This window comes from Vibrio ouci (genome assembly GCF_004551525.1).
Taxonomy (GTDB): domain Bacteria; phylum Pseudomonadota; class Gammaproteobacteria; order Enterobacterales; family Vibrionaceae; genus Vibrio; species Vibrio ouci.
This window is the reverse complement of the sequence record NZ_SATR01000023.1, coordinates 1-57,198: the sequence shown is the minus strand read 5'-3', so window position 1 is coordinate 57,198 and position 57,198 is coordinate 1. Positions and strand designations below refer to the sequence as shown.

Sequence of the window (57,198 nt, the reverse complement as noted above, 5' to 3'; positions counted from 1 at the left end):
TGAACTTCTGCTTCAACTTGGTCTTCAGTGATAGTGTTAGTGTTTAGAACGATTTCATCTTCTTGAAGTAGTAGTGCTTTACCGATAGCAATACCAGGAGATGCTAGGATGCCTGAAATCATAGCCTTACCTTAAATTGGTCAACTTTAAAAACGGGAGAATAATGAGTGCGCTAACGAATATTTGTAGCTTATATTTTGGCCTATTTCCAACAAAGCCATTTTGCTTTCACAAAATGGCTTTGAAAATAGGAGACCGAATTAGTGTAGTTGGTCCATTAGAGCAACTAGGTGGTCTACAGCTTGTTGAGCTTGAGGGCCCTCAGCTGAGATAGAAACTACTGTACCTTTAACTAGGCCAAGAGTTTGTAGCTTGAAAAGGCTCTTAGCGCTAGCGCTTTTACCGTTAGAAGTCACAGTGATGTCCGCGTCGAATGCTTTAGCTTCTTTAACGAACTGTGCAGCTGGACGAGTGTGAAGACCGTTTTCTGCAGTGATTTCTACTTGCTTCTCGTACATGTTATATACCCCAATTGATTTATTTTTTGATAGTTTCTTAACCAGAACTAGCTTAACTCCAAATATTATATTCTGCTAGATGCAGAACGTTCATTTCGTGTCAGAACTGATACTGGTTGTAAATTATTCAATCGCGATTCCAGTCTATGCTTTCTTTCGCCATTGATAGAAATTCTTATTTAGCTCTTTATTTTGAAGCTAAAAATAAAACAGCCCTGATATTACCAAAGGTGAGGCAGGGATCAACAAAAAAGCCCCTGAATGGGGCTTTTTTAGGCGAAAAATTGATTTGACACCGTATTACTGTTGGTTCTCTTTCTCAGTAAAGATGCCAGCAAATAGGGCTGTACTTAGGTAGCGTTCACCTGAGCTAGGAAGGACGGTTACAATGGTTTTTCCTGCAAATTCAGGTAGTTCCGCCAAGCGGTTTGCAGCAACAACAGCAGCACCTGATGAGATGCCCGCTAGAATACCTTCTTCTTCCATTAGGCGACGAGCCATCTCAATCGCTTCATCAGAAGTTACTGCTTCTACGCGGTCTACCACTTCCAAATCTAGGTTGCCAGGGATGAAACCTGCGCCAATACCTTGGATTTTGTGCGGAGCTGGTTGAATTTCTTCACCTGCTAGTGCTTGAGCAATCACTGGAGATTCTGCTGGCTCTACAGCAACTGAAACAATGTTCTTGCCTTTCTCACCTTTAATGTAACGGCTGGTACCTGTGATAGTACCACCGGTACCAACACCAGCGACGAATACATCGATTTCACCGTCAGTTGCTTCCCAAATCTCAGGACCAGTGGTCTTTTCATGGATTTGTGGGTTAGCAGGGTTGTTGAACTGCTGTAGTAGTAGGAATTTTTCAGGGTTGCTAGCAACGATTTCTTCCGCTTTAGCAATTGCGCCTTTCATACCTTTTGCCGCTTCTGTTAGTTCAAGGTTAGCACCAAGGGCTTTAAGTAGCTTACGACGCTCAAGGCTCATTGACTCAGGCATTGTTAGCGTTAGTTTGTAACCACGAGCCGCTGCAACGAATGCAAGTGCAACACCAGTGTTACCACTTGTTGGCTCTACAAGTTCTACGCCTGGCTTAAGAGTGCCTGCCTTTTCCGCTTCCCAAATCATGTTTGCGCCGATACGACACTTAACACTGAAGCTTGGGTTACGTGCTTCTATTTTTGCCAGAACTTTACCGTTGCTGACTTTGTTAAGGCGTACTAGAGGAGTGTTACCAATAGTTTGAGAGTTGTCTTCGTAGATTTTGCTCATGGTGTGATCCTTCATCTGATTAAGTGCTTACTTAAATCAACACTATAGGGGATAAGTAAGCTTATGTTCTATATATGACGATTATGTCTGTCTGCTTAGAAGGTTATGGTAGGAATCAGGCCGAGAAAAGGATTAAAAAGTTATATGATATGAATTCAGACGAAGCGCACATAATTATATGCGCTTCGCTTTAGGGGGGGATAAGTTAACTATGTTGACTCTTAAACTCGTTTACCCACATTGACGTTGCGCCACAAACGGCAACAGGCATAACAATCAAGTTGAGCACTGGAATGGTTGTGAACACAGAAACCAGCACTCCAAACCCATACGCCTTGCCTTGTTTTTGTTTCAAACTGTAACGCATGTCATTAAAGGTCACTTTGTGATTATCAAATGGGTAGTCACAGTACTGAATCGCCAAAATCCAAGCCGTAAAAACAAACCACAAGATTGGGCCTACCGTCTGACCTAATGCAGGTATGAGCAGTAACAAAAATAAGCCAATTGCTTTGGGTAGAACATAGACAAGTTTGCGCCACTCACGAGCCAAAATTCTTGGCGTATCTTTAATCACCGCTAGCATTCCATCTTCATTAACCTTCTTTTGGGTTAAGTGCTCTTCCACTTTCTCTGCCAGTAACCCGTTAAAAGGCGCTGCGATAAAGTTCGCCAATGTGCTAAAGAAATAAGAGAAGGTGGCCAAGATAGTTAGAACTAACAAAGGCCATAGTAAGTAACTAAGCCAAGAGAGAAAGTCAGGTAACTGGCCTATTAACTGCTCAATCCAAATGTTGAGGTTTGAGAAAAGATAAAATAGTGCTCCACCAACAAGAATGACATTGGCAAGCAGCGGCATGAGAACAAATTGACGAATGCCAGGAGTGAGTGCGAGTTCAATGCCATGAAAGAAATATCCAAAGCCTGAACGTTGTTGTAAATGTGTTTTCATAATCATTACTAGTGGTGTAAAAACGAACGCTTTCTATCTTAACAAGAAAAAAGCGTGTTCAAAATCACAACATTATAGGAACTTCTAACATTAAGTTGTTCTAAAACAGGGGAGAGTTTTGGTAGAGTAACTCATAGTAAGGTTAAAACAGATTTGATATGAGTTATGTTAATTAGCTGATATCGAGCAAATGAGAGCTAAAAATGCAGGAACTGCGATTTGTACTCATAATTGTCGGAGCATTAGCGATTGCCGCTTTATTGTTCCACGGATTATGGACAAGTAAAAAAGAAGGGAAGGCCAAGTTTGGCAATAAACCGCTTGGCAAGTTAGATGTCGACAATGATGACACGGACGTAGTACCTGAACGAGCGTTTGCTCCAGAAGATGATTTTGAAATCATCAAGAAAGAGCGTAAAGAGCCGGGCTTTGTTGAGCAAGAGGAGATGGCTGCCGATCCGTTGATCGATAGTTACCCAACTCCTGAAGCTCCAGAAGCACAAGTTTACTCAGAAAAAGCGACTGTTGCGGAAAAAGAGCAAGAGATTGAACTTGAGGTACCATCATTCTCAACTAAGTCGCTTGATGAGGTGGAAGAGATTGCGCCTGTAGTGACTGAGTCAGTAATAGAAGAAGCAGTTTCTGAGCCGGAGCCTGAAGTTGAACAAGAGGTTCCTTTAGAAGTGATTGTTCTAAACGTTCATTGCGCTGGCGATGAGTCATTTGTTGGCACTAAGCTCTTTGATAGCATGCAGCAAAATGGTTTGATCTATGGTGAAATGGATATTTTCCACCGTCACGCAGATCTTTCAGGAACCGGCAAAGTGTTATTTAGTGTCGCGAATATGATGCAGCCAGGTACATTGAAGCATGATGACCCCGCTGAATTTACCACCAAAGGCATCTCATTCTTTATGACCATGCCATGTTTTGGTGACGCAGAGCAGAACTTTAAGCTAATGCTCAGGACTGCTCAGCAGATAGCGGATGACTTAGGTGCTAATGTTCTTGATGACGCACGAAACCTAATGACTCCAAACCGCTTGGATAGCTATAGAGCGCAAATTCAGCAGTTTAAAGCAGCTCAACAAGCTTAAGCCAACCGCCCTAATTTAGAAGGCTCCTTTTGGGAGCCTTTTTTCGATCACGATAGAGTTGCGAACAGTGATGGGGATGTTCATACTCCCACTTTCAAACTCAAAATGATTTAATCAATCACCTCCGCACTAAAGAAATAATAGAGTTAGCCATGTCTATAGAGATTCAAGAAAAGCTTAATCAGCTACGTGAAACGCTTCACTACCACGGAGTGAAATACTACGTAGAAGACAGTCCGGAAATCCCAGATGCTGAATATGATCGTTTAATGCGCGAGCTCATGGAGCTTGAATCTCAGCACCCTGAGTTAATGAGCATTGACTCGCCAAGCCAACGTGTTGGTGGTGCGCCCCTAGATGGCTTTGATTCTGTAAAGCATGAGATCCCAATGCTATCGCTTGATAACGCGTTTGATGATGGCGAACTTGAAAGCTTCCACAAACGAATGAGAGATCGAATTTCGAGTGCGACATTTGACGTATTTTGCTGTGAACCGAAACTTGATGGTTTAGCGGTAAGCCTTTTATACGAAAACGGTGTGTTGGTTCAGGCTGCAACGCGTGGTGATGGTGCAACGGGTGAAAACATTACCGAGAATGTTCGTACGATTAAAGCTATCCCACTTAAGCTGCAAGGGGAAGGTTGGCCAGCGCGCATTGAAGTACGCGGTGAAGTATTTATGCCTAAAGCAGGTTTTGACAAACTTAACGAGCTAGCGCTGAAAAAAGGTGACAAGGTTTTTGTAAACCCACGTAATGCGGCCGCAGGTAGTTTACGTCAGTTAGACTCTCGTATTACCGCAACACGCCCATTGAGCTTTTATGCTTACAGCGTAGGTGTCGTTGAGGGAGCTGAATTATCCTCTAGCCATTATGAGCGCTTCCTACAGCTTAAAGGCTGGGGGCTACCAATGTGTCCAGAAACCAAGCGTGTTTCTAACCTTGATGAAGTCAAAGCGTATTACCAAAATATTCTAGAGCGCCGTGAGTCGCTTGCGTATGAAATTGACGGGGTGGTGATTAAAGTTGACGATATTGCACTCCAAGAACAACTTGGTTTTGTCGCTAGAGCACCTCGTTGGGCAATTGCTTATAAGTTCCCGGCGCAAGAAGAGATTACCTTACTTAATGATGTCGAGTTTCAAGTTGGACGTACTGGTGCGATTACGCCTGTAGCGAAACTAGAGCCTGTATTCGTTGGCGGCGTGACCGTGAGTAACGCAACGCTGCACAATGCTGATGAAATTGAGCGCCTTGGCGTTATGGTTGGCGATACGGTTGTTATCCGCCGTGCGGGCGATGTGATTCCTCAGATTGTGTCGGTTGTTTATGAGCGTCGTCCAGATAACGCTCGTGAGATCATTTTCCCTGAGAATTGCCCTGTATGTAAATCTCAAGTTGAACGCGTTGAAGGCGAAGCGGTGGCGCGTTGTTCTGGTGGTCTTGTCTGTCAAGCACAGCGCAAAGAGGCTCTTAAGCACTTTGTTTCTCGTAAAGCTCTTGATGTAGACGGTTTAGGTGAGAAGGTGATTGAGCAGCTTGTCGATCGTGAAATGGTTGAAACGCCAGCTGATCTGTTTAAGTTATCTGCCGGCGTGATAACAGTACTTGACCGTATGGGGCCAAAATCAGCACAAAACGTGGTTGATGCACTAAACAAGTCAAAAGAGACCACGTTGCCACGCTTCCTATATTCACTGGGTATCCGTGAAGTAGGGGAAGCGACGGCTGCAAACTTAGCTCAGCATTTTAAAACCTTGGATGCAGTTAAAATTGCAAGCCATGAAGCCCTAATTGAAGTTCAAGATATTGGTGAGATTGTTGCTAGTCATATCACCGCGTTCTTCGCTCAAGAAAAAAACCTTACGGTAATTGATGACCTTGTGTTACAGGGTGTTAATTGGCCAGATATTGAAGAGAAAGATGACAGCACTCCGCAGCCATTAGCGGGTAAGACAGTTGTCCTTACTGGTTCTTTGTCGCAACTGACACGTAGCGATGCTAAAGCAGCGTTGCAAAATTTAGGTGCGAAAGTGACGGGGAGTGTTTCTAAGAAAACCGATATTCTTTTTGCTGGCGAGAATGCAGGTTCGAAATTAGCAAAAGCACAAGAATTAGGCATTGAAATACGAACAGAAGACGACTTAATTTCCCTTATGTAATCACCCTTAGATGAAAAAAAGCCACCATTGCGGTGGCTTTTTTTATGTCTGGAATAATGTCTTATTTTTAGCCTTCATATCATGGGATATGCTTCTGTGATTAATGTCTTATTCATGAGTAAAACGTAATTTATCAAATAAAAAATGCGAGTCACTTCAAGTTGGTTTATGTTTTTTTATTTTGTAACCCACTGTTTTTAGTTGTTTTTTATGTTTTGTAGCTCCTGGATGTCGTGAAATGGAGATCTGGATCACTGGAATTATAAAAGTTTGTAGCGGGTCATATTTTTTTATATGGAAATTAAGTTCTGGTTGATGTTTTTCGATGCGAAGTTAGTCTGAGAAGCATGGATACACCGCGTGTATGCAGGAAAAAGAAAATTGAAGTTCATGATGAGTTTTGGTTTTCAACATAGGAAATGCTTTCTCCCTTCGGCGGCCAACTTAAGGTGAGAAAAAATAATAAGACAGCTATATCCATTTTTAGGAGTTTATTCCATGGACAAAATGTTTAAACGTACGCTTTTAGGTGCAGCAGTAGCAACAGCTGCAATGACTGGTTCAGCAAACGCAGCGATCCAACTTGCGGGTGACGCAGTTCAGTTTTACGGCCAAGCGGCTGGTAACATCACTCTTATCGATGCAAACGACACTCAAAGTGTTGGTGCTGACATCGAGTCTCGCATCGGTTTCCGTGGCGTCGTTGAGTTTGACGATATTTCGCCAAACTTTATCTGGCAGATGGAAGGTGGTAACGCGAACAACGGTGACAAAACTGGTGGTCTAGGTGCACGTGATACTTACCTTGGTCTTGATTTTGAAGGCGTAGGTCAATTCAAATATGGTCGTCAGCTAGTTGCTGCATACAACTATGTAGACTGGCCACACTCAAACCCAGGTCTAGGCAACGTATTTGACTGGAACAACGATATCGGTGGCGGTTACCAAGACCGTGCTGACAGTGTTCTACGTTTTGACTCAGCTAACTTCGGTGGCTTCAACTTCCAAGCTACATTAAGTGGCATGACTACAGATACTGACCAAATGGTATCAAGTGTAGGTGCGTCTTTCACTAAAGGTATGTTTAGTGTTCATGGTGGTTACTACCACCAAGGTTCTTACGAAGGTAGCGTAGATGAGCCTGAAAAATTCACAACGAACGATAATGGTGATGTAATTCTAAACCCAGATTGGGCCGCGTGGGATGCTGACGGTGGTTCAGATAGCAAACAGACTATTGAAAGCCGCAATTACGCAATCGTCGGTGGTTCATTATTCCTAGGTGACTTCACTCTTACCGCAGCATACAAAGCTATGGAAGTGGGCGATGTTGGCCAAAATGCTTATTCAACTACGGCACAATACGTAATCGATAGCAAGTACGTTCTAAAAGCTGGCTACGCAGCTACAGATGATGCAGATGGCACAGAAAATACTGGTGACCAAGCAGTGACAGCTCGATTTGGTTACCTATTACCAAGCTCATACTGGTACATCGATTCTCGTAACTACGAGTTTGATGGCGGAGATTGGGCGCACCGTGTCCTAGTTGGTATGGAATACTACTTCTAATTTAGATACTTTCTACCATACAATAAGCAAGAGCATTCTTTGTATAAAGAATGCTCTTTTCACTCAAGGAGAGATATAAATGAAAGTAATAAAAAGGTTGTCTGTTATTGGTTTTATGGTTGCTTCATTTGCTCCAAGAGCGGAAGTGAATATTGAATTTGACAGGGACATCTCGCCGTTACTCGTTGGCGGAGAAGAGGTTGGATATTCGTTTTTTTCTAAATCAGGCTACTCGGTTCCTGATGGCACTAACCAAGTGGTAATCAAAGTTTCCAAATTAGTTGAAAAACTAGGAGAAAAAGAGAAGTTTAACTCAAAAGCTTTTGTGTTAACGTTTACTGAAGAAAATCAGCAACTTTTTATTGCACCCGATGCTAAAATCATGCGCTTAGATCAAGCAGAAGATTTTGATGCTAACCCTCGCTTTTCGGTCACAAACAAACAAGGCCAAAGCGTCAAATATGATTTAGACGAACTGCCAAACCTTGGTGGAATCACTCGAGATTTTGAAAAAGAACTTGCTAAGTTCAACTCTAAACACTATCCAAAACTTATTGCGGCTTCCTCTGCAGTAGCTGTTACCGCAACAGAATCCAACGTAGCTAAAGAAAGCTCTACAGCAACAGTTTCGAGCCAGCCATCTCAGAACAATATGATGGAATATTGGCTGCAGCAAGCTAGCGATGAAGATATCGAGCAGTTTACAGAAATTGCGTTCGAAGGAAGAAATAAGTCTGAAGTTGAAATCCCAGAAGGGGCAAGCCAACCAGTACAAATGTTAGGTTATTGGTTTAATAAGGCAAATAGCTCTGAAAGAAAAAAAGTGTTAGCACATTTAATTAGTCTTTAATTTTTAAACGCACCCAAAAATATTGGGTGCGTTTTCCAATATCTTCACTTAACTACTCCACCCGCATTCTTACACATCACACTTGGAATATAATCCATTTTTCCATCAGGTAAATGGCAATCTACAAATGGTCCCATTTCAGTACTACCCGTAGAGCCAGCATAGACTGAAATCGAAAATAGTCCGGCTATCATTAAAGCGACTAAGCGTTTCATGGTATCTCTCCTAATAATTGTGATTATTATCACCTTGGTGATATACCTAGTATGTGCAAAGTTAGATAAAGATCAAAAAAATAGACGGTATAGATAATTAGAGTCTCTAATTAAGAGTTACTTTGAACGAAGAATTAAATAATAACCTTTTGATAAACAGCTAGGCTAGTATAACGTTTAATTATATTTGGTGGTTATTATTAGTCAGGCAGTAACTAATACATAAACTTATTTTTTAATTAATAGTTTTAAAGCCATTGATAATTAAGAGGAGTTTTTGGGTTTGGTATGAAGTGGAAGGTTATTAGGCTCTTTAATTCTATAAAGAGCCTAAATTATTTTAAATTTTTTCACTAATTGTCAGTACAATTCCGTTAACTTCTTGTACTTCAACGATAGATCCCGCTTTTAAATCTTGTGAAGATTGTGCTGTCCAAGTCGTATCACCAAGCTTTATTCGACCTTTACCAGTCGGAAAATCCTCTTCTAGCACTACAGTTTGCCCAATAAGCTGTTTGTGTTTTTGATTGAGATCGCGCTGGGCGTCACCTTGCTTGTCTTTTTTAAACTGTTTTCGCCACCATAGCCAAGTTGTGACAAGCGAGAATACAGCAAATGACACCCATTGTAGTTGCCAACTCATGGGGATAAACGTGAGTAGCGCCCCAACGATAAGTGCAGATAAACCTAGCCATAGAAAGTAGCCAGCGGTACCAAGCAACTCTAGTGCGAGCAAAGCAAGGCCAAAAGCTAGCCAGTGCCAATGATTAATGCTGTCTAATAATTCAATCAAATTAACCTCTACTCACTCTTTTCATTTGAGTGCTTAAACATTTCCGCAATGCCCGCTACTGAACCCATTAATCCAGTCGCCTCAAGCGGTAGCATGATAATTTTTCCGTTTTCAGCTTGGCCTATGGACTTAATCGCTTCGGTGTAGCCCTGCGCAATAAAGTAGTTCACAGCTTGCATGTCGCCTTTGGCAATGGCCTCAGAAACCATAGTAGTCGCGCGTGCTTCGGCTTCTGCTGCACGCTCACGAGCTTCTGCTTGAAGTATAGCGGCTTGCTTATCACCTTCAGCCTTTAAGATCTCTGATTGCTTGTGACCTTCTGCTCGGAGGATCTCTGCTTGTCTAATACCTTCAGCCTCTAGTACTTCTGCGCGCTTATTACGCTCCGCTTTCATCTGCGCGTTCATCGCGGCGGTCAAATCCGCTGGTGGTTGAACATCTTTAATCTCAATACGGGTAACTTTCACACCCCAAGGGTTAGTAGCTTCGTCGACAATAGATAGCAGTTTAGTGTTGATCATGTCGCGCTGGCTAAGCATCTCATCCAGCTCCATTGAACCAAGCACGGTACGAATGTTTGTCAGGGTTAAATTACGAATCGCGTGTTCAAGATCGTTGACTTCATAGGCTGCTTGAGCGGCATCGACGACTTGAACAAAACAAACGGCATCAATAGTGACATTTGCGTTGTCTTTTGAAATTACCTCTTGGGCTGGAATGTCTAAGACTCGTTCCATCATGTTGATTTTATGGCCAACGCCATCAATGAATGGAATGATAATGTTGAGGCCAGGCTTTAACGTGTGAGTGTAGCGCCCAAACCGTTCGACGGTCCAATTATTACCTTGAGGGACGGTTTTAACAGCGGCAAAGATCAGCGCAATCGCCACGACGAGGAAAACACCAATTGTAATCAATGAATCAATAGCCATATCTGAAGTTCCTTATGAGAATAGTTGAGTAATTGTTGCTTAATTGCTCAATTGAAACAATGGCATAAATGAGAACTCTGGCATATTTTAGGCAGAATAAAAGCCGGATAAACCGGCTTTAAGTAATTGATTTAGAAGAGTCTAATAAAGAACTGAGTAAAGTTGGCGACGGTATTTACCTGCTACTGGGTTACCTTGTCCTAATGCTGCGAGGATATCCATAAATGATTTCTTCAGTTCGCCGTCGAGCGCATTAAGATCAGACTTAAGCAGGTTCCAAAGTAACTCTAATGCTTCTTCATCACGATTGACTTGGTGATAGCTCAAAGCAAGCTTGTTGATCAGTTCAATATTATCAGGTTCTTGCTCTAGTGAAGCTTCAAGAGATTGAATTTCTGGGCTGTTAGCCGCTTGCGCATGTAACTCTAACTTAGCCACTAAGCCTTTATAGTAATTGTCTTGGTATTCTAGTGGGATGTGCTCTAGCAAGGCTTTTGCTTGATCAAAGTTTTGCGTTTCAAGGTAGCAGTCTGCAAGGGCAAGTTTAATGTCGCCTTTCTGTTTTAAAGCGTCTTCTAATCCTTCGAGAAGGGGTAAAGCTTGGGCGTGCTGACCAGCCTGAATTAATTCACTAACTTGCTTTAAGGTAAGCTCATCTTGGCTAGGTAAATGCTTGGTTAGCATCCCTTTTATCGCTTCAATCGTTTGTGGTCCACCCATGCCATCGACCGCTTGGCCGTTGAGAAATAGGGCAATTGTTGGCAAGGCTTGAACACCAAACTGACTTGCAATCGCCTGCTCTTGTTCGCAGTTGAGTAAAGCGAGAGTAAACGCGCCATTGTATTGCTGAGCGAGCATTTGTAGATCTGGAATGATTTGCGCACTTTCTTGGTTCATTGGGGCCCAAAAATGGATGAGCACAGGCGTTTGCATTGAGCCTTCCAGTACTTGACGGAAGTTCTGTTCGTTTAGCTCGACAATAAAAGGTGATTGCATCTGAGTTTTCCTTGCAACGTGGTCTATAAAGCAAAGATATGGGCAGAGCGATAAGACTTCAAGATAAGTTATTGAACAATGTCATGATGATAAACAAAAATACCGCCAAATAAGGCGGTATTTTTGTTTCCCGAAAGGGCAAGCGAAGGTGTCTATAAAACGATAAACAACGTTAGCGCAACACCGACACTCAGCCAGTTTAACTGGTTTAATGACATATTATTATTCCGAATGTAGCGCTTAAATCTATTGGTTAGGGTATGCCCTAATGGTTAATTTAGCGTCTTATTGTTACGAAATAATTACAAACATACATTTTGTTTTACGCAGCTTGCCTCAATATTTTGTCGAGTAGCCTCGTCGGTAAGAGTCGCTTTAATACAGCAAACACCTTGGTTGGTGTTGTGATTCGATAACGTATCTTTGGCTTAGGGGACTCCAACGCATCAATCAATGGTGCGATGCAGGACTCCGCGGGTAACACAAATGCATTATTAGATTTATCGTTATCTAGGCGCGCCATTTGTTGATGATATTGAGCTTCATGTGCGCTTCCCTCAACGGAAATCCAGCGTTGGAAAGCGAGTAAAGCATTGGCGCGAAATTGTGTTTCAATAGGACCTGGCTCAATTAGGCTTATATGGATATTTGTGTCCATCAGCTCTAATCGCAATGTATCTGTCCATCCCTCAATAGCAAACTTTGAAGCGTTGTAAGCTCCACGATATTTCATCGCTGCAAATCCCAATACTGAGCTATTTTGAACAATGCGCCCATGGCCTTGCTTTCGCATTGTTGGTAGTAGTAAACATACCAATTGATGCCAACCAAAAAAATTGGTTTCAAACTGCTCTCTAAGCCCGTCAGTAGGGAGATCTTCTAGTGCACCTGGCTGGCCATATGCTCCGTTGTTAAATAGCGCATCTAGCTTTCCATTGGTAAGGCATAGCGTCTCTGCCACCCCTTGCTCAATGCTGTCTGGGTTCGCTAGATCTAGCTGTATACAGGTTAAACCCTCAGACTGCAGTCTTTGCACATCTTGTTGCTTTCGACAAGAAGCGATGACTTGATAGCCTCGCTTATGTAGCGCGTGGGCACAGACGTAACCGATGCCTGTTGAACATCCGGTAATGAGAATAGATTTGTTCATCTTGAGCGAGAAAAGTTATCCATAAGGCTGACTAGATTACTGGATTATTCATGGTGTTGTAATAGGTTTTTTAGCGCGGGTTCAATGCGTGAGTAACTAAAGTGGAAACCAAGTTCTGTCAGCTTCTTCGGTTTAGCTCGAATGCTATCAAACAGTAAGACTGAGCTTTCACCCATCGCAAGAGACATAACCCATTTAGGCGTCATAAGAATATGAGGTCGCTTAAGTGTCTTGGCCAAGGTTTGGCTAAACTGCTTATTGGTGACGGGGTGGGGAGCACATAGATTAAACTCACCATGCGCATGAGGCGTGTCGAGGAGATAGATGATACCGCGCAACATATCTAGCATGTGAATCCACGGCATATACTGGTCACCTTGCCCAAGAGGTCCACCAAGTCCAAGACGGTATGGAGGCAGCATCTTATTTAGTGCCCCTCCCTGTGGTGCTAATACAACCCCTGTTCTTAATAAGCAGACACGGGTCATTTCAGAGCGTGCACGATTAGCAATCTGCTCCCACTTCGCACATACCTCATGAGGAAAACCTAGGTCACTCACGTGCAATGTTTCATCAAAAGGATGTTCTTGCTGGTCACCATAGTAGCCCACCGCTGAGCCGCTAATAAATACCTCAGGAGGAGTCGTGCTGGCGTGAATAAGTGCCACTAAATCCTCAGTAAGTTTCCAGCGGCTATTACAGATAGTGAGCTTTTGTTTTTTCGTCCAACGTTTATCGGCGATCGGTTCGCCAGCTAAGTTAATCACGGCATCAAAATCATTCAGATGGTGAAACTGGTCAAGATCAGAAATATAGGTGACATTCCCCATATCTGTGTGGCTGAGGATGCGTTTGGCCGCTTGAGGCTGTCGAGTGAGCAACACCACTTCATGAGTGGTTAAGTGTTTTAACAACTCTCGCCCGATAAACCCTGTTCCACCTGTCAGCAATACCTTCATTTGAATCTCTTTCACTCCGTTAGAATCGGTTTTTATGCCACCGTTAGTCTTTAACCATAGCCAACTATTGTTACTAATTATAGCGACTTAGCGCTAAACGTGATCACATGTAGCAATATCACATAATTCACATTTGGTTACATTTGTCATGCGCTATGTTGCTGCTATCACATCAGAAAGGTGAATTGTTTGCCATGCTTACATTTTGCGAAGCGTTAAGACTGAGTAAGGGCAACCAATGGAAGCAATGACCGCGCTGTTAAAAGCGCTTTTTGGTAGCTTGCGTGACTTGACGCCAATCATTCTTGTGATTGCTTTCTTTCAGCTCGTTGTTCTACAAGAGCCCCTACCCAATTTAGTCTCGATTCTCTTCGGGCTCCTGCTTGTTGTTTTCGGTTTAACTTTTTTTATTTTTGGCTTAGAGATGGGGTTATTTCCTATCGGAGAAAGCATGGCTCAAGCGTTCGCGCGTAAAGGCAGTGTTTTTTGGTTATTGATCTTCGCATTTTGTCTTGGTTTTGGTACTACGGTTGCTGAGCCTGCTTTAACTGCTGTCGCTGGAGAAGCCGCAGAAGTGGCCGCTGAAGGCGGGATGATCGCTAACGATGAAATCGCTATGGAAGAGTACGCCAATGGCCTTCGTTATACCGTGGCGCTGTCTGTTGGTATTGCGATTCTATTAGGAGTGCTGAGAATCCTTAAAGGCTGGCCGATACAGTACATGATCATCGGCGGCTACATCGGCGTAGTGATCCTCACTATGTTCGCTCCGCCTAGCATCATTGGTGTTGCGTATGATTCAGGTGGCGTGACCACCTCGACGATTACAGTCCCCTTAGTGACAGCGCTTGGCGTTGGGCTTGCTTCTGCGATTAAAGGACGCAATCCAATGATTGATGGGTTTGGTTTGATCGCTTTCGCTTCTTTATTGCCGATGATGTTTGTCATGGTGTACGGGATGGTGGTGGCATGATCGCGTGGAGTCATTTTGCAGAGATATTCATTGATACGGTTAGCGATGTTGTGCCGATTGCGAGCATCATTTTTGGTTTCCAGTTTGCCGTATTAAGAAAACCCATTGCCAACCCTGCAAAGGTGATGCTTGGTTTCTTCTACGTGATACTTGGTTTATCCCTCTTTCTTATCGGCCTTGATCTCGCCTTGTTTCCACTTGGTGAAACGATGGCATCTCAATTAACCGCGCCAAATTTTATTAAGCAATTTCAGCTTTCACTAGGCGCTAACTTTGAATGGTTTGATTACTACTGGGTTTATCTTTTCGCCTTTTTTATAGGGTTTAGCACCACCATTGCTGAGCCTTCGCTAATTGCTGTAGCGCTAAAAGCTAATCAAGTGTCGGGCGGCAGTATCAGTGTCAATGGGTTAAGGATCGCAGTCGCCCTTGGGGTTGCTTTTGGTATCTCGCTCGGGAGCTATCGGATTGTGGTGGGCGATCCTATTCATTACTACATCATTTTCGGCTACGTAATTGTAGTTATTCAAACCTTTTATGCTCCCAAGCTCATTATTCCATTGGCCTACGACTCTGGTGGGGTCACGACTTCGACTGTTACCGTGCCTTTAGTCGCGGCATTAGGTTTAGGGCTTGCCTCTACGGTCCCGGGGCGTAATCCAATGATTGATGGCTTTGGCTTGATTGCTTTTGCGAGTTTATTTCCAATGATTTCCGTTATGGGTTACGCGCAAATAACGCAGTGGCTCAATAAAGAAACAAAACGTGAGGATGAAGAAAATGCGCTTTAAATTGCTATTGGCCTTCGTTGAAGACAGCAAAACAGACGCGGTACTGACTGCAGCAAGAGATGCAGGTGCTACTGGGGCAACAGTGATTAACAATGCTCGAGGCGAAGGGCTCAATCAGAAGAAAACCTTCTTTGGCCTGACGCTAGAGGTACAAAAGGATGTGCTTTTGTTCGTAGTGGAAGAGCATTTATCTCGCCATATATTAGAAACTATCAGTGATGTAGGCGAGTTTGATCAAGAGTCGGGGCAAGGAATCGCAATACAAATTGATATTGAAGATGCCGTTGGCGTAGCACACCAAGTAGAGAAGTTAACTAAAGTAGTTGAGGATGAATTATGAATCAGCAAACGAAAGTCTGTGTTCGGGATGTGATGGCCAATACTTATGTGATTATTGATGGCTTAACAACGGTTAAAGAGGGAATTCAATTAGCGCGTGAGCACGGGGTTAAAGCGCTGGTGGTCAATAAGCGCTGTGATGATGACGAGTATGGCCTAGTTTTAATGAACGATATTGCGAAAAAGGTATTGGCTCAAAACCGTTCTCCGGAAAGAACCAACATCTACGAAATTATGACCAAACCTGCTCTAAGCGTTGAGCCTGAGATGAACGTCAAGTATTGCGCGCGATTGTTTGAACGATTTGGGATTAGTCGAGCGCCTGTGATTGAACAGGGAAAAGTCATCGGTATGGTCAGTTACAATAATATCGTCATTAACGGCATGGCTAGGGATGACTAATCGACAAAGTGAGCGTAGAATTTCCTGATTAATTTTGAGGAGATGATGTCGTGAAACTCTTTTTTGCCTCTGATCTGCATGGCTGTTTGCCTGCAACTGAAAAAGTACTGGCTGAATATAGAAAATCTGGCGCTGAGACGTTGGTTATTTTAGGTGATGTGCTTAACCACGGTCCACGTAACCCTGTGCCGGACGGATACAACCCACCAGCGGTTAGTGAGCTTCTTAACCAATATGCTGACCAGATCATCGCTGTACGTGGTAACTGCGACAGCGAAGTTGACCAGATGCTACTCTCGTTTCCTATGATGATGGATTATGCTTGGGTGATGCTACCTTCTGGGCAGCGTTTGTTCTTAACTCATGGTCATCTCTATAATTCAAATAAGCGACCACCACTGAAACAAGGTGATGTGATTGTTCATGGGCACACTCATATCCCAGTTGCAGAGTTGGATAATGGTCAGTTTATTTTTAACCCAGGCTCGATCACTTTCCCGCGCGATGGGTACGCGGCTAGTTATGGTTTGCTAGAAGACAACCAACTTAGCGTGGTTACTTTTGACGGTGAAGTGCTAGCACAAACGTCACTTAGCTAGTTGATAGGCAGCCTTGCTTGGCTGCCAAAATTTGAGGGTAATGAGAGCAGTTACTTACGATCCGAATGGCCGAGATCTCTTTCGGGATCAATTTCATCTCTTACGCGTTGCTTTAGAATTTTTGCTTCAGGAAAACCGCCATCCTGTTTTCGCTCCCAAATCATCTTCCCATTACAATGGATTTCGAATCTACCCCCAGTATCAGGGTGTAGTGAGACAGTTTCGATTTCTTCGCTAAACGTGTGTAATAGCTCTTGTGTTAACCAAGTTGAGCGTAGCATCCAGTTACACTGACGACAGTAATAAATATCAATTTTAGCTTTTTCCATGTCACCCTCTTCAGACTAATAATTTAACGCCAACCGCGAATGTGAGAACTTCGAAACAGGTTTTTATTACCTTGTTACTATAACGTGTCGTAAGGTAAGCGCCGAGGCTACCACCTAAAAATGAACCCAGTAGCAACACAGGTAACCAAGGCCAGTAAATAGGGGCTCCTGCTTGGGCAACAGCGATTCCGCCAATACCATTCCAGAACAGGCCGACGCATAGCATAGTAAGGGCAACAGCTTGTTTGTAGCTGTATCCAAACCAGCGGACAAGAAATAAAGTCACCAGTAAACCAGAACCAGCGGTTAACGATCCATTGATCACCCCGATCAGCATCAGTCCTATCCCCCCTATAAACCAGCCCAGTGGATCACGGTGAGATTGTACTTCTTCCTGGCCAAGTTGCTTTTTGAGTCGAGAGTAGATACCCAGCGCCAAAATCATTATCCCAAGCATTTTTTGAGCAAGGTCTTCTGGAATGAGAAGGACAATATTGGCGCCGATCACGACGCCAATGCTACCCACGAAAATTAAGTAGACGGCAACGCCAACTGAGAAGCTTTTATGTTTGATATGCGCGTACGCCGCGCCAAGTCCTAGAGCAACACTGGCGATTTTATGCGTCGCCAAAGCGACCGAAAAAGGTAAACCAAAGAAAATCAGTAGCGGAAACTGCAACAATCCCGCGCCACCACCAGAGAGTGAAGCGAGTGTATTGGCTAGCAATGAGCCGAGAAATAGGGCGAAGGTATTAATCCAATCCATGATACTAAGAAAAAGAAAGGGGCTTCATGCCCCTTTAATTGAATTTAGTTACTGAAAAGTACGGTAGAGCCGTGACTCAGACTGGTCAGCAATAAGGTCTTTTCATTAACGATGTCGATGCGGCGGCTTTGCTGCGCATCCATCTTAAAGATCTGAGTGATGAGCTTAAGCTGCGCTTCAGTAAAGTCTTTGCTTTGTGCAGAGGAGACATCTTTGAACTCAGTTGGAGAGACCAACAGGTAGTTGTCGCTAATGTCCCAATCACCGGTTTCAGAGATGTTAATAACACTCTCAGCAGACTGATCGTCATTGGCGTATAAACGAACTGTGGCGACACGGATATACGTATTGTTCGGCAAATACTTCACGTTAGAAGAGACATCTACTTTACGTAGTGGACCAACCGACTCTTCCTGAAGTGGTGCTGTAATGACGGTAACCATCTTTGATTGCCATTCGTGAGAAGTAATGACTTGCTCAACTTTTAAGTCGCTACCCCAATATAGCCATCCACTAAACAGTGCTGAAAAAACAAGTAGGCCTGCTGCAATTTTCTGATTCATTGTGATGCTTCCTATTGGCAAACTTTACTTAGATCTTCTTGTTCAGCGAAGATGCGTAGTGTGATGTTTTGACCGGAATGATCTAACGAGTGAATGTAGTTCAGCACCAGTTGATTATTCTGACCTCCGGTTGCAATCACTTCAATTGGCGCAACGTCATCCAAGTGTGTCTCATTGTACTTTTTCACACACTGCTTAATTGAAGGGTACCACTGAGTTAAGTCTGGGTGGTTGATTGGCGTTTTCACTGGAGTATTGCCAAATACACCCAGTTCACGGAATTCAGATTCTGCTGGGTTGGTAAATAACACAACACATAATGGTAGGAATAAAGCTAATGCCAAGAACAATTTAGATGTCAGGCTCCATGCTTGACGCGGGGCTGGCTGTTCCACTGATTTTGTTGGCTGCGATTCTTCAACCTGAGGGCTTACAGGCCCTTCTGTTACGGCCTCTGTATCAGTGATATCGACGATTTCAACGTCATCTGTCGCGACGTTTTCTTCGATATCAGATTCGCCACTCATTAACGGAGTAGTACGCTCTACAGTACAAATCAGCTGATAACCACGCTTTGGCACGGTTTTCACAAACATTGGAGATTTAGTGGAATCTTTAAGGAGCTTTCGCAACGTCGAAATTGCTTGTGTTAGGCTTGAGTCATCAACCTCAAAGCCTTGCTTGCGCCAAACGAAATCATGCAGATCGTTTCGGGAGACAATTTCACTCGGTTTTTCACAAAGTAGCAGAAGAATACGGCTCTCATTGCTTCCTAAGCGAATAAGCTCATTATCGGTTTCCTTATCGATAAGAGAGTTTGTATTCGGGTCAAAAGTGAATCTGTTTGCAAGATTAAACTTAGTACCTATATTACTCATCAATCATTGGCCATTTTTGTAAAGGTTTCAGAAGGTAGTACTTGCCCAGTACTGACTGTCACTTGTGCGAAAAGTGACCAGTTTAGAAATTTTGATTTTTTAGAGGTGCAAGGATAGTCAAAATAAAACCAAAAAAACACTGTTTTTATGCTTATTGACCTTGAATTTACAATTGTCACCCTCATGTTAACTGACAGATTTCGGCCAATTACCAATTCTTACTATGAATGTATTGGCTTGATAAGTATAGAACTTATGGAGTTATCATGAGCGAAACTGCAACACATAACAAAGAAACTCGTGGCTTTCAGTCAGAAGTAAAACAACTACTTCATTTAATGATTCATTCTCTTTACTCAAACAAAGAGATTTTTCTTCGCGAGCTGATTTCGAATGCGTCTGATGCTTCTGACAAACTGCGTTTTCAAGCATTGTCTAATTCGGAGCTTTATCAAGGCGACGCCGAGCTAGGTGTAAAGCTCTCTTTTGATGAGACATCTAATACTCTAACGATTTCTGACAATGGCATCGGCATGAGCCGTGAAGACGTTATTGAGCACCTAGGTACTATTGCTAAATCGGGTACTGCTGATTTCTTCTCTAAATTATCGGAAGACCAATCTAAAGACTCTCAACTGATTGGTCAATTTGGGGTTGGCTTCTACTCTGCATTTATTGTTGCTGATGCTGTGACGGTTCGCACTCGTGCCGCAGGTCTGAGCTCAGAACAGGGCGTACAGTGGCACTCTGCTGGTGAAGGCGAGTACACGATTGAAGATGTGACAAAAGAATCACGTGGTACGGATATCATTCTTCATATGCGTGAAGAAGGTAAAGAGTTCCTAAACGAATGGCGTCTTCGTGAAGTGATCAGTAAGTATTCTGATCACATTGGTATCCCTGTTTCAATTCAGACTGCTGAACGCGATGAAGAAGGCAAAGAGACAGGCACTAAAAAGTGGGAGCAAATCAATAAAGCTCAAGCGCTTTGGACTCGTAATAAATCAGATATCGCTGAAGAAGAATACCAAGAGTTCTACAAACATGTTTCACACGACTTTGCTGATCCACTTGTATGGAGCCATAACCGTGTAGAAGGTAAGAACGACTACACAAGCTTGCTTTACATCCCATCTCAAGCGCCTTGGGATATGATGAACCGAGACCACAAATCAGGTCTAAAGCTTTATGTACAGCGTGTATTCATCATGGATGACGCTGAGCAGTTTATGCCATCGTACCTACGCTTTGTTCGCGGCTTGATAGATTCAAATGATCTTCCATTGAATGTTTCTCGTGAAATCCTGCAAGACAATAAGGTGACTCAGTCGCTGCGTGGTGCGTGCACTAAGCGTGTTCTGACTATGCTTGAGCGCATGGCTAAGAATGATGAAGAGAAATATCAAACCTTCTGGAAGCAGTTTGGCCTAGTAATGAAAGAAGGCCCTGCTGAAGACATGAGCAATAAAGAGAAGATTGCAGGTCTTCTACGCTTTGCTTCTACTGAAGTGGACTCTGCGGATCAGACTGTGGGTCTAGCGTCTTATGTTGAGCGCATGAAAGAAGGTCAAGATAAGATCTACTACCTAACAGCGGACAGCTATGCAGCGGCAAAAAACAGCCCTCACCTAGAGCAGTTTAAAGCCAAAGGTATCGAGGTTGTTCTAATGTACGATCGTATTGATGAGTACGTGATGAACTACCTAACTGAGTTTGATGGTAAGCAGTTCCAGTCCATTACGAAAGCTGGTCTTGATCTCAGCAAGTTTGAAGACGAAGCGGAAAAAGAGAAGCAAAAAGAGACTGAAGAAGAGTTCAAGTCTGTGGTTGAACGCACCAAAGAATACTTGGGCGACCGCGTTAAAGAAGTTCGTACTACATTCAAACTGGCAAGTACTCCAGCGGTTGTTGTTACTGATGACTTTGAGATGGGAACTCAGATGGCGAAGCTTCTAGAGGCGGCTGGCCAAGCGGCACCTGAAGTGAAGTACATCTTTGAAATTAACCCAGAGCACGCTTTAGTTAAGCAAATGGCGGATGAAGCTGATGAACAAGCGTTTGGTCGTTGGGTCGAAGTTTTACTGGGCCAAGCTATGCTGGCTGAGCGTGGTTCAATCGAAGATCCATCTCAATTCTTAGGCGCAATCAATACGCTTTTGACTAAGGGCTAATAGCTCATTTGATACAAAAAGCTCGCATCTTGCGGGCTTTTTGATTTATTTGCGCTTATCGTGAATAAAATTGCGTGAAAGAGTAGGGAGTGTGAGTGTTTAAGCATTCTTTAGTCGTAAACCGCGCTTTGGTTTTAAATTGTATGGTAGAATGCAATCTTGAAACCAAGTGAACAGGCGTGTAATGTGCACGCCTGTTTTATTGCTAAATACAAGAACGGTTATACCGAAACTTACCGTGACAAGCGGCGAAGTCGTGACTTGGCTAAGTATAGTGAGCTTCGGTATAAATCATTATTATCTTAAGAGGATTCAACATGCGCATCATTCTTCTAGGTGCTCCAGGTGCAGGTAAAGGCACACAAGCTAATTTCATCATGGAAAAATACGGTGTTCCGCAGATCTCTACTGGTGACATGCTACGTGCTGCTATCAAAGCAGGTACAGAGCTTGGTAAACAAGCTAAAGCTGTAATTGACGCTGGTCAGCTAGTTTCTGATGAAATCATCCTTGGTCTAATCAAAGAGCGTATTGCTCAAGATGACTGCGAAAAAGGTTTCCTACTAGATGGTTTCCCTCGCACTATTCCACAGGCTGACGGTCTGAAAGAAATGGGTGTTGACGTAGATTACGTTATTGAATTCGACGTTGCTGACGATGTGATCGTTGAGCGTATGGCTGGTCGTCGTGCTCACCTACCATCAGGTCGTACTTACCACGTTGTTTACAACCCACCTAAAGTGGAAGGTAAAGACGACGTAACGGGTGAAGAACTCGTTGTTCGTGATGACGATAAAGAAGAGACAGTACGTGCGCGTCTAGGTGTATACCATGATCAAACGGCTCCACTAATCTCTTACTACGGTAAAGAAGCTGAAGCAGGTAACACTAAGTACCTTAAGTTTGATGGTACTAAGCAAGTTGCTGAAGTTAGTGCAGATATCGAGAAAGCGTTAGCATAAATCGCTAACAGCGATTTTTGAAAATTTGTTATAGTGAAAGCGACCTTTATTAGGTCGCTTTTTTTATGTTCGCGCTTTGATCCATGTTGGACCTTTTCACGTAAAGAACGATTTGAGTATTGATAGGAACCTATGCAAAACAATAAAAAACAAGGTGTGTTACTGGTTAATTTAGGGACACCTGATGAAGCAACTGCTCCAGCAGTAAAACAATTCCTTAGTCAATTTTTGCATGATAAGCGTGTTGTTGATATGACTCGCTGGCTATGGTGCCCAATCTTGCATGGTGTCATTTTGCCGATTCGTGCGCCAAAGGTCGCCAAACTTTATCAGTCGGTTTGGACGGAAGAGGGCTCACCTCTTATGGTGTACTCAAAACGTCAGGCTGAGAAGTTAAAGCAGCTGGTGGATATGCCAGTTGAGTTGGGCATGACTTACGGTAATCCAAGTCTGCAAACAGGGGTTGAATCACTGCTAGCTCAAGGGGTTGAGGAAGTTATCGTGCTGCCTTTATACCCGCAGTATTCCGGTACCACAACGGCAGCAGTCTCTGACGGTTTGACTAAAGCATTTAAGAAGATCCCAGTTACGCCAAGTTTTCAGTTTATCCGTGACTACCATGACCATCCCACCTATGTCAAAGCACTAGCAGAAAGTGTCAAACGCTCATGGCAAGAGAAGGGTAAAGGTGATTACTTACTCTGTTCCTATCATGGTATTCCTAAGCGCTATGCTGATAACGGTGATATTTACCCTCAGCACTGTCAGCGCACGACAGAACTTTTGGCAAAAGAGCTAGGGCTAACCTCTGAGCAAATTGGTATGACTTACCAGTCTCGTTTTGGACGAGAGGAGTGGTTACAGCCATACACAGATAAAACCTTAGAAGCACTGCCTACCAAGGGGATAAAAAAGCTTGATATCATGGCTCCAGCTTTTTCCGTTGATTGTTTAGAGACATTGGAAGAGCTTTCGGAAGAGTGCCGTGAGATCTTTATTGAGCATGGTGGAGAAGCTTTCACATATATACCCTGCTTAAATGACGATGAGCTTCATTTACAGATGATGGCAGAGGTAACTCGCCGTCACTAAGTGATAAGTTATCGTTTGAGAAGGCTGCCGTGAGGCAGCTTTTTTTATACCCATGATTTGTTGAGTCAAAAGTGTTAAAGGATTCGTATTGATCATGCTTATATTGAAGTGATCGAGATCTCATTATTATTATTGAAAATTAAGTGAAATCTAAATCCGGTGTGACCCAGCCCCATATAGTCATACGGTATAAGGGTGGTAGCGTGATAACGATCACTTTTCGTCATTTTTGATATTTTTATCTTTATTTAAGCTATTGAAATTAAAGGATTAAATTTCTTTTCCGTTTTTGACGGTGAGCCATGTCTCACTAAGTGGGTATTTATTTTTCATCGGAAAATAATTCTTGCAGTATGAAAAGCAAGCCAGGGAGGCAAACCTTCTTTGCGGTCGATGGTAAAGAATTACCAAAATAAGAACCGCGGCGACTTTTGATATATTAAGGCAGATTCTAATGAAAAAACTATTTACGCTAAGCGCACTTTCTCTTGCTTTCGCTTCAACGGCATTCGCGGGTTCTTCATACGTAACAGGTAACGTTCAATTCCATGATGATGGTCGTATCCACGGTTCTAGCGCGACTTCAACACTAGAAGCTGGCCATACTTTTGATAACCAGTTTGGTGGTCTTACGGTTTACACTGAGTTTGATGGTATTCAGCTTGGTAAACTTGAAACTGAAAATGGTGGCGCAGGTAACACGACTCCAGCAATCACTGTTGGTGGTGAGCAGTCATTTAACATTACTGATAACCTTTGGGTTGCAGCTGGTTACCAGCACCTATTCTCAGCGGGTGAAAATATTCAATACCGCCCATTAGTAAAAATTGGCTACAACTTTGATAACGGTATCTCTCTAAGCAACCGTACTCGTGCGCACATCGATGCAACTGACGCTGATGCGAAAACAGATTACCGCATGGATAACCGCATTGGTTACGTAATGGATGAAAACGTAACGTTCAGCTACAACAACGTATACATGATTGAAGCTGAAACAATGGACCACGAGCTTCGTGCAACGTGGACGCGTCAAGGTGTTCAACCATACTTCGAGTTCCGCTCTCAGGCACATGGTGCTGAAACTGCAACAGGTGATAGCCTAGTTAACAATGCATTCGTATTCGGTGCATCTTACGGCTTCTAAGCCAAACTTATTACTGTCCTAAAAAAGCCCAGCATCTGCTGGGCTTTCTTTTATTGGTTACCTTTATAGTGGCGGTATTCAAACACCTGACCTTTTTCATTAAAGGCGTACACTGAGTACTCATCTTGTTTGTCGCCATATTCCATACCTGGTGAACCCATTGGCATTCCTGGTACTGCAAGACCTTTCGCATTGCGCGGCGGGTTTTCAAGGAAAGCTTTAATGTCTTCCGCCGGAATATGTCCTTCAAATACATAGCCGTCAATTTCAGCGGTATGACATGATGCTAGCTCTGGTGTTACGCCAAGCTTTTGTTTAATCGGATTCATATTCTCATGCAGTTTTTCTTCAACGGTGAAACCAGCGTCTTGCATGTGTTTAGTCCACTCGGTACAACAGCCGCAGTAGGGAGACTTATGGTTAAGAACGTCAGCTGCGATGGCATTACCTGACAAAAGGAATAGTGCCGTAAGGGCGAAAGTTTTGCTTTTCATAGGAACCTCTACGAAGTTTTAAATAATCTTAATCGGTTAGCGTTACTAACCACGGTAATCGAAGAAAGGGCCATGGCAGCCCCTGCCACCACAGGGCTCAATAAAAAGCCAAATGTTGGGTATAAAACACCAGCAGCAATCGGAATTCCCAAAGAGTTGTAGATGAACGCGCCAAATAAGTTTTGCTTCATATTTCGAACGGTTGCTTTGGAAAGTTCAATTGCTCTGATTATTGAAAGAGGAGATGAGTTAAGTAGTGTCATTTGCGCACTCTCGATAGCGACATCACTGCCACTGCCCATTGCTACTCCGACGTTCGCTATCGCCAGTGCCGGGGCATCGTTGACACCATCACCGACCATTGCAACGCACTTACCTTGTCGTTGTAAACCTTCAACATGGCTAGCTTTCTCGTCGGGTAAGACTTGCGCAATTACTTGGTTAATTCCTAGCTGCATGGCGATTGCTTCAGCCACCACCTGATTGTCACCAGTAAGCATCACAGGGACAATATTCATTGCTTTTAAAGCGGTGACTGCTTTTTTTGCATCCGTTTTGATTGGATCAGCTATCGCTATGACACCTTTAACCATACCGCCCACTTGGACGATAATCGGCGTCCAGGCATTATTGAGATACTGAGTAAGAGTGGGGTGTAGCTCTTGGAGGTCCCATTGTTTTTTCTCGGCAACATTAAGTGACACCAGTGAGATAGGGCAATTGTCGTATAGTGCTTCTACCCCTTGTCCGCGATGGTTTTTAAAATCGGAGACATCTACGAGTGCGATGTGTTGCTCTAGTGCTTTATTAACGATGGCTTTTGCCAAAGGGTGCTCTGAGTATTGCTCCACGGAAGCGCTGAGTGAAAGCAGTTCCTGCTCATTTCCGCTCAAGGCATAGATAGCTTGGACTTGCGGTTTACCTTCGGTCAATGTGCCTGTTTTATCAAACACAACCGTATCTATTTTACTCGCTGATTGTAAAACATTGGCGTCACGGATCAGAATGCCCATTTCAGCCGCTTTTCCAACCCCAACCGTCACAGATAAAGGCGTCGCTAGACCCAGTGCACATGGACACGCGATGATCAAAACAGTAGTCGCGACGACCAACATATAGCTCGCACTTGGTTGAGGTCCAACTAAATACCAAACCAACGCTGAGAAAAGTGCAATAGCGACGACGATAGGAACAAATACTGCGGAAATCTGATCGGCAAGTTTGGCAATTTTCGGTTTGCTGCTTTGGGCTTGGCGAACCATAGTGACAATGCGCGCTAGCATTGTATTGTTGCCAACGCCCTGAGCTTCAATAACCAGAGAGCCATCTTGGTTGATGGTGCCAGCTGAGACGGTATCACCGATCTGTTTGTTAACCGGTACCGGTTCGCCGGTAAGCATCGACTCATCTAAATAAGATTCACCTGATTGAACTCGTCCGTCGACTGGAATTTTCTCTCCGGGTTTTACCCTCAACAGTATACCAACTTGAATGGTTTTGATATCAATAACTTGCTCACCTTTATCGGTAACTAAATTCGCAGTTTGAGGCTGAAGGCCAATTAGTGCTTGAAGAGACAAGGTGGTCTTAGCTTTGGCTTTGGCTTCGATATAATGACCAAGGGAGATAAGACCGACGATCATGGCGCTTGCTTCAAAGTAAACATGGCGCGATGGTGCTGGGAAAAAATCAGGCACTAGCACAACCAACATCGAGAACAGCCATGCAGAACCAACACCTAATGCTACAAGTGTATCCATAGTCGCACGTTTGTGAGTGAGTGCTTGCCACGCATTGACAAAGAATGAGCGGCCCGCTGTTGCAAGTAGCCAAAGACAAATGAGGCCGACAATTCCCCAAGCAACTTGGTCTTGGGGATTGCGGATCATCATATTTCCACCCAGCACTCCCCAAAGCATCAATGGGGCTCCGACGGCTAAGCCAAACCAAGCGCTGCGTTTGTGGTGGGCTTGAACCAATGCCTGCTGTTGCTGCTGTTTTAATTGTTGCGTTTCTGAGTCAGTTACAAGTTGCGCTTGGTAGCCTGCTTTGTTTATTGCGGGAAGCAGTTGAGTCTCTATTTGATTGCTATCTAATGCGCTATATACGATCGCACTTTGTTCCGCGAGGTTAACTTGCGCTTTATCTATACCAGCGACGCTGATTATTGTTTTTTCAACCGATGCAACACAGCTTGCGCAAGTCATACCAGATATCAGAAGCTGGTGGGTATGAAGTGCATCAATAGTGTTGTTTTCTATCGATGAGGTTTGGATTTCTTCTTCAACCTCATCTCCCTGAGGTTCATTTAATGTGGCTTGATAGCCAAGCGATGCAACTAAAGCCTGTAGGGTTTCCAACGAATGTAGGGATGAGACTGAAAGTTCACTTTTTGAGGCGCAGAACTGACCGACATACGCATCCTCGCTCAACGCTTTTTCAAGCTTGGCGACACACTTTCCACAATTGAGTCCACTAAGGTGTAGCTGATAATGGTGACCCGCTTGGTAGCCAAGTTCTTTGACCGACTTTTCTATCTCAAGAAATGTTAGTGCGCTCTCTATTGAGACAAAGGTTGGAGAAAGCTCGTAGATTGTCGTATCAAGTTCTGAAGTGAGTTTGTTCTCAACCTTTCTCGCACACCCCATGCAATTGAGCCCTGATAGGGGAATATCAAACTTAGCCATAACCTTACCTGCATTAAAAGCGATGATGACTAAGCATAAACCTTAACTCAAGGGTAAGGTCAAACATTGATTATGCGAAAGTCAAAATCGTTAATCTTTGTTTTTTGCTTAGGACTTTTAACGTTTTTTAATGCGAGTTACCTCTAACTTTTTTATTGGTGAATATAAAGTTCCGTAAAATGTTCAAAAATCAATGAGATGTAGATAACGATTTTTCTGGATGTTTACCAGTATTTGTCTGGTTTTTCTAAAATTGACGTTTTTTATGTTTTATGTTTTTTGTGTAAGTTGTTGATTTTTAATGATAAATAAAGAGGTTGATAAAACCCGTTTTGAAGTGAGTCAGATTTTTCTTTGGATAGTTTTTTGAAGAAAAAAAAGTTTGCCAAGATGAACCCGTCCATAAATGGTTCTCCCCTTTTAATCATGCAGTTAGGTGGTTTGTTGGGGAGTGCTAACAAAAAATAAATTCTTAATAATAGGGGTTATTCTTATGTCTCATTTCAAAAAGACATTGCTAGGAGCAGCAGTATCAAGCTTGGTTCTAAGTGGTGCAGCGTTTGCTGATGGCGCAAACAGCGACGCAGCAAAGAACTACTTAACTAAGGATTCATTTGCATATGAAGTCTACGGTATTATTGCGATGCAGGCCGCGTATCGTGATTATGACTCTGGTAGTAATGCAACGGATGATGATCTTGGAGGCATGCAGTTAAACAACGAGTCTCGTATTGGTTTCCGCGGTAAAAAAGATTTTGCTAACTTCGGGCCAACGTTTATTTGGCAAATCGAGGGTGGCTACGTTGACCCAAGCTTTGGTGGTGAAGGTGCTGGCTTAGGTGAGCGTGATACGTTTGTCGGCTTTGAAAGTGAGTCAATGGGCCAAATTCGTCTAGGTCGCGTACTAACACCTATGTATGAACTAGTTGATTGGCCAGCATCTAACCCAGGTCTAGGCGATGTATATGACTGGGGTGGGGCTATTGGCGGTGCTAAATACCAAGATCGTCAGTCAAACACTATCCGCTGGGACTCCCCAATGTACGCAGACAAGTTCTCATTAGACATCGCTGCTGGTGCTGGTGATAGCGCTGGTATGGGTGCCGGTGATGATTACTGGGGTGGTATTGCAGCACATTACAAACTGGGTCCACTGCAATTAGATGCTGCGTATGAAGGCAACCGCAATATTGAAGCCGAAGGCCAGACATGGGAAAACAACAGTTATCTAGTCGGTGTTCAAGGTTGGTTCGAAAATGGTATTTCGTTCTTCGCTCAATATAAATATATGGAAGCGGATGCGAGCAACGGTGTCAGCGAGAAGCAAGATGCAGTTTCTGCTGGTCTGATGTACACGACTGGTGATTGGCAGTACAAGCTAGGTTACGCAGCTAACTTCGACTTAGAGCGCGATGGTCAGACAATCGACAATACGGCTGATGACGTACTATCAGCGCAAGTTATGTACTTCGTAGATCCATCAGCAGTTATCTATGTACGTGCTCGTACCTTAGACTTTGGTGACGGTGCAACATATGTAGGTGGTTGGACTGACTCAGATGACGGTGCGAACCGTTGGAAGTCGGCTGACTACGATGAATTCTCTGTAGGTGTAGAGTACTACTTCTAATAGAGAGTCGATAAAAAGGGCGGAAACGCCCTTTTTGTGTTAATGCTAATCTATATAAGTCATTGAAGTTAATGGCCTGTTGATTTCTATGGCTTATCTAAATTGGTAGAAGAAGAGAAACCATGATGAAAAAAAATACTATTCTAATAGCTCTTTGCGCAATAGCGTCTGCGCCTATATTTGCTGCCCAACTTACTCTACAAGCTGAACTTACGCCTCGTGTCCTAAATGGAGAATCTATTTACCCAGGGCAGATTTCTGAAAACAATAGTATCGACATTGAAAGTGGTAACAACCAACTGGCTGTCACCGTCGGTCAAATTGTATTTGAAGATGGTAAGCGTCGAAAATTTGATTCACAGCCGCTATTATTGGAATTTGAAGCGGAAAAAGATACGCAGCTAACGCTAACTTACGGTAAGTTTCGTACCATTGAAGATGCAAAGGCATTTGAAAAGAGCCCAATAGTTACCTTGAAAAATAAAACAGGTAATGATGTTCAATTCTCGCTGACTCAATTAAACAAAGGCGGTCTTCAGGGATTTCGTGATTATAAAAGAGAGGTTGCAGACTACAACAACGTGGCACACAAACAGCAGGCAACATCAAATATTGCAAACTCTCCTGCCGCGACAAAAACGCTCAAGCAATCATTCAGCGACTTAAGTCGTGAAGAACAGCAAGAATTTATGCAGTGGGCCATGCAAAACTTAAAGTAATTCCAAGGATTGTAGAATTACATATCGGTGCTAAAATAACGCGCAATTTTGGCACCAGCCTGTTTTGAAGGTATTGGTGTGGTCATTTAGACAATCAAGGTATTTTACATGACGGTTAAAACTCGTTTTGCTCCTAGCCCTACAGGCTACCTTCACGTTGGTGGTGCACGTACTGCACTTTACTCTTGGCTATATGCTAAAAGCCAAGGCGGTGAATTCGTTCTACGTATCGAAGATACAGATTTAGAGCGTAACTCTCAGGAAGCTGTGGATGCGATCCTAGAAGGCATGCAATGGATGGGTCTAGAGTGGAATGAAGGTCCTTACTTCCAATCTAAGCGTTTTGACCGTTACAACGAAATGGTTGATAAGCTGCTTGCTGAAGATAAAGCATACAAATGTTACGCATCTAAAGAGCTGTTAGATGAAATCCGTGCAGAGCAAGAAGCAGCGAAAGAGATGCCTCGTTACGATGCTAATCACCCAAAAATCGTTGCAGCTAATGCTGAAGCGAAAGAAGGCGATGCGTTTGTTATCCGCTTCCGTAACCCGAAAGAAGGCAGCGTAGTATTTGATGACCAAATTCGTGGTCGCATCGAAATTGCTAACAGCCAGCTAGATGACCTAATAATCCGTCGTACTGATGGTGCACCAACGTACAACTTCGTGGTTGTGGTTGATGACTGGGATATGGGCATTACGCACGTTGTTCGTGGTGAAGACCACATCAACAACACACCTCGTCAAATCAACATCTACGAAGCACTAGGTGCGCCAGTACCGGTATTTGCTCACTGTGCAATGATCCTAGGTGATGACGGTGCGAAACTGTCTAAGCGTCACGGCGCAGTTTCTGTTATGCAATACCGCGATGAAGGTTACCTACCAAATGCACTTAACAACTACCTAGTACGTCTTGGTTGGTCTCATGGTGACCAAGAGATCTTCTCGCAAGAAGAGATGATCAACCTGTTCTCTCTAGATGCAATCTCTAAATCAGCGTCAGCGTTCAATACTGAAAAGCTACTTTGGTTGAACAACCACTACATTAAGACATCTGATCCTGAGTATGTGGCTGAGTACCTACAATGGCACCTAGATAACCAGAAACTAAACGTTGAAAACGGTCCGGCAATCACTGAAGTGATCAAGCTTGTGGGTGAGCGTTGTAACACGCTGGTAGAGCTAGCAGAGCAGATCCGTTACTTCTACGAAGATTTCTCTGAGTTTGAAGCAGGCGCGGCTAAGAAGCACCTACGCGGCGTCGCTAAAGGCCCATTAGAGCTTGCTCTAGCGAAAGTTGAAGCGCTAGAAGAGTGGACAACAGCGAACATTAAAGAAGGTGTTATCGCTGCTGTTTGTGAAGAGCTAGAAATCGGCATGGGCAAAATTGGTATGCCATTGCGCGTTGCAGTAACAGGTGGTGGCCAGTCTCCGTCTGTTGATGCGGTTATGGAACTTGTTGGTAAAGAGCGTGTTATTGCCCGTATCAAGATGGCAATCGCATTTATCGAAGAGCGTGAAGCGAACGCATAGTTTCTATTTTCTCGATTAGATACCAAAACCGCAGTTTAATACTGCGGTTTTTTTTATGTGTTAAAGAGTGCTTAGGGTGACTGCTGCGTTCAAGTGAACTGATTATTTGCTCGTATCAGTTGGTGTTTTATTTTGAAAATACCTAACTTCATCGAGCGTGTTACTAAATTTGTTTGGGAAAATGCCTACAAAATATCGTCTTGAATTTAAGAATCTTTACTTTAGGCGCGTTTTTTTTCGTGGAAAACGCAAAAAGTGTGAAGCCGCGTTAGCCCTTATGTGGCAAGAGCTGAGAGTGCTCCCTGAAACTTCTCTGACTTTAATGCAACTAAATGCTGACATTCCCCCCCTTTATTAATGGAACTGATCCTCTTTATAGTCCTCCCCGTTGGTTACATATAGTCACGTTTATTGTTAGCTAAAGCACCGGATTGACCTGGAGCGAAATGACACATCAGGAAGTGAATGAATGGACCTCATCTCCACTTTGCTTGGAGAGATTGAGTGCAGGATCAAAGCTAAACGATAACGACATTAATATTAAGTATTAAGGAAACAGTAATGAAAAAATTAGCAGCGGTAATCTCAGCGTCACTTCTTCTAGCATCTGCACCTTCAATGGCAGAGCTGTATGTTGGTGGTAAAGTAGGTAAATCATGGTTAGATGATGCTTGTACGACTGCAACAGCAAACTGTGACGACGAAGCATCGACAGCAGGTGTGTTTGCTGGTTACGAGATGTGGGACTTCCTATCAATTGAAGGTGGTTACGATTACCTAGGCAAATTCACTGCTGATGGCCTAAATGATGACAAAGTTGAAGCATTCACTTTAGCTCCTAAACTAAACCTACCTATTACTAACGATATCTCACTTTACGGTAAGTTTGGTGGTGCGTACGTGAAATACGGCAACCAAGATGATTACTCTTACCTAGGTGCTGCTGGTATCGAATTCGATTCACATGAAAATGTGACAGTTCGTGTTGAATACCAAACAATTACTGATGCAAACAATGATCAAGTACGTGCTATGGGCAACAGCGCAACACTTGGTTTCGTTTACAAATTTGGCGGCAGCGAAGAAGCGGCACCAGTTGCAGTTGTTGAAGAAGAAATGACAGAAGAAGTTGTAGTAGAAGAAACTCCAGCTGAACCTGTTGTAGAAACAAAAACATTTGAAACGCAACAACTAGGTACAGGTAGCTTTAAGCTAAACAGCACTGAGCTAAACCAAGACAGTGCAGCTCAACTAGACGAGCTAGTTGAGTTCCTGAACACTTACCCACAAGCTAATGTAGAGATCGTTGGTTACACTGATACTTCAGGTGCTGCGGAATACAACCAAGTTGTTTCTGAGAAACGTGCACAGTCAGTAGCAAACGCTCTAGAAGAAAAAGGCATCGACTCTTCACGTATTACTGCTCGTGGTGAAGGTGAAAACAACCCGATTGCATCTAACGAAACTCGCGAAGGCCGTGAGCAAAACCGCCGTGTTGAAGTTATCGTTCCTGAATTTGAGTACCAAGTAGCTCAATAATAATTCAATAAATAACAGCGTCAGAAAAAAGCCTCGACTTAGGTCGGGGCTTTCTTATTTTTGAGAGTAGATATGGGAATATAATAATAACCGTTCCATCGCTCATGTTTTATTTGATCTGATTATGCGTTAGTGTGCGTATGTGGGCTGTCGGGTTCACATCACTCGTTGATTAGCGAGCGAAGGCGTAAATGGAAAACAATAAGGAAATACGCATGAAAAAATTAGCAGTGGTAATTTCTGCAACCTTGATGCTGTCTTCAGTAGCAAATGCAGAGTTCTATCTTGGCGGCAAAGTTGGTAAGTCTTGGCTAGATGATGCATGTACATCAGCAACGGCAAATTGTGATGATGAATCAATCACTGCCGGGCTGTTTGCCGGTTACGAATTTCTTGATTATCTCTCTCTAGAAGGTGGCTACGACTATTTAGGTGAGTTTACCGCTGATGGCATTGATGGCGATAAAGCCCATGCTTGGACATTGGCGCCTAAACTGACGATTCCATTTAATGATACTGTCTATCTTTACGGTAAGTTTGGTGGCGCATACGTAGAATATGGCGATAAAGATGATAACTCTTACTTAGGTGCTGTGGGTTTGGAGCTGAACTCTGATAGCAACGTAAGAGTCCGTCTTGAGTATCAACGTTTGACAGACGTTAACAATGATCTAGTTAAGGCCGCTGTTAACTCAGCGACTTTAGGCTTTGTTTACCACTTTGGTAATAACGACCAAGCGCAGCAAGAGCCTGTCGTTGTAGAAGAAAAGACGGTTGAAGAAGTAGTAGAGGAAGTGGTTGTTGTGACTCCTGTCATCAAGAGCTATGCAACCAAAGTTGATTCTGGACACTTTGCATTAAACAGCACTGAGTTGAAGCCAGAGAGTAAATCTCAACTTTCTGAGTTGGTTCAGTTTATGGAGCAATACCCTCAAGCAACTGTTGAAGTTACTGGGTATACCGACTCAAGTGGGGCTGCGGAATACAACCAAATGCTTTCAGAAAAGCGCGCTCAAGCGGTGGCTGATGAGTTAGAGAGCCAAGGTATCGAAGCGTCACGCATTACCGTCAGTGGCGAAGGGGAAAATAACCCTATCGCTTCGAATGACACTCGTGAAGGCCGTGCTCAAAACCGTCGCGTCGAGATCACGGTACCGGGCTTCGAATACGAAGAAAAGTAGCGTAACCAATCCAGATAGAAGCCTTGGCTAGTGCCAAGGCTTTTTTATTTTTAACAAATGTGTGAGTTATGTCTGATTTGTTAGCTGATTGTTAGACTTGTGCGTATGGTGTTTTGTTTTTTATTCAACGTGCTAATTTCTTTTTTGTTGTTCTTGCATTCACTTATATGAACTTCGATAGAAATAAAACAAATAAGGATATATCAATGAAAAAATTAGCAGTGGCAATTTCTAGTGCACTAATGCTGGCGTCCGCAGGCGCAAACGCGAATGTTTACCTAGGTGGTAAAGTAGGTAATACATGGCTTGATGACGCGACATGTTCGGCAACATCTGTTTGTGATGATGATGACATGTCAGGTGGTCTAATTTTTGGTTATGATTTCTCAGAGTATATTGCGATTGAAGGTGGTTATGATTACCTCGGTGAGTACCACGTTGATGGTGTTGGCGATGACTCAGTTCAAGCTTGGACACTGGCGCCTAAGCTGAGCTTGCCACTTACAGAGGCTATTTCTGCATATGGTAAAGTGGGTGGTGCATACGTAGAATATGGTAATGAAAGCGATGCTTCTTACTTAGGTGCTCTTGGTGTTGAATACGATGCAACAGAAAACCTGAGTATCCGTGCTGAGTACCAACGTATTACCGATATCAGTAATGATTTCCACACTGCAGCAGCAGATTCAGCAACGTTAGGTATGGTCTATAAGTTTGGCTCTTCGGCAGCAGGCGCAGCAGCGGCTGGTGGAGCTGCTGTAGCGGCAACAGAAGAAAAGACACCTGAAGAAGTGGCGGCAGAGCAAGCTGCGGAAGAACAGGCGGCAGCAGAGCAAGCATTGGCTGAAGAACAAGCTAAAGCTGAAGAGCAGGCTAAAGAGGAAGCTAAGGCTAAGCTAGAGAAGGTTGAGCCGAGCGACTACCCGCTAAACAGCACTGAAGTAAATTCACAAAGTAAAGATGAGCTAGCAGCATTAGCGCTTTTCTTAAACCAAAAACCAGAAGTATCCATTGAACTAGTTGGTCACACAGACTCTAGCGGTTCGGCAGAATATAACCAAACTATCTCAGAGCAACGTGCACAAGCAGTGGCGGATGAGCTAGAAAGCCAGGGTGTTGAATCTTCGCGTATTACTGTAAGTGGTCAGGGTGAAAGTAACCCAATTGCTTCTAATGATACTGCAGAAGGTCGTTCTAAAAACCGCCGTGTAGAAATCAAAGTGCCAGGCTACGATCTTTAAGATTATTTAATTACTGTCCTTAATAAAAAGCCTTGGCATATGCCAAGGCTTTATTTGTTGTCGTTACCGTCGAATATAAAACTCTATGCCACAGATGATCTGTTAGCTACTTTAAATCGATACTGTTCAATCGGCCCATAAACTCAAGGATCTCTAAGTTCTCCTTGTTGGCCGCAAGTAGTGCTTTTTTAGTTTTAGAGTAGGCGGCCAACCGGCCGTGTTTCTTTATTGAGCAAACCACACTTCTGTATATGAGTTTGCCGTTCTCATCATAGTTGCGCCATGCGGCGATATAGCATTCATCTTTAGCGTCTGGGTTATCTTTGGTCGGTCTAGGTTTAAAGATAATCTTAGGCTCAAGTGAGTGGGGTAAACGTGTCATGAGGTAAGGGTCTTTGAGTAGACGGCGCCAAAATTTGCCCCACATCTCACTGCCCATTTCATTTCGCAACTTAATCGCTTTCTGCAGGCCTTTCTTCTCTCCAATACGAATGTAGCCGACAGAGCGGTGGATGACTTTGTCATCTGGAGTATGGATATGAATTTTGAAGGCTGTTTTGGCCTTAGAGATGAAGCGATGACCAGTGTTGGTCTCTAAGTTACTTTTTTTCATTGTTTGACTACAGATAACTTTATTAATAATTATTTTAGATGAAAGTTAAAGGATGGTGAAGCCAAGAAAGCAAAAGGGCCAAGCATTTTTACTTGGCCCTGATATAAGGAGGGTGTTTACACTGGGATTCTACCTGTTAGGAAGAGAACACACTACGTATCTGTGCGACGGAGCGTAGTGTCACTTTGGTCATATAGCTACAGTAATTTGTGCATAACATCTCCGAGCTGAATACTGCCTGCTAATTCTGCTTGATCGACAGACAGCTCCGCTTCGTTTTCATATACGCGAGATACCGTTAGTGTTATGTCAGTTTCTGTAACTTTGTTTCGCGGTAAACCACGCTGGTCGATGAATGATCCAGTGTGCCAAAGTTGTAGTTTGTCACCCTCTTGAACGCCATGAACACGCCCTAGGTCAATCGTAATGGTATTGCCCCACTTAGCGACGACTTCCGGCAGTGTGATTTTACAAGATACTTCTGACTCTAGATCGAGCATGATATTTCGACTGACACGAAGCATCATATCACCGTAGGTTGACGCCCAGAAACGCGCACTTTTAGTATCGACTTGGCTGGTTTTGGCAAATGGCCAACGAGCGACTTCACGATAGTTACGGTTATAGACTTCATTGCCAGTCTTGCCATCGAAGATGGTCATCTCGAGCGCAAACTGGCGGTTGATGACGTCATCTTTAATCAGATTTTTTTCTATGGTTGCGGTGAGATCGGTAATCACACCCCCGATAATGTACTGCGCGCCTGTATCCTCAGCGATCATTTTAAGTCGCTCTGGGTATTTCTTACTGATCTCAAAGTCGGTCGTACCAACGGAAATAAAACTAGCAGATTCTTGATCTAATTGACGGTTGATGACGTTGGCAAAATCGTCACCGACACTGTATATCTGGCCCATTACCGCTTGTTGAGGAGAAGCGAGATCAATATTTCCAACTAAGAAGGTCTTTTTATACTGGCTGACATGGCAACCTGTTGCCGATGGATAAATATCGATACGTGCTTTGACGAACATAACGCCACTGCGAGTTCTTTCCTCTTCGACTAAGATATAGCGCACTTCAGTGCCCGTGAATTGATACTCTTTACGGCCACTTTCAAGTAGTGGTCTCAGGTTAGCGATGCTACCGATATCAGCACCTGAAAAGCTCACTGCTTTGTAGATTGCGTCTTCTAGCGCGTGAACACGGGCCACTTCTTCTGATGAAACGATAGTTGAAGTTCCCGTCACTTCATACCAACCTGCCAGTGCACTGTGTGCAAATAGGCTTAAGTAGACGGTTGATAAAAAGTACAGAAGCGATTTTTTCATGATTGATTACCAAGTTGGTTCATTTTTTGCTTAATAAATCTTAGCTGATTTAGGCATTGCCTTTCTTAATAGTTGCATTGATAGAAAAGCAAAGAATGTTCCACTTTTCGTTTTTTCGTAAAAGAGTCGACATTTAGGCCTTAATGTATCGGAGATTAGAGAATGAAAAAATGGTTATCGCTTGTGCCAGTGGTATTTCTGACCGCCTGTGCGTATGCGCCAATATATAATGGTAAAGAACCGTATAATGGTTCCCAGTTTATGCTGATGGACAGCCCGCGTCATACTCTTGACTTTTTTGTTGAGAGCATGACCGAAGACTTAATGATTTCAAATACGAGTGTATCGGCTCGTACACCGATTGCGGTAACGTCATTTGTTGATTTGCAGAATATGGATGCCACCAATTGGTTAGGTAATTCTGTATCGGAAGGGTTTATTCACCAGTTCCAACGTCGTGGGTTTAAAGTTGTTGATTTTAAAACAACCGGATCGATTCAGGTCACTCACCAAGGTGATTTTGCCTTTAGTCGAGATTGGAAAGATCTCGCGCAAGAACAAGACATCCAATATGTACTGACGGGTACCATGCTTCGCCAAGAAGGTGGTGTGTTGGTCAATGCACGTGTTGTTGGTATGCAGTCAAGAATCGTTGTTGCAACGGCCCAAGGCTTCTTGCCAGCGGATCGTATTGGTCGAGACCTTGATACGCTTAATAGTATTCGTACGCAAGATGGGGTATTAATTCGCTCTGACCCAACAATGACCCAACCGTATACTGTGATTCTGCGTCCATAGGAGAGACAATGAAAAAGTTATTACTTCTTGTTGTTGCTTTGATGATGGTTGGTTGCCAACCTCTGCAGAACATGCGTCCTGATGATTGGTTGACTGCAGTCGGTTATGCCAGCATTAGTGAGCAAAAAGGGCGTAACGAAGACGAAAAACAAGTCCGCGCGATGCGTGCATCAAAAATCGACGCTTATCGTGAACTCGCTGAACAAGTATATGGCATGCGTGTAAGTGGCAGAGCCGATCTTAAAGATCAACGTTTAGGGACTGAGCTTACCTCTGGTGCGGTAGACGGTGTTATCCGTGGTGCTGAGGTTGTACGCAGCTATAAAGTCGGTGACAGCTATGTGACGGAACTTCGTTTAGACATCGAGAAGATGAATAAACTGCGTGATTATGGTGAAGTTCAGCAAGTGCCTGAAAAAAGGCAGCAAACACTTTTCTAACTGAATATTCTCTCTGATACAAAAAAAGCGGCAATCATTGCCGCTTTTTATTTGTTTGGGTTTTCTATGCAGTTGGCGAACAAATTGGCTAGGCCTTAATGTTTGTTCCAAGCGTTGTCACATTCTTCGTTTGGCCTTCAGCGGTATAAGTCATACCAAGTTTACCTTGAGACTGCTTCATCAAGTTATTTAGCTTATTGTAGCTTAACTGCGCACGTTGCAATGCTTGACCATTCACTTCATTCGCTTGTTGGCATTGAGATATAAGCGTACGAATTTGCTCTACCAGAGGGCTCAACTCTGGGTCTGAGGTTAAGCTTTCAACGTCAGGGTGGCGACGAATACGATCATCGGTGACTTGCAGTTGTTCAATGAGGGTGACTTTTTTGTTGGCTATCTGTTCAATATCTTTGGATTGGCGACTGGTGATGGCGCGTTTTTCTTGCTCAAGAACATCACTCAGCTCTAGAGCATTTTTCAATTGAAATTCGACCAAACCATGTAGTGCTGCCATCTATTGAACTCTCATTCGCTATTTAAAGTCCACCAAGTTCTTTTTCGAACTTCATCATATTATCCGCCAGTTTCTCCGGATCTACCGTGTAAGAACCGTTGGCAATAGCTTCTTTAATCGCAGCAACTTTTGCTTGATCAAAGCTAGGTTGGCTAACCATTTGATTGTGCATCTCACCGACAGCCTTGCCCTGAGAGCTTAGTGAAACAGCGTCTTGCGCAACGGTTGACTTCTTTGCTGAGTCAGAACCGCTAGTCGTTGAGTTATCATTGCGAACTGAGCTTCTCGTCGTTGTCGAGAGTGTTTGCCCCGAACGTATATTATCAATGCCTGCCATAGATGAGCCTTTTTAAAATAGAACTTGTACTGTCAATATCGACGAGTGCGGTAAGAACTTTAGCTTTTTTTTAGATTGGCTAAAAGACTACCGTGACTTCCGAAATTCCAGATACTCGTCCTTCAATTATACGGTTGGATTTACTATTTTTCACTCTTATCTGCTCACCGTGTGAACCATCTGTCAGAGCAACCCCTTTTGTTGTAATGGTCATCCCAGATTTCATGGCTTTGATCGTCACGGTTTCATTGCGGCATACAACACAAATGTCTCTATCCTCAATCACTTCCCCGGCGCGAAGATTTTTCTTCGCTTTTGCGCCGATTACCGCGTCAATCGAGGTAAATCCTTGCCGTCTAAAACGTTGAAGGTCTACCATACTTAGAGTGACATCGTATTCAGAAATCAGTTGGCCACGAGAAATAGGCGAGGTCAGGGTGACTTGAGGGCCTGTACGAATCAGGCGCACTGGTACGTAGACCCGCCAGTTATCTTCGGGACATTCAACCAACACCGTAATATTACTGGAGCTTGGGTTAGTCGAAGAGGAAGAGCTTGATAACGGGCTTGGGCAATCGGTGGCAAATATACGACTATCGATATTTGCCGCTTTAGCTTCTAGTTGCCCCCCAACTGGCCACTCAATTTCGGCGATAATGTATTCTTCTGCAGCTTGTTGAATAAGCTCGATTTGGCTTTCTGTTGCTGAATACACTGAAAAACTAAAGAAAAAGAATAAAAAGCCGATAGACTTACGAAACTTTTTATAGAAAGCTCTACAATTAGTTATGGAAATTGAGCGTAATGATGTTTTAGGATATATCATTCTGTTTCTCTGGTTTTTCATGGCCACTATGTAGATTACCATTTTTTTAGCATGAAGTTTGAGATGGAGATGAGCTTATGACCGGTATTCTTGATTCAGTGAATCAGCGTACGCAACTCGTCGGTCAAAACCGATTAGAACTCCTAACCTTTCGCCTAATGGGGCGCCAGCGTTACGGAATTAACGTATTTAAAGTAAAAGAGGTACTTCAGTGCCCTAAGCTTACTTCAATGCCAAACTTGCACCCTCTAGTGAAAGGGGTTGCTCATATTCGCGGGCATACCGTGTCAGTGATTGATCTTAGTTTAGCGATTGGCGGACGCCCTACCACTGACGTTGATAAAGCATTCGTCGTCATTGCAGAATTTAACCGTACGATACAAGCGTTTTTGGTGACGTCTGTTGAACGTATCATCAATATGCACTGGGAAGCAATTTTGCCGCCACCAGACGGTGCTGGTAAAGCGAACTACTTAACTGCGGTCACTAATATCGACAATGAACTGGTTGAAATTTTAGACGTAGAGAAAATTCTTGCTGAAATTACTCCGGTTGATGAGACTATGGATTCGTCGATTAGTGAAGAGATTGCCCAAGCAGAAACGGAAAAAGAAATTGTACGCCGTATTCTTATTGCCGATGACTCTACAGTTGCTCGTAAGCAAGTAGAACGAGCGATCACATCGCTAGGTTTTGAAGTTGTTTCGGCAAAAGATGGCAAAGAAGCGTATGATAAACTAGTCGAAATGGCTGCAACTGGTAGTATTTATGATCAGATCTCTTTGGTGATATCTGATATCGAAATGCCAGAGATGGATGGCTATACTTTGACTGCAGAAGTTCGACGCCACCCTGATTTGAAAGATCTGTATGTGATCCTTCACTCGTCATTGAGTGGGGTATTTAACCAAGCGATGGTCGAGCGTGTTGGTGCAAACTCATTTATTGCGAAATTTAACCCGGATGAGTTGGGTAATGCAGTGAAATCGGCACTTACTAATTAAAAGAGAAGTGAATGACAGCAATAACTATAAGCGATCAAGAGTATCGTGATTTCAGCCGTTTCTTAGAGTCACAATGCGGTATTGTCCTTGGTGATAGCAAGCAATACCTCGTTAGAAGTCGTCTTAGCCCACTTGTTACTAAGTTCAAGTTGGCTTCTCTTTCTGATCTATTAAGAGATGTGGTGAGCGGGCGTAACCGTGAACTACGAGTTGCTGCTGTCGATGCAATGACGACCAATGAAACACTTTGGTTCCGCGATACTTACCCATTTGAAGTATTAGCCAATAAGCTACTACCGGAAGCAGCAGCGAATAAACGCCCGATTAAAATTTGGTCAGCGGCCAGTTCTTCAGGTCAGGAGCCATACTCAATGGCCATGACGGTGCTAGAGCAACAACAACGCAAGCCGGGCATGCTTCCAAGTGTTTCTATTACGGCAACGGACATCTCTGCAAGCATGCTAGATATGTGTCGTGCGGGTGTTTACGACAACTTAGCACTTGGCCGTGGTCTTTCACCTGAGCGCCGACGTAACTTCTTTGAAGATGCAGGCGATGGCCGAATGAAAGTGAAAGACAATGTGAAACGCTTAGTCAATTACCGTCCACAAAACCTGATGGATAGCTATGCGTTACTTGGTAAGTTTGACATTATTTTCTGTCGAAATGTTTTGATCTACTTTTCGCCAGATATGAAGTCACAGGTCCTAAACCAGATGGCAAACAGTCTGAACCCGGGTGGTTACTTGCTACTTGGTGCATCTGAATCTCTGACTGGTTTAACCGATAGATTTGATATGGTTCGTTGTAACCCTGGAATCATCTACAAACTTAAGTAGAGCGTTCTACTCTTTCTAATCAAAGCCCAGCCTTGTCGCTGGGCTTTTGCGTATCTGTAGCTCAGAAAATAATTCGAGTGCTAAGAGTGTAGCGAGTATACTTTTGGTGAGGCATTCCAAATCTCAACCCCATAACTACGGCCAAATCTTAAGTTGGCGTGGTTATTGCTGTACAAAACGTGAAAGCAAAATTGGGCTAAGTATAAAAGTTGGTACACATATTGCTTTTATAATATTACTAACGGTCAGTTCTTTAAGTAGAGGTCAACATGGCTATTTCTTTTGACAATGCACTAGGTATCCACCAGCACACGGTGGGAGTACGTGAGCGCAATGCTGAGGTGATTTCCACCAACATTGCACAAGCGAACACGCCTGGATACAAATCGAAAGGAATGGACTTTCAAAAGGCACTGCAGGCGGCAACATCAGAGGCAAGCATTGGTCTTAGCCGAACTGATGGTCGGCATATCGCTGCCTCTACACAAGTGACAGGGGAAGTAATGTATCGTCTTCCAACGCAACCTGACACGGGTGATGGCAACACGGTGGATGTGGATTTAGAGCGTAACTTGTTTATGCAAAACCAGATTCGCCACCAAGCGTCACTTGACTTCTTAGGAAGTAAATTCAAGAACTTAACGAAAGCAATTAAAGGGGAATAATTAGATGAGCTTATTTAACGTCTTCAATGTAACTGGTTCTGCCATGAGCGCTGAATCTGTTCGTCTAAATACGACCTCAAGTAACCTTGCAAACGCAGACAGTATCTCTAGCTCAGCGAAAGATACTTACAAAGCGCGTCATGCAGTGTTTGGTGCTGAGTTAAGTAAGGCAAAGTATGGCCGCGACCATACTGTGCCAGTGAAATTGATGGGTATTGTTGAAAGTGATAAACCGCTAAGTGCGGAATACAACCCTGACCACCCACTTGCAAACGACGAAGGTTATATCTACAAGCCGAACGTCAATGTAATGGAAGAGATGGCTAACATGATATCTGCTTCACGTTCATACCAAACGAACGTTCAAGTAGCAGATGCTAGCAAACAAATGCTGCTGCGTACGCTGCAGATGGGTCAATAAGGATAAGGAGGTAACAGATGGCCGGAGGCATTAATAATAATGTTGGTCAGAGTGGCTTGTCCTATATCGACCAGCTTAAACAGCTTCAGGACAAGAATAAGCCTAATGAGACAACAGGTAAGCAAGATCTAAAGCAAGAAGACTTCTTATCGCTGCTCACTAAGCAACTTGCCCAACAGGACCCGTTTAAGCCGGTTAGTAATGACCAGATGATTGCACAAATGGCGTCATTCGCAACCGTAGATGGTATTGGCAAGATGAACACTCAGTTTGAAACACTGAATGCGTCAATGACCTCTAACCAAGCACTACAGGCTTCATCCTTAGTTGGACGTGATGTCTTAGTACCAGGTGCTGCGGGCGTGAAGAAAGATGACGGCAATATGGCTGCTATGGTCAAACTACCTCAAGCTGTTGATAACGTGATGGTAAGAGTAGAAGACCAGATGGGACAGCTTGTCCGTACCTTTGAAGTCGGTTCTAAACCTGCGGGTGATAACCGTGTCGAATGGGATGGTAAAGATCAAAACGGTAATCCATTGCCGGCTGGCAAATACAATGTGAAAGCATCGGGTTTGTTAGACGGGAAGGCGAAAGAGTTTGAAGTTTCGACTTACGCAAACGTCAACAGCGTCCTTCTTGGTAAAGGTGATGGTAACGTACTACTCAATCTGGCTGGCTTTGAGTCGCCAGTTCGACTTGCTGAAGTACTAGAAGTTGGTAAGGCGTAACTCTTAATTAAGTTGTTATGCTAGCTAGATAGGAGATTTTGGAATGTCATATGTTGCACTAAGTGGTTTATCCGCTGCTCAATTAGACTTGAATACAACCAGTAACAACATTGCGAACGCGAACACGTATGGCTTTAAAGAGTCTCGTGCTGAGTTCGGTGATGTTTACTCGAATTCACTGTTCACTCACGCTAAGACGACACCTGGACAAGGTGTACAAGCAGCGAAGGTGGCACAACAGTTCCATGAAGGTTCAAGTATTTATACCAATAACCCAATGGATTTACGTATCGGTGGTACAGGTTTCTTCGCGGTTGCAAAAGACCGTTTGACTCCGACATCAAACGAGCTAACACGTAACGGTGCGTTCCACCTGAACAAAGATAACTACATGGTAACTGCGAATGATGAGTTCCTATTGGGTTATCAAGTAAATAAAGATACTGGTGATGTACTCTCTTATGAGCCGTCACCAATCAACATTCCAAAAGAATTTGGTAAGCCTAAGCAAACGGCAAACATCGAAGTCGGTGTAAACCTGCCTGCTGGTGGCGAGCTGAAAGACCCTGCGTTATTCGATTACTCTGATCCTGAAACATACAACCGTTCAACGTCTTCGACGATCTATGACTCTATGGGTCAGTCGTACAAGTTAACCACTTACTATTTGAAAGATCAGACTCAGCCTAACACTTGGCAGACTTACTACACAGTGACTGACAGTGCGGGTGAGAAACCTCTGAACATTATAGGTGGTGACGCAACGTCTCCGACTGGCCATATTGGTCATACGATGAAGTTTAACAATGACGGTACTCTAGCAAGCCTTAACAATGGTCAAAACATTGTTTCTGAGCCACTAGGTACAGGGGCAAACCCTGTTGAACTTAACGGCGCTGATGTAAACCAGACTCTGTCTTTGGGTCTGCAAGATGCGACACAGTTTGCCGCACCGTTTGAACTGACTAAGTTCGATGAAGATGGCGCGACAACAGGCTTCCTGACTAAAGTTGATTTCGACGAAAATGGTAGTGTTCTAGGTACTTATTCCAACGGTGAGAACATCATTTTAGGCCGTGTTGCAATGGTTCGTGTAGCCAATGAGCAAGGTCTAGATAAGAAAGGTGGTACTCAGTGGGATTCTACTCAGTTCTCTGGTGATAAAATTTGGGGCGAGTCGAACAAAGGTTCGTTTGGTTCGATCAGTAGCGGTACACTTGAGCAGTCAAACATTGATATGACTCAAGAGCTGGTTGATCTGATTTCGGCTCAACGTAACTTCCAAGCGAACTCTCGTTCTTTAGAAGTGCACAACCAAACTCAACAGAACATCCTGCAAATCCGTTAATCGACTTACGTTGTTTGGCAATAATCTGGATAGCAAGCTGGTGGCAAAGATCAGCTTGCTATGTTGCCGCCTCTCACTCTTTGCCTCCTCTATTTTCTCCACTAAGCTTGCCGTTTTAATTTTAATTTATTGATATAAAACGACTTTTATAAGTTGGCATACCTATTGCTTTCTATTGATCAGAATTGTGATTATTGGAGCAAATTATGGATCGTGCACTGTTTCTTGCGATGAGCGGCGCCAAGCAGAATATGCAGGCATTGCAGCTTAGAGCAAACAACCTAGCGAACGTCAGTACCACGGGTTTCCGTGCTGATTTGGCGCAAGCGCGTTCAATGCAGGCATACGGCGAAGGTGTTCCTAGCCGAGTGTTTAGCATGACAGAGCGTCCGGGACATAATTTCCAACAAGGCAGTGTGATTACTACGGGTCGTGATTTAGATGTAACGATTCAAGGTGATGGCTGGATCTCTGTTCTGGATCAGACAGGTAAAGAAGGTCTGACACGTAACGGTAATCTAAACGTTGATGTAAATGGTTTACTGACCAGCGGCAATGGCCACTTAGTACTCGGTGAAACTGGCGCACCCATTACACTTCCAATTCCGGTGAGTAAAGTCGAGATCGGCAACGACGGTACAATTTCTGTGGTTCCTCAGGGCGCTCCAGCAGATGCTATTGAAGTTGTGGACCGAATCAAGCTTACTCGCACCAATAATCAATCACTATTCAAAGATATCAACGGATTATTCCGTGCAAAAGATCCTAATGCGGCATACGAAGCGGATGCCGATGTAAAACTGCTCACAGGCGCAATCGAAGGCAGTAACGTCAATGCTATCGGTGAAATGACTAGCCTGATTGACTTGCAACGCCAATTCGAAATGCAAGTGAAGATGATGAGCACTGCAGAAGACTTGGACAAAGCGTCTGACTCTCTGCTTCGTATGAGCTAATAGATTTTAGGAGAAGATTATGCATCCTGCATTATGGGTAAGTAAAACGGGCTTAGACGCTCAACAAACCAATATTTCAACGATTTCAAACAACCTAGCCAACGCATCTACGGTCGGCTACAAGAAAAGCCGCGCGGTTTTTGAAGACTTGTTCTATCAAAATATCAATCAACCTGGCGGTCAATCTTCACAGAACACCGAGCTGCCAAGCGGTTTGATGCTAGGTGCTGGTTCTAAGGTTGTGGCAACCCAAAAGGTTCATACCCAAGGTAACACCCAGACGACCAATAACAGTCTCGATATGATGATTGAAGGTGACGGCTTCTTCCAGATCCTAATGCCAGACGGCAATATTGGTTACAGCCGTAATGGTCAGTTCACGGTCAATGATGAAGGCGTTATCGTAACTTCAGGCGCAGGCTATGCACTTGAACCTGAAATTGCCATTCCTGAAGACGCACAGAGCATTACGATTGGTACCGACGGTGAAGTATCAGTACGTATTCGTGGTCAGCAAGATAACCAAGTGGTCGGTCAAATTGCCACCGTTGATTTTGTAAACCCAGGTGGTCTTGAGCCAATTGGTCAGAACCTTTACATGGCGACAGGTGCGAGTGGCGACCCTCAAGAAGGTGTTCCTGGATTTGATGGATTTGGTGACATTCGCCAGTCGATGCTTGAAACATCAAACGTTAACGTTACCGAAGAGCTGGTTAATATGATTGAAGCTCAGCGTGTGTACGAAATGAATTCTAAAGTCATCTCTGCGGTCGACAAGATGATGAGCTTTGTTAACCAACAGCTTTAATCTAGTTGGAAGAGGGTAGAGAGATGAATCGATTACTAGCCATGCTATTAGGTGTTGCCACTTTATCTGGTTGTACACTGATGCAGCCACCGATTGAAACGCCTGATGTTGTACAAGGTACGACGACAGTTGATGCCGTTGAAGGTGATAAATCGAGTGATGATGAGTCTGGCGTCATCGATACGCTACGTGGCAGAAATGATCCTGTCTCTGGCGATCCTGCCTGGGCTCCGATTCATCCTAAGCATCAGCCTGAGCACTATGCGGCTGAAACAGGTTCACTGTTTAATAGCGGCCGTGCATCCAGCCTATATGATGATTCTAAGCCACGTGGTATTGGTGACATTATTACCGTCACACTCGATGAAAGCACCAACGCGTCTAAGAGTTCAGACGCTGATTTATCGAAAAACAATGATGCAACCATGGATCCGCTGGAAGTCGGTGGTCAGCAGCTTAATATTGGTGACTACAACTTCTCATATAACTTAAGTAACGACAACTCATTCAGTGGCAGTGCTGCAGCCAACCAAAGCAACAGCTTATCTGGTTCAATTACCGTTGAAGTTATCGAGGTATTAGCCAATGGCAACCTTGTGATTCGTGGGGAGAAGTGGCTGACATTAAACACGGGTGATGAGTATATTCGATTAAGTGGCACCATCCGTCCTGACGATATTGACTATCAAAATACCATTGCATCAACCCGTATTTCCAACGCAAGAATTCAGTACTCTGGCACTGGCACACAACAAGATATGCAAGAACCGGGATTCTTGGCACGATTCTTTAATGTCTCTCTCTAATCCCAGTTAATGCCGCTTTTTTGGCACAAACACAAAGCTGGTTGAGTGTAGAGTAAAGGTACGGTTATGAAAAAGTGGTTTCTCCTTGTTACAAGTCTGCTGTTTATTGCAACACAAGCTCAAGCAGCACGCATTAAAGACGTTTCGCAAGTTGCGGGCGTACGTAGTAACCAATTGGTTGGCTACGGCTTGGTAACGGGTTTGCCGGGCACGGGGGAATCCACGCCATTTACTGACCAAAGCTTCAATGCCATGTTGCAAAACTTTGGTATCCAGATGCCACCGGGCACAAAACCAAAGTCGAAAAACGTTGCCGCTGTTATTGTGACGGCAGAGCTTCCAGCTTTTTCTAAGCAAGGCCAAACCATTGATGTTACTGTCTCTTCGATCGGCTCAGCTAAAAGCTTGCGTGGCGGCACATTAATGCAAACCATGCTAAAAGGTCTTGATGGGCAAATCTATGCCGTGGCACAAGGCAACCTTGTAGTAAGCGGTTTTAGCGCAACGGGTGCGGACGGTTCTAAAATTGTCGGTAACAACCCAACTGCGGGCATGATCTCAAATGGTGCAATGGTCGAGCGAGAAATTCCAACACCATTTAGCCGCGGCGACTACATCACTTTCAATCTGCTTGAGTCTGACTTTACTACTGCGCAGCGCATGGCTGATGCCGTAAACAACTTCCTTGGCCCTCAGATGGCTTCAGCGATTGATGCTACGTCGGTTAAGGTTCGTGCGCCGCGTGATATTACTCAGCGCGTGGCTTTCTTATCTGCAATTGAAAATCTTGAATTTAATCCTGCTGAAGGCTCAGCAAAAATTATCGTTAACTCTCGCACCGGGACTATCGTGGTGGGTAAGCATGTGCGCTTGAAGCCAGCTGCCGTGACTCATGGCGGTATGACGGTTGCGATCAAAGAGAATCTTAATGTCAGCCAGCCGAATGCCTTTGGTGGCGGAGAAACGGTGGTTGTGCCTGATACTGACATCGAAGTGACTGAAGAGCAGGGCAAGATGTTCAAATTCGAACCTGGTCTAACGTTAGATGATTTAGTCCGCGCTGTGAATGAAGTGGGCGCTGCCCCTTCTGACTTGATGGCAATCCTGCAAGCATTGAAGCAAGCAGGTGCTATTGAAGGTCAATTGATCGTTATCTAAGGAGTAGAGCAATGATTAATAATGGCAATGATATTGGTTTTATCCACGATATCGCAGGGCTAGACAAGCTTCGTCAGAAAGCGGTAGATGGTGATGAGGCCAGTGAAAAAGCGGCATTGACTGCAGCGGCAAAACAGTTTGAAGCGATTTTTACCTCAATGCTATTTAAGTCGATGCGTGACGCGAACTCGACGTTTGAATCAGGCTTGATGGATAGCCAGAATCAGCAATTCTATCGTCAAATGATGGATGAACAAATGTCGAGTGAATTGAGCTCGTCAGGTTCTCTCGGTTTAGCTGATATGATCGTTGCCCAGCTTACTTCAGGCAGTGTCGAGAACCAAAATGCCAACGCGCGAAATACTGATTTCGAAGCGATGATGCAGAAAGTTGACCGCATTCGCCAAGAACGCGCTGATACCACGACGGTAATGCAATCAGATAAAGTTGAACCATCAAGGTTTAACTCCCCTGAGTCATTTGTTAGCTCGATGAAACCTTACGCGGAAAAAGCAGCACGAGCGCTTGGGGTCGATTCTTCATTACTTCTCGCTCAAGCAGCGCTCGAGACTGGCTGGGGTCAGAAGGTCATTAATAACTCTCGTGGTAGCAGTAACAACCTATTTAATATCAAAGCGGACAGAAGCTGGAGCGGCGATAAGGTGGCAACTCAAACCTTGGAATACCATCAAGGTGTGCCAGTTAAAGAGCAAGCCGCTTTCCGTTCATATCAAAACTATGAAGATAGCTTTAATGATTATGTGCGCTTTCTAAATGAAAACCCGCGCTATACCACGGCACTGCGCCATGGTGGTAATAACGAAGAGTTTATTCGTGGTATCCACCAAGCAGGTTATGCAACAGACCCAAGTTACGCCGATAAAGTGTTAAGGGTCAAAGCGAAAATCGACCAAATGTAGAAACAAGCTCACCTTAGGGTGAGTTTTTTGTTGGAAGCGAGAACTCGTTGCTCCGATATACGAGCTTACTCTTCAGGGAAAATGTCATTCCATAGAGCGACGAAGGAGTGAGTAGGGAATCTGCCCACTCTTCATTACAATCTTACAGAGATCCCCAACTCGCTCGTTCCTCAGTCTTGAGGATGACATATAGATACACAACTTGGGAGATTTTAATACTTCAATTATTTCTAATGGCACAGATATTGCTTTTACTAACTTAGATGTTCAGTTAATACTGATTTATATAGGTTTATTGGGGGCAATATGGCGTCTGATCTTCTGAATCTTGGTGCGCAAAGCGTACTGACGGCTCAGAGACAACTCAACACCACAGGTCATAACATCTCTAATGTAAATACAGAGGGTTATAGCCGTCAGTCGGTGATACAAGGCACAAACATGCCGCGTCAATACGGTGGGGAAACCTACGGTATGGGCGTACATGTGGACAAAGTTCGCCGCTCTTGGGATCAGTTTGCCGTTAACGAGCTTAATGTTTCGACCACTAGCCATGCCAATAAAATCGATGATGAAGCGAATTTGGAAATGTTATCCAACATGCTTTCATCGGTTTCCTCGAAGAAAATTCCAGAAAATTTAAACGAATGGTTTGATGGCGTGAAGTCGTTAGCCGATAGCCCGAATGACGTGGGTGCTCGTAAAGTTGTACTTGAAAAAGCTAACCTCATTACCCAAAACCTTAATGACTTCCATGAAACGATTCGTCACCAGTCAGATGTAACTAATAAGAAGCTTGATTTAGGTATCGAACGCGTTAACCAACTTGCGGTTGAAATTCGTGACTTACACCGTTTGATGATGCGTACACCGGGTCCGCATAACGACCTAATGGATACGCATGAGAAATTAATCGCTGAGCTTTCTGAATACACCAAAGTTACTGTAACGCCGCGCAAAAATGCTGAAGGCTTTAATGTCCATATCGGTAATGGCCACACGCTAGTTTCAGGCACCGAGTCCAGCGAACTGAAAATGATCGATGGCTACCCTGACGTTCACCAGCGCCGCTTGGCGATGATTGAAGGTAAGGGGATTAAGGCGATCACCACCAAAGATATCGACGGTAAGCTAGGTTCTATGCTCTCTATGCGCGATGAAAAAATTCCGCAGTTAATGGATGAGCTCGGTAAGCTCGCGACCTCTTTTTCTTATGAAGTGAACAAGTTGCAATCCCAAGGTTTAGACTTGCGAGGCAACATCGGTGGGCTGATGTTTACCGATGTGAACTCTGACATTGTTGCTGAATCACGTGTCGTGACTTCGTCTAATTCAAAAGCAGACCTAGCGGTATACATCGAAGATACCAACCAGTTAATCGGTGGTGAATATTCTCTCCAGTACAGTGGCGGCGACTACTACATTACTCGTCCAAGTGGTGAGCAGTTTATTGTGCCAGTGGTCGACAATGCTATCAGCCTAGATGGGATTCGAATCGATATTCGTAACGATCTAGAGTCTGGTGAGCGCGTGCTATTAAGACCGACTCGAAGCGGTGCTGCACAGATGAGAGTGGAAACCAATGACCCTAGTGCGATTGCAGCTCAAAGTTATGAAGCCTCAACCACGTTTGCACAAGGTACGGCAAAGTTCAGTATTGCTCAGGCCGGATCTCTTAGAGAATTTGAAGTGGTGATTTCACCTGATGGTAAGCAGTTCGCAGTGACTGATACAAAAGGGAAAGTGTTACTACAGCCTCAAGACTATCCACCAACAGGGGCTGTAACTGTGCAAGGCACGTCATTCGAGCTAACTGGTGGTGCATTGCCTAACGATAAGTTCACGGCAAACCTTGTCCCTTCTGAAGGTGATAACGGCAACTTACTAAAAATGCAAAACATTCAGACAGACAAAAAGCTGAATGACGGTGAATCGACCATTTTAGATATCTACCACAACCTGAATACGGATGTGGGTCTGCAAATGTCGACGGCATCGCGCCTAACGGATGTATCGCGTCTAGAAAAAGAAGCGGCTCAAGAAAGAGTGGCATCCATAGCGGGGGTGAACCTCGATGAAGAAGCGGCAAATATGATGAAGTTTCAGCAAGCTTATATGGCTTCTTCGCGCATTATGCAGGCGGCAAATGACACCTTTAATACCATTCTGGCGTTGAGATAGGGAGGCGTAAATGTTGAATCGAATTTCTAGCTTCCATAACTATCAATCAGTACAGAATGATTTGCGTCGTTCTGAAGCGAAAGTGCATCACAATCAAGCGCAGCTAGCGTCTGGCAAAAAGCTGATGAAAGCCAGCGATGACCCGTTAGCGACACATTACATTCAGAATATTGGCCAACAGAAAGAACAGCTACGTCAATATACCGATGCCATCGTGCTGACGCGAAATCGTCTAGAGCATCATGAGGTGATTATCTCCAATGCGGAAGAATTCACCGATGATGCCAAGCGTACCGTGATGGAAATGATTAACGGCTCGCTTTCGCCTGAAGATCGACTAGCAAAACGTCGAGAAATTGAAGAGTTAGCCAATAACTTCCTTAACTTGGTCAATGTACAAGACGAATCGGGCAACTATATCTTTGCCGGCACCAAGCCTAAGAATCAGCCATTTTTCCGTGATAAAGATGGCTATGTGACTTACGCCGGTGACGATTATCAACGCAAGATGAAAATCTCCAATAGCTTAGAAATGCCAATCAACAACCCTGGCAGTAAATTGTTTATGGAGATTGATAACCCTTTTGGCAGCTATGAACCTCAGTACAACTTAAAAGAGGCTTCAGAGCTATTACTCGAGCGTGCGATCAATACAAACCCGGATGATCAGTCTGAATATAAAGTGACGTTTGTTGACATGCCCGATGGTAAATATGGTTATCAACTTGAGCGAGATGGCTCAGTGGTCAAAGCGGATGTGTTCAATCCGGCTGAAGGCATCAAATTTGAAGAGCTGACAATTCAAGTTAAAGGTCAACTGACCAAAGGTGATGAAATTACCTTAGACCGACGAGATACGTACAGCATATTCGATACCTTTAAAGATGCGATGAGCTTGTCATCGGGCTCTGTATCTGACGCGTCGAATACCGCGAAACTTCATCAGATTACTCAAGAGTTCCATGCGGCGTTTATCCATTTAAACAAAGCTAGAACAGATGTGGGTGCTCGCCTCAGTACATTAGATATTCAGGAAGAGCAGCACGAAGATTTCAAAATGACCCTAGCAAAGTCGAAGAGTAATTTTGAAGATTTGGACTATGCCGAAGCCATTATTGAGTTCAACGAGAACTCAAGGGCTTTGCAAGCGTCGCAACAAGCTTTCGGTAAGACAAAAGATTTAACCTTATTCAATTACATCTAAGCTCTACGCCTTATGTGCAACGCCTTAAGTGCGAGCTAGATAATTGAATCGTTTCACCAGCTGCTTTGAAAGAGGCAAGTGGTGGCAAAGTAAGCGGCAAACCGATTGCCGCTGCTTAAAAGTAGTAAAGAAGTCAGCGTGATTAATTGTCGGTACTTAATTTAAGGTGCTGATATTAAATAACTTTAAAAGTGTTTGATGACAAATTTTAAAGTTGGCACGCTACTTGAATTAATTAGATTAGAGTTTAAACAACAAGCTTTGAGTTGGTGATATTCCGACTTAGCTACGAATTTACGGTCAGTGCTTCCAAATGAGACAAAGCTGGCCGCTTCGCAAGCAGTTGCGAACTCAATAGGAGAGCAAACTATGACCATAACAGTAAATACTAACGTTTCGGCGATGACCGCCCAGCGTTACTTAAATAAAGCGACCGGCGATCTTAATACTTCGATGGAACGCTTATCATCAGGCCAACAAATCAACAGCGCGAAAGATGACGCTGCGGGTCTACAGATTTCGAACCGGTTAACGGCGCAGTCTCGTGGTCTAGATGTAGCAATGCGTAACGCAAATGACGGTATTTCCATTGCTCAAACAGCAGAAGGTGCGATGAACGAATCGACATCTATCCTGCAACGTATTCGAGATCTATCGCTACAGTCTGCAAACGGCACGAACTCGGCGTCAGAACGTCAAGCACTACATGAAGAAGTTGCAGCGCTGCAAGATGAATTAAACCGTATCGCTGAAACGACCTCTTTTGGTGGTCGTAAGCTACTTAATGGTTCATTTGGTGAAGCATCATTCCAGATCGGTGCAAGTTCTGGTGAAGCGATTATCATGGGCCTAACTAGCGTACGTGCGGATGATTTCCGTATGGGCGGTCAGTCATTTATTTCCGCACCAGAAAATGCGAAAGATAAAGATTGGGGTGTACCACCAACGGCTAAAGATCTTAAATTTGAATTCACGACTAAAGATGGTGAAGCAGTAACACTAGATATCATTGCTAAAGAAGGTGATGACATCGAAGAAGTTGCAACATACATCAATGGTCAAACAGATAAGCTAAAAGCATCTGTTGATGAAGATGGTCGCCTGCAAATATTTGCCGCTGAACCAAACCTTGAAGGCAACTTGAATATCTCTGGTGGTCTAGCTGGTGAGCTTGGTCTTACTGGTGGTCCAGGTACCAATACAACGGTTCAGAACATTGATGTAAATACGGTTGGTGGTGCGCAAAATGCAGTTGGTATTATTGATGCTGCACTTAAATATGTTGACTCTCAGCGAGCTGACCTTGGTGCGAAACAAAATCGACTAAGCCACAGCATTAACAACTTGGCGAACATCCAAGAAAACGTTGAAGCATCGAACAGTCGTATTCGTGATACTGATTTCGCGAAAGAAACAACGGCAATGACTAAAGCACAAATTCTGCAACAAGCGGGTACATCGATACTTGCTCAAGCAAAACAGTTGCCAAACTCTGCAATGTCACTATTGCAATAGTAGTCAATACCTTCACTAGCAGTAACCTAGACGTAGGGTTAGGTGAAGGGATGACGGCAAACATAGGTGATGAAAATATAGGACTCTCTCTCATACCTGTTCTATAACCGAATCACTTATGTAAACGACAACCAGGCTGTGATCATTTCTCTCGATCTCCAACGGCATTGGTTGTCAAATAGCCCCGGTTCTCTCAAAGGAAGGTATGGCTAATTAGTTATACTTGGGGCTACCTCTTTCTAACGCCTTGCTCTTTAATCGGAGCAGGGCGTTTTTCATTTTAGGCATTTGAAACTTGCCTCTAGTATCCACTCTTCCGTCTATATCTAGCACATTCCTCATGCTCACAATCTGAACATATGCCCGACCGATAGCAGCAAAACTTTAGCATCTAATTTCATATTTATTTGTTTCGTCATGTTTTCAATGAAATAGCTATGATGCGACTAAATTTTCTTCATTCTGCTCTAAAGTTCATCAATTCACTGTCGTTATAAAGGGTACTTTGAGAGAACTCATTGGTTTTCCGAGACGTCGGAAACCTTTCGGATACTCCGGTAAATGGAAAATCAATAGGAGAACCACTATGGCGGTTAATGTAAATACAAACGTTTCTGCAATGACAGCTCAGCGTTACTTAAACAGTGCAAACTCAGCGCAGCAAACGTCAATGGAAAGATTATCTTCTGGCTTTAAGATCAACAGTGCAAAAGACGATGCAGCAGGTATGCAAATCTCGAATCGATTGAATGTGCAAAGTCGTGGTCTAGATGTCGCAGTACGAAATGCAAATGATGGTATTTCGATGGCACAAACAGCAGAAGGTGCAATGAATGAAACAACCAACATTCTGCAACGTATGCGTGATCTATCACTTCAATCTGCAAATGGTTCAAACTCGAAATCAGAGCGTGTTGCTATCCAAGAAGAAGTAACAGCACTAAATGATGAGCTAAATCGAATTGCTGAAACAACCTCATTTGGTGGTAATAAGCTGCTCAACGGTACGTTTGCAACCAAGTCGTTCCAGATTGGTGCTGACAACGGTGAGGCTGTAATGCTAACCATGAACAACATGCGTAGTGATAACGTGATGATGGGTGGTAACAGCTATGTAGCAGCGAATGGCCAGGGCAAAGATTGGTCGGTGCAAGCAGGTGCTAACGACCTCACTATCGCTCTAACTGATAAGTTTGGCGAAGCGCAAAATATCACTATCAATGCCAAAGAAGGTGACGATATTGAAGAGCTCGCAACTTACATCAACGGTCAGACTGATCTTGTTAAAGCATCGGTTGGTGAAGAGGGTAACCTGCAGCTATTTACCGACAATAATAAAGTCGATGGCGCAGCGACGTTTGGAGGCTCTCTAGCCGGCGAGTTAAGCTTTGGTGCAGCTCAGGCAGTTACGGTCGATTCTATTGATGTTACATCGGTAGCGGGAGCTCAAGAGTCTGTTGCAATCGTAGATGCAGCACTTAAGTTCGTGGATAGTCATCGCGCAGAGCTTGGTGCATTCCAAAACCGTTTCAATCATGCGATCAACAACTTAGAAAACATCAATGAGAATGTGAACGCATCTAATAGTCGAATCAAAGACACTGACTTTGCTAAAGAAACAACGGCATTGACTAAGTCTCAGATCCTTACTCAAGCTTCAAGTTCTGTTCTTGCACAAGCAAAGCAAGCGCCCAACTCAGCGTTGGGGCTTTTAGGCTAAAGAGCTGAACTCTTTAGAAACTAATAAAGTCATGACTTAAGTGAAAACCCGGCTTCGGCTGGGTTTTGTTTTTTTACCGTTTAAAAGTTGTAGGGATATAGATGGGGCTTATTCGTGTAAACGGTAAATAGTAGTTTTAGATAGATAAAAGAAAACCCAGCTAAAAAGCTGGGTTTCTCTCTCTATTTCTAGAGTAAATATGGTGCGGAAGGAGAGACTTGAACTCTCACACCTTGCGGCGCCAGAACCTAAATCTGGTGCGTCTACCAATTCCGCCACTTCCGCATCAATTTGTAGTCATTACTGATAATTGGAGAATCAATAAGACGTTGTATATAGCAGGCTACTTAGAACCGAGCCAGGGACAATAGACAAGGCATCAAAAAATGTTATCCACTGAACCTATAAATAATGGCAGGTCTACCTGGATTCGAACCAGGGAATGGCGGCATCAAAAGCCGCTGCCTTACCGCTTGGCGATAGACCTGCAGTGCTTTCATAAGAAAGACTTAAATAATGGTGCGGAAGGAGAGACTTGAACTCTCACACCTTGCGGCGC

Annotated in this window: 57 protein-coding genes and 2 tRNA genes (1 of these 59 only partly in view); 36 read left to right on the top strand and 23 right to left on the bottom strand. The window is 43.8% G+C overall.

Features of this window, described 5'->3' with window-relative positions; all coding sequences use genetic code 11:
- From ptsI to cysZ, 4 genes are all read right to left on the bottom strand, one after another.
- Window positions 1-122: the 5' end (the start) of a phosphoenolpyruvate-protein phosphotransferase PtsI gene (gene ptsI / locus ELS82_RS15320; RefSeq protein WP_134836249.1), read on the bottom strand. It extends 1,603 nt beyond the left edge of the window; only the first 122 of its 1,725 coding nucleotides appear in the window; its start codon is at window positions 120-122; the stop codon falls past the left edge of the window.
- A 138-nt stretch (window positions 123-260) separates the two neighbouring features.
- Window positions 261-518: an HPr family phosphocarrier protein gene (locus tag ELS82_RS15315; protein WP_004415108.1), complete on the bottom strand. Its 258-nt coding sequence runs from the start codon at window positions 516-518 to the stop codon at window positions 261-263.
- 300 nt (window positions 519-818) lie between these two features.
- Window positions 819-1,787 (bottom strand): cysteine synthase A, encoded by a 969-nt coding sequence (gene cysK, locus ELS82_RS15310; protein WP_134836248.1) that lies wholly within the window; start codon window positions 1,785-1,787, stop codon window positions 819-821.
- A 205-nt stretch (window positions 1,788-1,992) separates the two neighbouring features.
- Entirely contained in the window at window positions 1,993-2,739 is a 747-nt protein-coding gene (gene cysZ, locus ELS82_RS15305) for a sulfate transporter CysZ (protein WP_134836247.1), read from the bottom strand.
- Window positions 2,740-2,942: 203 nt separating this feature from the next.
- On the opposite strand from cysZ, the gene zipA reads away from it, so the two are divergent.
- The 4 genes from zipA to ELS82_RS15285 all read left to right on the top strand — a co-directional run bounded on the left by zipA (window position 2,943) and on the right by ELS82_RS15285 (window position 8,420).
- On the top strand, window positions 2,943-3,836 hold the full coding sequence (gene zipA / locus ELS82_RS15300) for a cell division protein ZipA (RefSeq protein ID WP_134836246.1): 894 nt from the start codon (window positions 2,943-2,945) through the stop codon (window positions 3,834-3,836).
- Window positions 3,837-3,988: 152 nt separating this feature from the next.
- Window positions 3,989-5,998, top strand: coding sequence for an NAD-dependent DNA ligase LigA (ligA, locus tag ELS82_RS15295; protein WP_134836245.1), 2,010 nt, complete (start codon window positions 3,989-3,991; stop codon window positions 5,996-5,998).
- A gap of 498 nt (window positions 5,999-6,496) precedes the next feature.
- Window positions 6,497-7,570, top strand: a complete 1,074-nt coding sequence (locus ELS82_RS15290) for a porin (protein ID WP_134836244.1) — start codon at window positions 6,497-6,499, stop codon at window positions 7,568-7,570.
- Window positions 7,571-7,649: 79 nt separating this feature from the next.
- A complete protein-coding gene (locus tag ELS82_RS15285) occupies window positions 7,650-8,420 on the top strand; it encodes a DUF2057 family protein (RefSeq protein WP_134836243.1) in 771 nt (256 codons plus the stop codon).
- Between the two features lie 44 nt (window positions 8,421-8,464).
- Here the strand turns inward: ELS82_RS15285 and ELS82_RS26330 are convergent, their stop codons facing one another.
- From ELS82_RS26330 to ELS82_RS15255, 6 genes are all read right to left on the bottom strand, one after another.
- Window positions 8,465-8,635, bottom strand: coding sequence for a hypothetical protein (locus ELS82_RS26330; RefSeq protein WP_167489336.1), 171 nt, complete (start codon window positions 8,633-8,635; stop codon window positions 8,465-8,467).
- A 340-nt stretch (window positions 8,636-8,975) separates the two neighbouring features.
- On the bottom strand, window positions 8,976-9,428 hold the full coding sequence (locus ELS82_RS15280) for an NfeD family protein (RefSeq protein WP_134836242.1): 453 nt from the start codon (window positions 9,426-9,428) through the stop codon (window positions 8,976-8,978).
- Between the two features lie 8 nt (window positions 9,429-9,436).
- On the bottom strand, window positions 9,437-10,360 hold the full coding sequence (locus tag ELS82_RS15275; protein WP_134836241.1) for an SPFH domain-containing protein: 924 nt from the start codon (window positions 10,358-10,360) through the stop codon (window positions 9,437-9,439).
- Between the two features lie 141 nt (window positions 10,361-10,501).
- Window positions 10,502-11,356: a co-chaperone YbbN gene (locus ELS82_RS15270; RefSeq protein WP_134836240.1), complete on the bottom strand. Its 855-nt coding sequence runs from the start codon at window positions 11,354-11,356 to the stop codon at window positions 10,502-10,504.
- Window positions 11,357-11,678: 322 nt separating this feature from the next.
- Window positions 11,679-12,506 carry an SDR family oxidoreductase gene (locus ELS82_RS15260; RefSeq protein WP_134836239.1) on the bottom strand — a complete coding sequence of 276 codons (828 nt, stop codon included), beginning with the start codon at window positions 12,504-12,506 and terminating at the stop codon, window positions 11,679-11,681.
- 44 nt (window positions 12,507-12,550) lie between these two features.
- The gene (locus tag ELS82_RS15255; RefSeq protein ID WP_134836238.1) at window positions 12,551-13,465 is read right to left on the bottom strand and encodes a TIGR01777 family oxidoreductase; all 915 of its coding nucleotides are present in this window, start codon (window positions 13,463-13,465) and stop codon (window positions 12,551-12,553) included.
- Between the two features lie 238 nt (window positions 13,466-13,703).
- Between ELS82_RS15255 and ELS82_RS15250 the strand changes: the two genes are divergently transcribed.
- The 5 genes from ELS82_RS15250 to yfcE are packed head-to-tail and all read left to right on the top strand — an operon-like array spanning window position 13,704 to window position 16,569.
- Window positions 13,704-14,438, top strand: a complete 735-nt coding sequence (locus ELS82_RS15250) for a DUF1538 domain-containing protein (protein ID WP_134836237.1) — start codon at window positions 13,704-13,706, stop codon at window positions 14,436-14,438.
- Complete coding sequence (locus ELS82_RS15245; protein ID WP_134836236.1) at window positions 14,435-15,229, top strand: DUF1538 domain-containing protein; 795 nt, start codon at window positions 14,435-14,437, stop codon at window positions 15,227-15,229. Before ELS82_RS15250 ends, ELS82_RS15245 begins: the two co-directional genes overlap by 4 nt.
- On the top strand, window positions 15,219-15,569 hold the full coding sequence (locus ELS82_RS15240; protein ID WP_134836235.1) for a P-II family nitrogen regulator: 351 nt from the start codon (window positions 15,219-15,221) through the stop codon (window positions 15,567-15,569). Before ELS82_RS15245 ends, ELS82_RS15240 begins: the two co-directional genes overlap by 11 nt.
- Complete coding sequence (locus tag ELS82_RS15235; protein ID WP_134836234.1) at window positions 15,566-15,970, top strand: CBS domain-containing protein; 405 nt, start codon at window positions 15,566-15,568, stop codon at window positions 15,968-15,970. The genes ELS82_RS15240 and ELS82_RS15235 overlap by 4 nt, the downstream gene beginning before the upstream one ends.
- 50 nt (window positions 15,971-16,020) lie before the next feature.
- A complete protein-coding gene (yfcE, locus tag ELS82_RS15230; RefSeq protein WP_134836233.1) occupies window positions 16,021-16,569 on the top strand; it encodes a phosphodiesterase in 549 nt (182 codons plus the stop codon).
- Window positions 16,570-16,619: 50 nt separating this feature from the next.
- On the opposite strand, the gene ELS82_RS15225 is transcribed toward yfcE, so the two are convergent.
- From ELS82_RS15225 to ELS82_RS15210, 4 genes are read right to left on the bottom strand one after another with little or no spacing between them, the layout of a single operon-like run.
- A complete protein-coding gene (locus tag ELS82_RS15225; RefSeq protein ID WP_134836232.1) occupies window positions 16,620-16,898 on the bottom strand; it encodes an Rdx family protein in 279 nt (92 codons plus the stop codon).
- A gap of 10 nt (window positions 16,899-16,908) precedes the next feature.
- The gene (locus ELS82_RS15220) at window positions 16,909-17,664 is read right to left on the bottom strand and encodes a sulfite exporter TauE/SafE family protein (RefSeq protein ID WP_134836231.1); all 756 of its coding nucleotides are present in this window, start codon (window positions 17,662-17,664) and stop codon (window positions 16,909-16,911) included.
- Between the two features lie 44 nt (window positions 17,665-17,708).
- Window positions 17,709-18,227, bottom strand: a complete 519-nt coding sequence (locus tag ELS82_RS15215) for a regulatory protein ToxS (protein WP_134836230.1) — start codon at window positions 18,225-18,227, stop codon at window positions 17,709-17,711.
- 11 nt (window positions 18,228-18,238) lie between these two features.
- Complete coding sequence (locus ELS82_RS15210; RefSeq protein WP_134836229.1) at window positions 18,239-19,105, bottom strand: winged helix-turn-helix domain-containing protein; 867 nt, start codon at window positions 19,103-19,105, stop codon at window positions 18,239-18,241.
- A 266-nt stretch (window positions 19,106-19,371) separates the two neighbouring features.
- Between ELS82_RS15210 and htpG the strand changes: the two genes are divergently transcribed.
- From htpG to ELS82_RS15190, 4 genes are all read left to right on the top strand, one after another.
- On the top strand, window positions 19,372-21,276 hold the full coding sequence (htpG, locus tag ELS82_RS15205; RefSeq protein ID WP_134836228.1) for a molecular chaperone HtpG: 1,905 nt from the start codon (window positions 19,372-19,374) through the stop codon (window positions 21,274-21,276).
- 317 nt (window positions 21,277-21,593) lie between these two features.
- The gene (gene adk / locus ELS82_RS15200) at window positions 21,594-22,238 is read left to right on the top strand and encodes an adenylate kinase (RefSeq protein WP_053441791.1); all 645 of its coding nucleotides are present in this window, start codon (window positions 21,594-21,596) and stop codon (window positions 22,236-22,238) included.
- A 132-nt stretch (window positions 22,239-22,370) separates the two neighbouring features.
- Complete coding sequence (gene hemH / locus ELS82_RS15195; protein WP_134836227.1) at window positions 22,371-23,330, top strand: ferrochelatase; 960 nt, start codon at window positions 22,371-22,373, stop codon at window positions 23,328-23,330.
- Between the two features lie 454 nt (window positions 23,331-23,784).
- Complete coding sequence (locus ELS82_RS15190) at window positions 23,785-24,477, top strand: oligogalacturonate-specific porin KdgM family protein (protein ID WP_134836226.1); 693 nt, start codon at window positions 23,785-23,787, stop codon at window positions 24,475-24,477.
- A 50-nt stretch (window positions 24,478-24,527) separates the two neighbouring features.
- Here the strand turns inward: ELS82_RS15190 and ELS82_RS15185 are convergent, their stop codons facing one another.
- Together ELS82_RS15185 and ELS82_RS15180 are read right to left on the bottom strand one after the other, a co-directional pair.
- Complete coding sequence (locus ELS82_RS15185) at window positions 24,528-24,971, bottom strand: DUF411 domain-containing protein (RefSeq protein WP_134836225.1); 444 nt, start codon at window positions 24,969-24,971, stop codon at window positions 24,528-24,530.
- An 8-nt stretch (window positions 24,972-24,979) separates the two neighbouring features.
- Window positions 24,980-27,658 carry a heavy metal translocating P-type ATPase gene (locus ELS82_RS15180; RefSeq protein WP_134836224.1) on the bottom strand — a complete coding sequence of 893 codons (2,679 nt, stop codon included), beginning with the start codon at window positions 27,656-27,658 and terminating at the stop codon, window positions 24,980-24,982.
- Between the two features lie 493 nt (window positions 27,659-28,151).
- Between ELS82_RS15180 and chiP the strand changes: the two genes are divergently transcribed.
- From chiP to ELS82_RS15150, 6 genes are all read left to right on the top strand, one after another.
- On the top strand, window positions 28,152-29,288 hold the full coding sequence (gene chiP, locus ELS82_RS15175; RefSeq protein ID WP_134836223.1) for a chitoporin: 1,137 nt from the start codon (window positions 28,152-28,154) through the stop codon (window positions 29,286-29,288).
- 122 nt (window positions 29,289-29,410) lie between these two features.
- Entirely contained in the window at window positions 29,411-30,007 is a 597-nt protein-coding gene (locus ELS82_RS15170; RefSeq protein ID WP_134836222.1) for a YccT family protein, read from the top strand.
- Window positions 30,008-30,115: 108 nt separating this feature from the next.
- Window positions 30,116-31,543: a glutamate--tRNA ligase gene (gene gltX, locus ELS82_RS15165; RefSeq protein ID WP_134836221.1), complete on the top strand. Its 1,428-nt coding sequence runs from the start codon at window positions 30,116-30,118 to the stop codon at window positions 31,541-31,543.
- A gap of 561 nt (window positions 31,544-32,104) precedes the next feature.
- Window positions 32,105-33,082 carry an OmpA family protein gene (locus ELS82_RS15160; RefSeq protein ID WP_134836220.1) on the top strand — a complete coding sequence of 326 codons (978 nt, stop codon included), beginning with the start codon at window positions 32,105-32,107 and terminating at the stop codon, window positions 33,080-33,082.
- A 215-nt stretch (window positions 33,083-33,297) separates the two neighbouring features.
- Complete coding sequence (locus ELS82_RS15155; RefSeq protein WP_134836219.1) at window positions 33,298-34,263, top strand: OmpA family protein; 966 nt, start codon at window positions 33,298-33,300, stop codon at window positions 34,261-34,263.
- 206 nt (window positions 34,264-34,469) lie between these two features.
- Complete coding sequence (locus ELS82_RS15150) at window positions 34,470-35,504, top strand: OmpA family protein (protein WP_134836218.1); 1,035 nt, start codon at window positions 34,470-34,472, stop codon at window positions 35,502-35,504.
- 106 nt (window positions 35,505-35,610) lie between these two features.
- Here the strand turns inward: ELS82_RS15150 and ELS82_RS15145 are convergent, their stop codons facing one another.
- Window positions 35,611-36,117 (bottom strand): Fe3+-citrate ABC transporter substrate-binding protein, encoded by a 507-nt coding sequence (locus ELS82_RS15145; protein WP_053441801.1) that lies wholly within the window; start codon window positions 36,115-36,117, stop codon window positions 35,611-35,613.
- 197 nt (window positions 36,118-36,314) lie between these two features.
- Entirely contained in the window at window positions 36,315-37,448 is a 1,134-nt protein-coding gene (locus tag ELS82_RS15140; RefSeq protein WP_134836217.1) for a flagellar assembly protein FlgT, read from the bottom strand.
- A 162-nt stretch (window positions 37,449-37,610) separates the two neighbouring features.
- Here ELS82_RS15140 and ELS82_RS15135 point away from each other — a divergent pair, with 162 nt between their 5' ends.
- A complete protein-coding gene (locus ELS82_RS15135) occupies window positions 37,611-38,246 on the top strand; it encodes a FlgO family outer membrane protein (RefSeq protein ID WP_053441803.1) in 636 nt (211 codons plus the stop codon).
- A gap of 8 nt (window positions 38,247-38,254) precedes the next feature.
- Window positions 38,255-38,686 carry a flagellar assembly lipoprotein FlgP gene (flgP, locus tag ELS82_RS15130; protein WP_004415045.1) on the top strand — a complete coding sequence of 144 codons (432 nt, stop codon included), beginning with the start codon at window positions 38,255-38,257 and terminating at the stop codon, window positions 38,684-38,686.
- Between the two features lie 88 nt (window positions 38,687-38,774).
- Here the strand turns inward: flgP and ELS82_RS15125 are convergent, their stop codons facing one another.
- The 3 genes from ELS82_RS15125 to flgA form a co-directional block, all read right to left on the bottom strand.
- Window positions 38,775-39,200 (bottom strand): flagella synthesis protein FlgN, encoded by a 426-nt coding sequence (locus ELS82_RS15125; RefSeq protein ID WP_134836216.1) that lies wholly within the window; start codon window positions 39,198-39,200, stop codon window positions 38,775-38,777.
- Window positions 39,201-39,222: 22 nt separating this feature from the next.
- Entirely contained in the window at window positions 39,223-39,537 is a 315-nt protein-coding gene (flgM, locus tag ELS82_RS15120) for a flagellar biosynthesis anti-sigma factor FlgM (RefSeq protein ID WP_004415040.1), read from the bottom strand.
- A gap of 79 nt (window positions 39,538-39,616) precedes the next feature.
- Complete coding sequence (gene flgA / locus ELS82_RS15115; RefSeq protein WP_134836215.1) at window positions 39,617-40,363, bottom strand: flagellar basal body P-ring formation chaperone FlgA; 747 nt, start codon at window positions 40,361-40,363, stop codon at window positions 39,617-39,619.
- Between the two features lie 77 nt (window positions 40,364-40,440).
- Between flgA and ELS82_RS15110 the strand changes: the two genes are divergently transcribed.
- From ELS82_RS15110 to ELS82_RS15040, 15 genes are all read left to right on the top strand, one after another.
- Window positions 40,441-41,367, top strand: a complete 927-nt coding sequence (locus ELS82_RS15110) for a chemotaxis protein CheV (protein ID WP_134836214.1) — start codon at window positions 40,441-40,443, stop codon at window positions 41,365-41,367.
- Window positions 41,368-41,378: 11 nt separating this feature from the next.
- Window positions 41,379-42,206, top strand: a complete 828-nt coding sequence (locus ELS82_RS15105) for a protein-glutamate O-methyltransferase (RefSeq protein WP_134836213.1) — start codon at window positions 41,379-41,381, stop codon at window positions 42,204-42,206.
- Window positions 42,207-42,475: 269 nt separating this feature from the next.
- Complete coding sequence (gene flgB, locus ELS82_RS15100) at window positions 42,476-42,871, top strand: flagellar basal body rod protein FlgB (RefSeq protein ID WP_053441807.1); 396 nt, start codon at window positions 42,476-42,478, stop codon at window positions 42,869-42,871.
- A gap of 4 nt (window positions 42,872-42,875) precedes the next feature.
- Complete coding sequence (flgC, locus tag ELS82_RS15095) at window positions 42,876-43,292, top strand: flagellar basal body rod protein FlgC (protein ID WP_004415032.1); 417 nt, start codon at window positions 42,876-42,878, stop codon at window positions 43,290-43,292.
- A gap of 17 nt (window positions 43,293-43,309) precedes the next feature.
- Entirely contained in the window at window positions 43,310-44,023 is a 714-nt protein-coding gene (flgD, locus tag ELS82_RS15090) for a flagellar hook assembly protein FlgD (RefSeq protein WP_134836212.1), read from the top strand.
- Window positions 44,024-44,066: 43 nt separating this feature from the next.
- The gene (flgE, locus tag ELS82_RS15085) at window positions 44,067-45,371 is read left to right on the top strand and encodes a flagellar hook protein FlgE (RefSeq protein WP_134836211.1); all 1,305 of its coding nucleotides are present in this window, start codon (window positions 44,067-44,069) and stop codon (window positions 45,369-45,371) included.
- 206 nt (window positions 45,372-45,577) lie between these two features.
- Entirely contained in the window at window positions 45,578-46,327 is a 750-nt protein-coding gene (locus ELS82_RS15080) for a flagellar basal body rod protein FlgF (protein ID WP_134836210.1), read from the top strand.
- Between the two features lie 19 nt (window positions 46,328-46,346).
- Entirely contained in the window at window positions 46,347-47,135 is a 789-nt protein-coding gene (gene flgG, locus ELS82_RS15075) for a flagellar basal-body rod protein FlgG (RefSeq protein ID WP_134836209.1), read from the top strand.
- Window positions 47,136-47,158: 23 nt separating this feature from the next.
- Window positions 47,159-47,941 carry a flagellar basal body L-ring protein FlgH gene (gene flgH / locus ELS82_RS15070; protein WP_134836208.1) on the top strand — a complete coding sequence of 261 codons (783 nt, stop codon included), beginning with the start codon at window positions 47,159-47,161 and terminating at the stop codon, window positions 47,939-47,941.
- 66 nt (window positions 47,942-48,007) lie between these two features.
- Complete coding sequence (locus ELS82_RS15065; protein WP_134836207.1) at window positions 48,008-49,099, top strand: flagellar basal body P-ring protein FlgI; 1,092 nt, start codon at window positions 48,008-48,010, stop codon at window positions 49,097-49,099.
- Between the two features lie 11 nt (window positions 49,100-49,110).
- Window positions 49,111-50,019 (top strand): flagellar assembly peptidoglycan hydrolase FlgJ, encoded by a 909-nt coding sequence (flgJ, locus tag ELS82_RS15060; protein ID WP_134836206.1) that lies wholly within the window; start codon window positions 49,111-49,113, stop codon window positions 50,017-50,019.
- Window positions 50,020-50,325: 306 nt separating this feature from the next.
- The gene (gene flgK, locus ELS82_RS15055) at window positions 50,326-52,200 is read left to right on the top strand and encodes a flagellar hook-associated protein FlgK (protein ID WP_134836205.1); all 1,875 of its coding nucleotides are present in this window, start codon (window positions 50,326-50,328) and stop codon (window positions 52,198-52,200) included.
- 10 nt (window positions 52,201-52,210) lie between these two features.
- Window positions 52,211-53,404, top strand: coding sequence for a flagellar hook-associated protein FlgL (flgL, locus tag ELS82_RS15050; RefSeq protein WP_134836204.1), 1,194 nt, complete (start codon window positions 52,211-52,213; stop codon window positions 53,402-53,404).
- Between the two features lie 369 nt (window positions 53,405-53,773).
- The gene (locus tag ELS82_RS15045) at window positions 53,774-54,919 is read left to right on the top strand and encodes a flagellin (RefSeq protein ID WP_134836203.1); all 1,146 of its coding nucleotides are present in this window, start codon (window positions 53,774-53,776) and stop codon (window positions 54,917-54,919) included.
- Between the two features lie 586 nt (window positions 54,920-55,505).
- Window positions 55,506-56,639, top strand: a complete 1,134-nt coding sequence (locus ELS82_RS15040; protein WP_134836202.1) for a flagellin — start codon at window positions 55,506-55,508, stop codon at window positions 56,637-56,639.
- 200 nt (window positions 56,640-56,839) lie between these two features.
- Here ELS82_RS15040 and ELS82_RS15035 read toward each other — a convergent pair.
- Both ELS82_RS15035 and ELS82_RS15030 read right to left on the bottom strand, forming a co-directional pair.
- Window positions 56,840-56,924, bottom strand: a tRNA-Leu gene (locus ELS82_RS15035).
- A 127-nt stretch (window positions 56,925-57,051) separates the two neighbouring features.
- Window positions 57,052-57,126: transfer RNA gene (locus ELS82_RS15030), tRNA-Gln, on the bottom strand.
- Between the last annotated feature and the right edge of the window lie 72 nt (window positions 57,127-57,198).

Bases quoted from the DNA above. Each gene is read 5' to 3' on its own strand.
- ELS82_RS15315 (WP_004415108.1), bottom strand. From the start codon at position 518: ATGTACGAGAAGCAAGTAGAAATCACTGCAGAAAACGGTCTTCACACT.
- cysK (WP_134836248.1), bottom strand. From the start codon at position 1,787: ATGAGCAAAATCTACGAAGACAACTCTCAAACTATTGGTAACACTCCT.
- cysZ (WP_134836247.1), bottom strand. From the start codon at position 2,739: ATGAAAACACATTTACAACAACGTTCAGGCTTTGGATATTTCTTTCAT.
- zipA (WP_134836246.1), top strand. From the start codon at position 2,943: ATGCAGGAACTGCGATTTGTACTCATAATTGTCGGAGCATTAGCGATT.
- ligA (WP_134836245.1), top strand. From the start codon at position 3,989: ATGTCTATAGAGATTCAAGAAAAGCTTAATCAGCTACGTGAAACGCTT.
- ELS82_RS15290 (WP_134836244.1), top strand. From the start codon at position 6,497: ATGGACAAAATGTTTAAACGTACGCTTTTAGGTGCAGCAGTAGCAACA.
- ELS82_RS15285 (WP_134836243.1), top strand. From the start codon at position 7,650: ATGAAAGTAATAAAAAGGTTGTCTGTTATTGGTTTTATGGTTGCTTCA.
- ELS82_RS26330 (WP_167489336.1), bottom strand. From the start codon at position 8,635: ATGAAACGCTTAGTCGCTTTAATGATAGCCGGACTATTTTCGATTTCA.
- ELS82_RS15275 (WP_134836241.1), bottom strand. From the start codon at position 10,360: ATGGCTATTGATTCATTGATTACAATTGGTGTTTTCCTCGTCGTGGCG.
- ELS82_RS15270 (WP_134836240.1), bottom strand. From the start codon at position 11,356: ATGCAATCACCTTTTATTGTCGAGCTAAACGAACAGAACTTCCGTCAA.
- ELS82_RS15260 (WP_134836239.1), bottom strand. From the start codon at position 12,506: ATGAACAAATCTATTCTCATTACCGGATGTTCAACAGGCATCGGTTAC.
- ELS82_RS15255 (WP_134836238.1), bottom strand. From the start codon at position 13,465: ATGAAGGTATTGCTGACAGGTGGAACAGGGTTTATCGGGCGAGAGTTG.
- ELS82_RS15250 (WP_134836237.1), top strand. From the start codon at position 13,704: ATGGAAGCAATGACCGCGCTGTTAAAAGCGCTTTTTGGTAGCTTGCGT.
- ELS82_RS15245 (WP_134836236.1), top strand. From the start codon at position 14,435: ATGATCGCGTGGAGTCATTTTGCAGAGATATTCATTGATACGGTTAGC.
- ELS82_RS15240 (WP_134836235.1), top strand. From the start codon at position 15,219: ATGCGCTTTAAATTGCTATTGGCCTTCGTTGAAGACAGCAAAACAGAC.
- ELS82_RS15235 (WP_134836234.1), top strand. From the start codon at position 15,566: ATGAATCAGCAAACGAAAGTCTGTGTTCGGGATGTGATGGCCAATACT.
- ELS82_RS15225 (WP_134836232.1), bottom strand. From the start codon at position 16,898: ATGGAAAAAGCTAAAATTGATATTTATTACTGTCGTCAGTGTAACTGG.
- ELS82_RS15220 (WP_134836231.1), bottom strand. From the start codon at position 17,664: ATGGATTGGATTAATACCTTCGCCCTATTTCTCGGCTCATTGCTAGCC.
- ELS82_RS15215 (WP_134836230.1), bottom strand. From the start codon at position 18,227: ATGAATCAGAAAATTGCAGCAGGCCTACTTGTTTTTTCAGCACTGTTT.
- ELS82_RS15210 (WP_134836229.1), bottom strand. From the start codon at position 19,105: ATGAGTAATATAGGTACTAAGTTTAATCTTGCAAACAGATTCACTTTT.
- htpG (WP_134836228.1), top strand. From the start codon at position 19,372: ATGAGCGAAACTGCAACACATAACAAAGAAACTCGTGGCTTTCAGTCA.
- adk (WP_053441791.1), top strand. From the start codon at position 21,594: ATGCGCATCATTCTTCTAGGTGCTCCAGGTGCAGGTAAAGGCACACAA.
- hemH (WP_134836227.1), top strand. From the start codon at position 22,371: ATGCAAAACAATAAAAAACAAGGTGTGTTACTGGTTAATTTAGGGACA.
- ELS82_RS15190 (WP_134836226.1), top strand. From the start codon at position 23,785: ATGAAAAAACTATTTACGCTAAGCGCACTTTCTCTTGCTTTCGCTTCA.
- ELS82_RS15185 (WP_134836225.1), bottom strand. From the start codon at position 24,971: ATGAAAAGCAAAACTTTCGCCCTTACGGCACTATTCCTTTTGTCAGGT.
- ELS82_RS15180 (WP_134836224.1), bottom strand. From the start codon at position 27,658: ATGGCTAAGTTTGATATTCCCCTATCAGGGCTCAATTGCATGGGGTGT.
- chiP (WP_134836223.1), top strand. From the start codon at position 28,152: ATGTCTCATTTCAAAAAGACATTGCTAGGAGCAGCAGTATCAAGCTTG.
- ELS82_RS15170 (WP_134836222.1), top strand. From the start codon at position 29,411: ATGATGAAAAAAAATACTATTCTAATAGCTCTTTGCGCAATAGCGTCT.
- gltX (WP_134836221.1), top strand. From the start codon at position 30,116: ATGACGGTTAAAACTCGTTTTGCTCCTAGCCCTACAGGCTACCTTCAC.
- ELS82_RS15160 (WP_134836220.1), top strand. From the start codon at position 32,105: ATGAAAAAATTAGCAGCGGTAATCTCAGCGTCACTTCTTCTAGCATCT.
- ELS82_RS15155 (WP_134836219.1), top strand. From the start codon at position 33,298: ATGAAAAAATTAGCAGTGGTAATTTCTGCAACCTTGATGCTGTCTTCA.
- ELS82_RS15150 (WP_134836218.1), top strand. From the start codon at position 34,470: ATGAAAAAATTAGCAGTGGCAATTTCTAGTGCACTAATGCTGGCGTCC.
- ELS82_RS15145 (WP_053441801.1), bottom strand. From the start codon at position 36,117: ATGAAAAAAAGTAACTTAGAGACCAACACTGGTCATCGCTTCATCTCT.
- ELS82_RS15140 (WP_134836217.1), bottom strand. From the start codon at position 37,448: ATGAAAAAATCGCTTCTGTACTTTTTATCAACCGTCTACTTAAGCCTA.
- ELS82_RS15135 (WP_053441803.1), top strand. From the start codon at position 37,611: ATGAAAAAATGGTTATCGCTTGTGCCAGTGGTATTTCTGACCGCCTGT.
- flgP (WP_004415045.1), top strand. From the start codon at position 38,255: ATGAAAAAGTTATTACTTCTTGTTGTTGCTTTGATGATGGTTGGTTGC.
- ELS82_RS15125 (WP_134836216.1), bottom strand. From the start codon at position 39,200: ATGGCAGCACTACATGGTTTGGTCGAATTTCAATTGAAAAATGCTCTA.
- flgM (WP_004415040.1), bottom strand. From the start codon at position 39,537: ATGGCAGGCATTGATAATATACGTTCGGGGCAAACACTCTCGACAACG.
- flgA (WP_134836215.1), bottom strand. From the start codon at position 40,363: ATGATATATCCTAAAACATCATTACGCTCAATTTCCATAACTAATTGT.
- ELS82_RS15110 (WP_134836214.1), top strand. From the start codon at position 40,441: ATGACCGGTATTCTTGATTCAGTGAATCAGCGTACGCAACTCGTCGGT.
- ELS82_RS15105 (WP_134836213.1), top strand. From the start codon at position 41,379: ATGACAGCAATAACTATAAGCGATCAAGAGTATCGTGATTTCAGCCGT.
- flgB (WP_053441807.1), top strand. From the start codon at position 42,476: ATGGCTATTTCTTTTGACAATGCACTAGGTATCCACCAGCACACGGTG.
- flgC (WP_004415032.1), top strand. From the start codon at position 42,876: ATGAGCTTATTTAACGTCTTCAATGTAACTGGTTCTGCCATGAGCGCT.
- flgD (WP_134836212.1), top strand. From the start codon at position 43,310: ATGGCCGGAGGCATTAATAATAATGTTGGTCAGAGTGGCTTGTCCTAT.
- flgE (WP_134836211.1), top strand. From the start codon at position 44,067: ATGTCATATGTTGCACTAAGTGGTTTATCCGCTGCTCAATTAGACTTG.
- ELS82_RS15080 (WP_134836210.1), top strand. From the start codon at position 45,578: ATGGATCGTGCACTGTTTCTTGCGATGAGCGGCGCCAAGCAGAATATG.
- flgG (WP_134836209.1), top strand. From the start codon at position 46,347: ATGCATCCTGCATTATGGGTAAGTAAAACGGGCTTAGACGCTCAACAA.
- flgH (WP_134836208.1), top strand. From the start codon at position 47,159: ATGAATCGATTACTAGCCATGCTATTAGGTGTTGCCACTTTATCTGGT.
- ELS82_RS15065 (WP_134836207.1), top strand. From the start codon at position 48,008: ATGAAAAAGTGGTTTCTCCTTGTTACAAGTCTGCTGTTTATTGCAACA.
- flgJ (WP_134836206.1), top strand. From the start codon at position 49,111: ATGATTAATAATGGCAATGATATTGGTTTTATCCACGATATCGCAGGG.
- flgK (WP_134836205.1), top strand. From the start codon at position 50,326: ATGGCGTCTGATCTTCTGAATCTTGGTGCGCAAAGCGTACTGACGGCT.
- flgL (WP_134836204.1), top strand. From the start codon at position 52,211: ATGTTGAATCGAATTTCTAGCTTCCATAACTATCAATCAGTACAGAAT.
- ELS82_RS15045 (WP_134836203.1), top strand. From the start codon at position 53,774: ATGACCATAACAGTAAATACTAACGTTTCGGCGATGACCGCCCAGCGT.
- ELS82_RS15040 (WP_134836202.1), top strand. From the start codon at position 55,506: ATGGCGGTTAATGTAAATACAAACGTTTCTGCAATGACAGCTCAGCGT.